Source organism: Aetokthonos hydrillicola CCALA 1050 (genome assembly GCF_017591665.1).
GTDB lineage: Bacteria > Cyanobacteriota > Cyanobacteriia > Cyanobacteriales > Nostocaceae > Aetokthonos > Aetokthonos hydrillicola.
The window spans coordinates 150,108-206,482 of record NZ_JAAKGC010000001.1; the positions used below are offsets into that span (position 1 = coordinate 150,108).

At 40.5% G+C, this 56,375-nt stretch carries 58 protein-coding genes and 1 pseudogene (2 of these 59 cut by a window edge); 29 read left to right on the top strand and 30 right to left on the bottom strand.

The window, feature by feature from the left end:
- The 3 genes from G4P69_RS00570 to G4P69_RS00580 form a co-directional block, all read right to left on the bottom strand.
- On the bottom strand, positions 1 to 292 hold the beginning of the coding sequence (locus G4P69_RS00570) for a CHAT domain-containing protein (protein WP_208341505.1). It extends 923 nt beyond the left edge of the window; 292 of the gene's 1,215 nt are visible here — the first part of the coding sequence; the start codon lies at positions 290 to 292; the stop codon falls past the left edge of the window.
- A 34-nt stretch (positions 293 to 326) separates the two neighbouring features.
- On the bottom strand, positions 327 to 1,553 hold the full coding sequence (locus G4P69_RS40170) for a tetratricopeptide repeat protein (protein ID WP_208347969.1): 1,227 nt from the start codon (positions 1,551 to 1,553) through the stop codon (positions 327 to 329).
- 167 nt (positions 1,554 to 1,720) lie between these two features.
- On the bottom strand, positions 1,721 to 2,026 hold the full coding sequence (locus G4P69_RS00580) for a DUF433 domain-containing protein (RefSeq protein WP_208341503.1): 306 nt from the start codon (positions 2,024 to 2,026) through the stop codon (positions 1,721 to 1,723).
- Positions 2,027 to 2,106: 80 nt separating this feature from the next.
- Here G4P69_RS00580 and G4P69_RS00585 point away from each other — a divergent pair, with 80 nt between their 5' ends.
- Positions 2,107 to 2,685: a Uma2 family endonuclease gene (locus G4P69_RS00585; protein WP_208341502.1), complete on the top strand. Its 579-nt coding sequence runs from the start codon at positions 2,107 to 2,109 to the stop codon at positions 2,683 to 2,685.
- 76 nt (positions 2,686 to 2,761) lie between these two features.
- Here G4P69_RS00585 and pstB read toward each other — a convergent pair whose 3' ends face one another.
- From pstB to G4P69_RS00605, 4 genes are all read right to left on the bottom strand, one after another.
- Positions 2,762 to 3,592 carry a phosphate ABC transporter ATP-binding protein PstB gene (gene pstB, locus G4P69_RS00590; protein WP_208341501.1) on the bottom strand — a complete coding sequence of 277 codons (831 nt, stop codon included), beginning with the start codon at positions 3,590 to 3,592 and terminating at the stop codon, positions 2,762 to 2,764.
- A 74-nt stretch (positions 3,593 to 3,666) separates the two neighbouring features.
- A complete protein-coding gene (gene pstA, locus G4P69_RS00595) occupies positions 3,667 to 4,554 on the bottom strand; it encodes a phosphate ABC transporter permease PstA (RefSeq protein WP_208341500.1) in 888 nt (295 codons plus the stop codon).
- Between the two features lie 5 nt (positions 4,555 to 4,559).
- Positions 4,560 to 5,501, bottom strand: coding sequence for a phosphate ABC transporter permease subunit PstC (gene pstC, locus G4P69_RS00600; RefSeq protein ID WP_208341499.1), 942 nt, complete (start codon positions 5,499 to 5,501; stop codon positions 4,560 to 4,562).
- Between the two features lie 20 nt (positions 5,502 to 5,521).
- Complete coding sequence (locus G4P69_RS00605; RefSeq protein ID WP_208341498.1) at positions 5,522 to 6,520, bottom strand: PstS family phosphate ABC transporter substrate-binding protein; 999 nt, start codon at positions 6,518 to 6,520, stop codon at positions 5,522 to 5,524.
- Between the two features lie 425 nt (positions 6,521 to 6,945).
- Between G4P69_RS00605 and G4P69_RS00610 the strand changes: the two genes are divergently transcribed.
- The 3 genes from G4P69_RS00610 (at position 6,946) to cutA (ending at position 8,771) form a co-directional block, all read left to right on the top strand.
- On the top strand, positions 6,946 to 7,494 hold the full coding sequence (locus G4P69_RS00610; RefSeq protein ID WP_208341497.1) for an HdeD family acid-resistance protein: 549 nt from the start codon (positions 6,946 to 6,948) through the stop codon (positions 7,492 to 7,494).
- 409 nt (positions 7,495 to 7,903) lie between these two features.
- Positions 7,904 to 8,365, top strand: coding sequence for a cupin domain-containing protein (locus tag G4P69_RS00615; RefSeq protein WP_208341496.1), 462 nt, complete (start codon positions 7,904 to 7,906; stop codon positions 8,363 to 8,365).
- Positions 8,366 to 8,456: 91 nt separating this feature from the next.
- Positions 8,457 to 8,771, top strand: coding sequence for a divalent-cation tolerance protein CutA (cutA, locus tag G4P69_RS00620; RefSeq protein ID WP_208341495.1), 315 nt, complete (start codon positions 8,457 to 8,459; stop codon positions 8,769 to 8,771).
- A 95-nt stretch (positions 8,772 to 8,866) separates the two neighbouring features.
- Here the strand turns inward: cutA and typA are convergent, their stop codons facing one another.
- From typA to G4P69_RS00640, 4 genes are all read right to left on the bottom strand, one after another.
- The gene (typA, locus tag G4P69_RS00625; protein WP_208341494.1) at positions 8,867 to 10,657 is read right to left on the bottom strand and encodes a translational GTPase TypA; all 1,791 of its coding nucleotides are present in this window, start codon (positions 10,655 to 10,657) and stop codon (positions 8,867 to 8,869) included.
- A gap of 434 nt (positions 10,658 to 11,091) precedes the next feature.
- Positions 11,092 to 11,277, bottom strand: a complete 186-nt coding sequence (locus G4P69_RS00630) for a hypothetical protein (protein ID WP_208341493.1) — start codon at positions 11,275 to 11,277, stop codon at positions 11,092 to 11,094.
- Complete coding sequence (locus tag G4P69_RS00635; RefSeq protein WP_208341492.1) at positions 11,258 to 11,707, bottom strand: transposase; 450 nt, start codon at positions 11,705 to 11,707, stop codon at positions 11,258 to 11,260. Before G4P69_RS00635 ends, G4P69_RS00630 begins: the two co-directional genes overlap by 20 nt.
- A complete protein-coding gene (locus G4P69_RS00640) occupies positions 11,688 to 11,918 on the bottom strand; it encodes a hypothetical protein (protein ID WP_390691837.1) in 231 nt (76 codons plus the stop codon). Before G4P69_RS00640 ends, G4P69_RS00635 begins: the two co-directional genes overlap by 20 nt.
- 445 nt (positions 11,919 to 12,363) lie before the next feature.
- Between G4P69_RS00640 and G4P69_RS00645 the strand changes: the two genes are divergently transcribed.
- From G4P69_RS00645 to G4P69_RS00655, 3 genes are all read left to right on the top strand, one after another.
- Positions 12,364 to 12,918: an IS630 transposase-related protein gene (locus G4P69_RS00645; RefSeq protein ID WP_208341491.1), complete on the top strand. Its 555-nt coding sequence runs from the start codon at positions 12,364 to 12,366 to the stop codon at positions 12,916 to 12,918.
- Positions 12,915 to 13,241, top strand: coding sequence for a transposase (locus tag G4P69_RS00650; protein WP_208341490.1), 327 nt, complete (start codon positions 12,915 to 12,917; stop codon positions 13,239 to 13,241). The genes G4P69_RS00645 and G4P69_RS00650 overlap by 4 nt, the downstream gene beginning before the upstream one ends.
- Before the next feature lie 116 nt (positions 13,242 to 13,357).
- Positions 13,358 to 14,611: a WD40 repeat domain-containing protein gene (locus G4P69_RS00655; protein WP_208341489.1), complete on the top strand. Its 1,254-nt coding sequence runs from the start codon at positions 13,358 to 13,360 to the stop codon at positions 14,609 to 14,611.
- A gap of 19 nt (positions 14,612 to 14,630) precedes the next feature.
- Here G4P69_RS00655 and G4P69_RS00660 read toward each other — a convergent pair whose 3' ends face one another.
- From G4P69_RS00660 to G4P69_RS00675, 4 genes are all read right to left on the bottom strand, one after another.
- Positions 14,631 to 16,448, bottom strand: coding sequence for a dynamin family protein (locus G4P69_RS00660; protein WP_208341488.1), 1,818 nt, complete (start codon positions 16,446 to 16,448; stop codon positions 14,631 to 14,633).
- Positions 16,449 to 16,454: 6 nt separating this feature from the next.
- A complete protein-coding gene (locus G4P69_RS00665) occupies positions 16,455 to 17,423 on the bottom strand; it encodes a M48 family metallopeptidase (RefSeq protein WP_208341487.1) in 969 nt (322 codons plus the stop codon).
- Positions 17,424 to 17,510: 87 nt separating this feature from the next.
- On the bottom strand, positions 17,511 to 19,559 hold the full coding sequence (locus G4P69_RS00670; protein WP_208341486.1) for a dynamin family protein: 2,049 nt from the start codon (positions 19,557 to 19,559) through the stop codon (positions 17,511 to 17,513).
- Between the two features lie 1,064 nt (positions 19,560 to 20,623).
- The gene (locus G4P69_RS00675) at positions 20,624 to 22,702 is read right to left on the bottom strand and encodes a dynamin family protein (RefSeq protein WP_208341485.1); all 2,079 of its coding nucleotides are present in this window, start codon (positions 22,700 to 22,702) and stop codon (positions 20,624 to 20,626) included.
- Positions 22,703 to 23,319: 617 nt separating this feature from the next.
- Between G4P69_RS00675 and G4P69_RS38900 the strand changes: the two are divergent.
- The 3 genes and pseudogenes from G4P69_RS38900 to G4P69_RS38905 form a co-directional block, all read left to right on the top strand.
- Positions 23,320 to 23,541: pseudogene (locus G4P69_RS38900) on the top strand (IS1634 family transposase); the annotation flags it as partial.
- A 663-nt stretch (positions 23,542 to 24,204) separates the two neighbouring features.
- On the top strand, positions 24,205 to 24,534 hold the full coding sequence (locus G4P69_RS00680) for a hypothetical protein (RefSeq protein ID WP_208347972.1): 330 nt from the start codon (positions 24,205 to 24,207) through the stop codon (positions 24,532 to 24,534).
- Positions 24,535 to 24,543: 9 nt separating this feature from the next.
- Positions 24,544 to 24,720: a hypothetical protein gene (locus G4P69_RS38905; RefSeq protein ID WP_243902857.1), complete on the top strand. Its 177-nt coding sequence runs from the start codon at positions 24,544 to 24,546 to the stop codon at positions 24,718 to 24,720.
- Here G4P69_RS38905 and G4P69_RS00690 read toward each other — a convergent pair.
- The 3 genes from G4P69_RS00690 to G4P69_RS00700 all read right to left on the bottom strand — a co-directional run bounded on the left by G4P69_RS00690 (position 24,717) and on the right by G4P69_RS00700 (position 26,613).
- Positions 24,717 to 25,343, bottom strand: coding sequence for a Uma2 family endonuclease (locus G4P69_RS00690; protein WP_208347975.1), 627 nt, complete (start codon positions 25,341 to 25,343; stop codon positions 24,717 to 24,719). The genes G4P69_RS38905 and G4P69_RS00690 overlap by 4 nt on opposite strands.
- The gene (locus G4P69_RS39830) at positions 25,340 to 25,465 is read right to left on the bottom strand and encodes a hypothetical protein (protein WP_279606295.1); all 126 of its coding nucleotides are present in this window, start codon (positions 25,463 to 25,465) and stop codon (positions 25,340 to 25,342) included. The genes G4P69_RS00690 and G4P69_RS39830 overlap by 4 nt, the downstream gene beginning before the upstream one ends.
- Before the next feature lie 131 nt (positions 25,466 to 25,596).
- On the bottom strand, positions 25,597 to 26,613 hold the full coding sequence (locus G4P69_RS00700; RefSeq protein WP_208347977.1) for a ribose-phosphate pyrophosphokinase: 1,017 nt from the start codon (positions 26,611 to 26,613) through the stop codon (positions 25,597 to 25,599).
- A gap of 150 nt (positions 26,614 to 26,763) precedes the next feature.
- Here G4P69_RS00700 and G4P69_RS00705 point away from each other — a divergent pair, with 150 nt between their 5' ends.
- The 3 genes from G4P69_RS00705 to G4P69_RS00715 all read left to right on the top strand — a co-directional run bounded on the left by G4P69_RS00705 (position 26,764) and on the right by G4P69_RS00715 (position 30,175).
- Positions 26,764 to 26,934 carry a CopG family transcriptional regulator gene (locus G4P69_RS00705; protein ID WP_208346366.1) on the top strand — a complete coding sequence of 57 codons (171 nt, stop codon included), beginning with the start codon at positions 26,764 to 26,766 and terminating at the stop codon, positions 26,932 to 26,934.
- Between the two features lie 609 nt (positions 26,935 to 27,543).
- Positions 27,544 to 29,235, top strand: a complete 1,692-nt coding sequence (locus G4P69_RS00710) for a serine/threonine-protein kinase (protein WP_208348091.1) — start codon at positions 27,544 to 27,546, stop codon at positions 29,233 to 29,235.
- Positions 29,236 to 29,977: 742 nt separating this feature from the next.
- The gene (locus G4P69_RS00715) at positions 29,978 to 30,175 is read left to right on the top strand and encodes a DUF2811 domain-containing protein (protein ID WP_208347979.1); all 198 of its coding nucleotides are present in this window, start codon (positions 29,978 to 29,980) and stop codon (positions 30,173 to 30,175) included.
- 101 nt (positions 30,176 to 30,276) lie between these two features.
- On the opposite strand, the gene G4P69_RS00720 is transcribed toward G4P69_RS00715, so the two are convergent.
- Positions 30,277 to 30,918, bottom strand: a complete 642-nt coding sequence (locus G4P69_RS00720; protein ID WP_208347981.1) for a DUF1997 domain-containing protein — start codon at positions 30,916 to 30,918, stop codon at positions 30,277 to 30,279.
- Between the two features lie 178 nt (positions 30,919 to 31,096).
- Between G4P69_RS00720 and G4P69_RS00725 the strand changes: the two genes are divergently transcribed.
- Both G4P69_RS00725 and G4P69_RS00730 read left to right on the top strand, forming a co-directional pair.
- Positions 31,097 to 31,756, top strand: coding sequence for an NAD(P)H-binding protein (locus G4P69_RS00725; RefSeq protein ID WP_208347983.1), 660 nt, complete (start codon positions 31,097 to 31,099; stop codon positions 31,754 to 31,756).
- 168 nt (positions 31,757 to 31,924) lie between these two features.
- The gene (locus tag G4P69_RS00730; protein WP_310833534.1) at positions 31,925 to 32,686 is read left to right on the top strand and encodes a glycoside hydrolase family 24 protein; all 762 of its coding nucleotides are present in this window, start codon (positions 31,925 to 31,927) and stop codon (positions 32,684 to 32,686) included.
- Between the two features lie 65 nt (positions 32,687 to 32,751).
- On the opposite strand, the gene menH is transcribed toward G4P69_RS00730, so the two are convergent.
- Entirely contained in the window at positions 32,752 to 33,546 is a 795-nt protein-coding gene (gene menH / locus G4P69_RS00735; RefSeq protein ID WP_208347985.1) for a 2-succinyl-6-hydroxy-2,4-cyclohexadiene-1-carboxylate synthase, read from the bottom strand.
- Between the two features lie 4 nt (positions 33,547 to 33,550).
- On the bottom strand, positions 33,551 to 33,937 hold the full coding sequence (locus G4P69_RS00740; protein WP_208347987.1) for a metal-sensing transcriptional repressor: 387 nt from the start codon (positions 33,935 to 33,937) through the stop codon (positions 33,551 to 33,553).
- A gap of 212 nt (positions 33,938 to 34,149) precedes the next feature.
- Here G4P69_RS00740 and G4P69_RS00745 point away from each other — a divergent pair, with 212 nt between their 5' ends.
- Entirely contained in the window at positions 34,150 to 35,364 is a 1,215-nt protein-coding gene (locus G4P69_RS00745; RefSeq protein ID WP_208347989.1) for an HhoA/HhoB/HtrA family serine endopeptidase, read from the top strand.
- Positions 35,365 to 35,494: 130 nt separating this feature from the next.
- Here G4P69_RS00745 and G4P69_RS00750 read toward each other — a convergent pair whose 3' ends face one another.
- On the bottom strand, positions 35,495 to 35,884 hold the full coding sequence (locus G4P69_RS00750; RefSeq protein WP_208347991.1) for a hypothetical protein: 390 nt from the start codon (positions 35,882 to 35,884) through the stop codon (positions 35,495 to 35,497).
- A 225-nt stretch (positions 35,885 to 36,109) separates the two neighbouring features.
- On the opposite strand from G4P69_RS00750, the gene hslO reads away from it, so the two are divergent.
- A complete protein-coding gene (gene hslO, locus G4P69_RS00755) occupies positions 36,110 to 37,009 on the top strand; it encodes an Hsp33 family molecular chaperone HslO (RefSeq protein WP_208347993.1) in 900 nt (299 codons plus the stop codon).
- Between the two features lie 403 nt (positions 37,010 to 37,412).
- Positions 37,413 to 39,476, top strand: coding sequence for a chromosome segregation ATPase (locus G4P69_RS00760; RefSeq protein ID WP_208347995.1), 2,064 nt, complete (start codon positions 37,413 to 37,415; stop codon positions 39,474 to 39,476).
- A 51-nt stretch (positions 39,477 to 39,527) separates the two neighbouring features.
- Here the strand turns inward: G4P69_RS00760 and G4P69_RS00765 are convergent, their stop codons facing one another.
- Positions 39,528 to 40,871 (bottom strand): hypothetical protein, encoded by a 1,344-nt coding sequence (locus G4P69_RS00765; protein ID WP_208347997.1) that lies wholly within the window; start codon positions 40,869 to 40,871, stop codon positions 39,528 to 39,530.
- Between the two features lie 326 nt (positions 40,872 to 41,197).
- On the bottom strand, positions 41,198 to 41,413 hold the full coding sequence (locus tag G4P69_RS00770) for a hypothetical protein (protein WP_208348000.1): 216 nt from the start codon (positions 41,411 to 41,413) through the stop codon (positions 41,198 to 41,200).
- Between the two features lie 198 nt (positions 41,414 to 41,611).
- Here G4P69_RS00770 and G4P69_RS00775 point away from each other — a divergent pair, with 198 nt between their 5' ends.
- From G4P69_RS00775 to G4P69_RS00785, 3 genes are all read left to right on the top strand, one after another.
- Entirely contained in the window at positions 41,612 to 41,854 is a 243-nt protein-coding gene (locus G4P69_RS00775) for a hypothetical protein (RefSeq protein WP_208348003.1), read from the top strand.
- Positions 41,851 to 42,147, top strand: a complete 297-nt coding sequence (locus G4P69_RS00780) for a PIN domain-containing protein (protein WP_243902858.1) — start codon at positions 41,851 to 41,853, stop codon at positions 42,145 to 42,147. The genes G4P69_RS00775 and G4P69_RS00780 overlap by 4 nt, the downstream gene beginning before the upstream one ends.
- Before the next feature lie 77 nt (positions 42,148 to 42,224).
- Complete coding sequence (locus G4P69_RS00785) at positions 42,225 to 42,404, top strand: PIN domain-containing protein (RefSeq protein ID WP_338001567.1); 180 nt, start codon at positions 42,225 to 42,227, stop codon at positions 42,402 to 42,404.
- A 330-nt stretch (positions 42,405 to 42,734) separates the two neighbouring features.
- On the opposite strand, the gene G4P69_RS00790 is transcribed toward G4P69_RS00785, so the two are convergent.
- Positions 42,735 to 42,962, bottom strand: a complete 228-nt coding sequence (locus G4P69_RS00790; protein ID WP_208348019.1) for a hypothetical protein — start codon at positions 42,960 to 42,962, stop codon at positions 42,735 to 42,737.
- A gap of 120 nt (positions 42,963 to 43,082) precedes the next feature.
- Between G4P69_RS00790 and G4P69_RS38910 the strand changes: the two genes are divergently transcribed.
- The gene (locus G4P69_RS38910) at positions 43,083 to 43,307 is read left to right on the top strand and encodes a DUF6737 family protein (protein ID WP_243902859.1); all 225 of its coding nucleotides are present in this window, start codon (positions 43,083 to 43,085) and stop codon (positions 43,305 to 43,307) included.
- A gap of 141 nt (positions 43,308 to 43,448) precedes the next feature.
- Here the strand turns inward: G4P69_RS38910 and G4P69_RS00795 are convergent, their stop codons facing one another.
- Positions 43,449 to 44,048: a thioredoxin family protein gene (locus G4P69_RS00795; RefSeq protein ID WP_208348022.1), complete on the bottom strand. Its 600-nt coding sequence runs from the start codon at positions 44,046 to 44,048 to the stop codon at positions 43,449 to 43,451.
- 54 nt (positions 44,049 to 44,102) lie between these two features.
- On the opposite strand from G4P69_RS00795, the gene G4P69_RS00800 reads away from it, so the two are divergent.
- The 3 genes from G4P69_RS00800 (at position 44,103) to G4P69_RS00810 (ending at position 46,323) form a co-directional block, all read left to right on the top strand.
- Positions 44,103 to 44,507 (top strand): NIL domain-containing protein, encoded by a 405-nt coding sequence (locus G4P69_RS00800; protein ID WP_208348025.1) that lies wholly within the window; start codon positions 44,103 to 44,105, stop codon positions 44,505 to 44,507.
- 159 nt (positions 44,508 to 44,666) lie between these two features.
- Positions 44,667 to 44,945: a hypothetical protein gene (locus G4P69_RS00805; protein ID WP_208348028.1), complete on the top strand. Its 279-nt coding sequence runs from the start codon at positions 44,667 to 44,669 to the stop codon at positions 44,943 to 44,945.
- 382 nt (positions 44,946 to 45,327) lie between these two features.
- Positions 45,328 to 46,323, top strand: coding sequence for a CHAD domain-containing protein (locus G4P69_RS00810; protein WP_208348031.1), 996 nt, complete (start codon positions 45,328 to 45,330; stop codon positions 46,321 to 46,323).
- A gap of 70 nt (positions 46,324 to 46,393) precedes the next feature.
- Here the strand turns inward: G4P69_RS00810 and G4P69_RS00815 are convergent, their stop codons facing one another.
- Positions 46,394 to 48,538 carry a hypothetical protein gene (locus G4P69_RS00815; protein WP_208348033.1) on the bottom strand — a complete coding sequence of 715 codons (2,145 nt, stop codon included), beginning with the start codon at positions 48,536 to 48,538 and terminating at the stop codon, positions 46,394 to 46,396.
- A 624-nt stretch (positions 48,539 to 49,162) separates the two neighbouring features.
- Between G4P69_RS00815 and G4P69_RS00820 the strand changes: the two genes are divergently transcribed.
- A complete protein-coding gene (locus tag G4P69_RS00820; protein ID WP_208348040.1) occupies positions 49,163 to 50,212 on the top strand; it encodes an aldo/keto reductase in 1,050 nt (349 codons plus the stop codon).
- A 6-nt stretch (positions 50,213 to 50,218) separates the two neighbouring features.
- On the opposite strand, the gene lpxD is transcribed toward G4P69_RS00820, so the two are convergent.
- From lpxD to G4P69_RS00835, 3 genes are all read right to left on the bottom strand, one after another.
- Complete coding sequence (lpxD, locus tag G4P69_RS00825; RefSeq protein ID WP_208348050.1) at positions 50,219 to 51,268, bottom strand: UDP-3-O-(3-hydroxymyristoyl)glucosamine N-acyltransferase; 1,050 nt, start codon at positions 51,266 to 51,268, stop codon at positions 50,219 to 50,221.
- 135 nt (positions 51,269 to 51,403) lie between these two features.
- Entirely contained in the window at positions 51,404 to 52,687 is a 1,284-nt protein-coding gene (mltA, locus tag G4P69_RS00830) for a murein transglycosylase A (RefSeq protein ID WP_208348111.1), read from the bottom strand.
- A 7-nt stretch (positions 52,688 to 52,694) separates the two neighbouring features.
- Positions 52,695 to 52,949, bottom strand: a complete 255-nt coding sequence (locus G4P69_RS00835) for a hypothetical protein (protein ID WP_208348052.1) — start codon at positions 52,947 to 52,949, stop codon at positions 52,695 to 52,697.
- A 291-nt stretch (positions 52,950 to 53,240) separates the two neighbouring features.
- Between G4P69_RS00835 and ilvD the strand changes: the two genes are divergently transcribed.
- The 3 genes from ilvD to arsM form a co-directional block, all read left to right on the top strand.
- A complete protein-coding gene (gene ilvD, locus G4P69_RS00840; protein WP_208348056.1) occupies positions 53,241 to 54,926 on the top strand; it encodes a dihydroxy-acid dehydratase in 1,686 nt (561 codons plus the stop codon).
- A gap of 410 nt (positions 54,927 to 55,336) precedes the next feature.
- On the top strand, positions 55,337 to 55,513 hold the full coding sequence (locus G4P69_RS00845) for a hypothetical protein (protein WP_208345477.1): 177 nt from the start codon (positions 55,337 to 55,339) through the stop codon (positions 55,511 to 55,513).
- Between the two features lie 85 nt (positions 55,514 to 55,598).
- Positions 55,599 to 56,375, top strand: partial view of an arsenosugar biosynthesis arsenite methyltransferase ArsM gene (gene arsM, locus G4P69_RS00850; protein ID WP_208345482.1) — the 5' portion only. Its footprint extends 192 nt past the window's final position; 777 of the gene's 969 nt are visible here — the first part of the coding sequence; its start codon is at positions 55,599 to 55,601; the stop codon falls past the right edge of the window.

The window sequence follows — 56,375 nt, forward strand, 5'->3', positions numbered from 1 at the left end:
TTTTCGGTATCAAGGAGATTATGTGGTCTAAATTCAAAATTTTGGCGAAATCTTGCAGGTAAATAGGCAATTGAGTAGTCCACCCCCCTTCTTGCCGATAATGAGCTATATACTCATCAAATTTAGCTACCAGATTCTTTAGGTCATCAGGGGAAGATGAACACACAATTGGCTTATGGGATTGATGAGTGATGATAAAGGTTTGGAATTTTTCTGCGGTAATGTACCATTCAATGATAGCCGTGCGTTCATCCAGCATCAACCGAATATCCTCAAAGCTGATGCCTTCCACCTGTTGGATCGGTTTGAATGTAGGGTCAATAGGCTTAATCTCTTGGGTTATGAGCTGCTCTAGCTCCTGCTGTAATTGATTTAGATGAGTACGTTTTGGTGTAACATCTGCTGTTGAAAAAGCGAGGTTTTGGCTCTCTAACTAGGGTAAAGACTTGCGATGCAGTTTCGTATGCTGCAATTGCCATATCTAGGTTCTGTTCAGGTTCGCCGCGAATCTGCTCAGTGTAAGCAACACCTAAGTGATATTGGGTTCTAGCCCAGTTGTCGCGGAATTCCTCTGGAGTATAAACTTGCAAAGCAGCTTTATGAGCAGCGAGCGCCTTTTCTAAATTTTCTGCCCGATCTCCCTTGATTCGTTCTCCGTAGACAGTCCCCAAATTGTCCTGAACCATCGCCCATTGTTCAGAAAGACCTTCTTCTACACAGACTTGTAATGCTGCTTCCAAACAGACGATTGCTCGCTCTATGTTGTTTGCCCTACTGTCCTTTAACCGTTGGTAAAAAGCTGCGCCCATATTGTTTTGAGTCATCACCCAATCAGCTGGAAACGACTTACGATTACGGACTTGCAATGCTGCGCGGAAGTAGCTGAGTGCGATTTCCAAGTTTTGTTGTCGATCTCCGTGAATGCGATCGCTGTAAGCAACGCCCAGACTGTTCTGCACTGTAGCCCATTCTTTTGCAGAAACATCGCGGGTAAAAACGTTGGCGATTATCTTGTAACCTGCAATAGAAATGTCCAAGTTTGCAGCTTTGTCACCCAGTGGAAATTCCTGAATCAAGTTGCTGAAATTTAGAATACCCGCTGCCAAATCGTGTCTTTGCTCCTGCCTTTTTGATAGATCGTCTGTCCATAACCGACACAACACATCTGCTAAGCTTTCATCTAATTTGTCTAAATTTGCTACCAGTAGTGGATATACTAGTTCCTTTTCACGGGTTTTGTGATTGTTGCTCTCGCTTATTTCTATCAATATATCCAATAAAAAATTTCGTTTTCTTATTGTTATTATAGACTCTAGTTGTTCATCGAACTGAACTGCCAAACTTTTTAAAAAATTAGCATTATCCCAATTGCCTTGTTCTGCTAAACTGGCAGCTACCTGTTCCATTTGCACCACCAACTCAGCATCAATCAGGTTTGAGTTAGCATTCAAAATCTCTTGCTCTTCACCACTCGAACAATTCAAAAGCGCTTCTATTAGCTTCAAATATGAGCTAGACTGATTGTCCCTCTGGTTATTTTCTGTGTCTGCCACTTGATTAAGTACCCCCTTAAATTGCTCTGCCACCGAAATTTCCAATTACTGCTGCAATGCTCTAGGCTTGTTCTGGTTCCACTTGGTATAGGACGTCCATTACAACCTGACGGCTAGCTCATGCACTTAAAGAAATCTCTTGTTCTAGTTCCAAGACTGCTAGATTCTCACGAACCGATCGCTTGATCGATCTTTTCACGATTTTGCTCATAATAATCCCAAGCAGAACTGAGATCAGCCGCAGTCAACCCAGGATAGTTTGCCAGTAATTCGTCGTCTGGGGCACCCTGTTGACGGTATGCTACTAAAGTCGATACTGGAATCCGCGTGTTCCCAAACCGCGCCTGTCCTCCGCAAACTCCTACTGTACTCTGAATCGGATTTTGCAACATCTGTACATACGTCAATGCCTGATCAACTAGCTCGTCTGGCAGGTTTGCAATTGCTTCGAGTAGTTGAGACCTCTTACTCATGACAAAACCTCTGTTGCTCATCTTATCCTAGCGCGAAATCCTATCATGAATGTAGATACTATTGGGAATTTCATAGTTGTATGAATAGTTCGCGTCTCAATATCCCCGAAAACTTAAAAGTCACATCAGAGCAATTTGCACTCCTAGCAGCTGCAAACAGAGACGTACAGATAGAATTAACAGCCACAGGACAATTAATTATTATGCCCCCTACAGGAGGAAATACTGGAAAGCGGAATATAGATATTGAAGGACAACTCTGGTTTTGGAACCGCCAAGCAAAACTTGGTGTTGCTTTTAACTCGTCAACAGCTTTTAAACTTCCTAACGGTGCAGAACGCTCTCCCGATGCAGCTTGGGTGATTCAAGATAGATGGAGTGCACTCACACCAGAAGAACAAGACACCTTTCCGCCGCTTTGTCCTGATTTTGCCATTGAATTACGTTCTAAAAGCGATAATATAGAACCCCTACGCAAAAAAATGCGAGAATACATCGATAACGGACTGCGTTTAGGTTGGTTGATTGATACAAAAAATAAAAGAGTAGAAATCTATCGCGCTAATCAACCAGTAGAGGTGGTGGATAATCCTACAAGTTTATCAGGAGAAGATGTTTTACCTGGGTTTATTTTAGATTTACAGGCTGTATTTAGCTAGTACAACAAGGCAGAAGTCAATTTCGTTTCAGCGCCCCTTGTACTAGCCGAAAATACAGGACCTATCCACTGTACAATTAACCGAAGCGTCCACTGATATATTCCTCAGCTTCTTTAGTGCTAGGAGAACTGAACATTTGCTCGGTAGTAGTGAACTCGACTAGTTGTCCGCTGCGTTTACCATGTTCATCTGTTTGTGTGTTGAAGAAAGCAGTCCAGTCTGCTGTGCGAGAAGCTTGCTGCATGTTGTGGGTGACTATGATAATTGTGTATTGCTCTTTGAGTTCTATGCACAGTTCCTCAACTTGACGAGTTGAAATTGGATCAAGAGCAGAGCAGGGTTCATCCATTAGCAAGACATCTGGTTTCATGGCGATCGCACGCGCTATACAAAGCCGTTGCTGCTGTCCTCCAGACAAAGCTGTTCCCTTAGATTTTAGTTTGTCCTTCACTTCATCCCAGATGGCAGCTCGTCTAAGTGATTGCTCTACCAATTCGTCCATATTGCCCTTATAACCATTCATCCGTGGTGCAAAGGCAATGTTTTCATAAATTGACTTGGGAAAAGGATTTGGTCTTTGGAAAACCATTCCCACTTGACGCCGTAATTTTACCGAGCTAACCTGAGAGTCATAAATGTTTTTGTTCCGATAGTGGAGCCTTCCCTCAACCGTAGCTCCAGGGATCAAATCATTCATTCGGTTAAAGCAACGTAATAGAGTACTTTTGCCACAACCAGAAGGACCAATAAAAGCGATTATTTGTTTCTCAGGAATTTTCATATAAACATCCCGAAGCGCCAAGAAACCGCTATAGAAAACCTTAACTCCTTCAACATCAAAAACTGATTTTTCGTGTTGCCTTTCGACTGTGTTATCTAGTTGCCCTTTAGCATTGTTGTATGTCATGATTTCTTATCTGTTGAGATTCCTGAAATTTGCCAAACTTAATCTGAAATATTTCTACCTAAAAAACTGCTATTTTAATTAAGTACCGAATAACGTTGCCTAATATAGATTGCTATAGCATTCAATGCTAAAATCACGAGCAGCAAAACAATGATTGTTGCTGCTGCTGCATTAGCAAAACCCTCTTCGGGACGGGTGATGTAGGAGTAAATTTGGATTGGTAATGCCATAAATCTTTGAAACAACCCAGGGTTAAACGTTAGAAAACTTACGGCTCCAACCACAATCAGACATGCTGCATCTCCAATCGCACGAGAAACGGAGATAATTACCCCAGTTAATATCCCTGGAATGGCATATGGTAAGACATGGTTACTAACGGTTTGCCACTTCGTTACGCCTAAACCGTAGGAAGCATGTCTCAGAGACTCTGGAACTGCTCGAATAGCTTCTCTAGATGTCACAATAATAACAGGTAAAGATAGCAAGGACAAAGTTAATGCCCCAGAAATTAAAACAGGACCAAAGCCTAAAAGATAATTAAAGACACTTAAACCTAGCAATCCATAGACAATTGAAGGGACTCCAGCCAGATTGGTAATATTAATCTCAATAATATCAGTCCACCAAGTTTTAGGTGAATATTCCTCCAGATATAAAGCTGCTCCTACACCAATTGGTACAGCAACCAAAATCACTATAAGTCCTAAAAGGACGCTACCAAAAATAGCAGGAAGAATACCTCCTTGATCTGGGAATCGGGAGGGTGTTTGGGTCAAAAAACCAGGAGTTAAAAATCTAGCTAATCCATCTTTGCTAATCTCAAAAATGAGAAGAGCTAGGATAAATAAACCGATGAGTAACCCAAGCAAAAAAACATATTCAAATATTTTACCTAGCCTTTCCCTTGGCTCTACATTCGGGGTAAATTCTTGAGAATTATCTGAAATTGAGGTAGCCATGTTTATTACTCGTATTTTTCTTTGAAGCGATTAGAAAACCAATGACTGAAAATGTTTAAAGCCAAAGTTATCAAGAACAAAACAGATCCTACAGCGTATAAGGTGTCGTAGTTGAGACTATTACGAGGGCTATCTCCACCAGAGATTTGAGCCATGTAAGCTGTCATTGTTTGTATTGACTCCATCGGGTTCAGAGTCAGTTTTGGCTGTTGTCCAGCAGCAATTAGGACAATCATTGTTTCACCAACTGCTCTAGAAATGCCTAGAATAATTGAGGCGATGATTCCAGAAAGAGCAGCAGGAAGAACAACTTTGATTATAGTTTCTAGTTTAGTTAGTCCTAATCCGTAAGCGCCTTCCCGTAAAGAGCGAGGAACGGCTCTAATAGCATCTAAGCTGATAGAACCAACGGTGGGAATAATCATAACTCCCATCATGATCCCAGCACTCGTGGCGTTGAATATTTCTAGTGGTAAAAAATTTCTTAGCAACGGCGTTAAAAATAACAGAGCAAAATAGCCGTTAACGACTGTGGGGATTCCTGCTAGCAATTCGACGGCTGGACGTAAGATGGCTCCTATTTTAGGTTGAGCATACTCGCTTAGATAGATAGCGGAGGATAACCCGAGAGGAATCGCAACCAACATCGCGATCGCCGTCGTCAGAAATGTACCATTAATCAAAGGCCAAATACCAAAATGTTTGTCTGCAAACAGAGGTGTCCACTGGGTATCAAACAAGAAGTCAGTAATAGGAACCTTTTGGAAAAACTCCAACGTCACTTGAAAGATAATCGCGATAATACCCGCAGTTGTGAGTACCGAAACTAATCCGCAGGAGAATAAAATGACCTCAACAGCTTTTTCTTGGATGTCATCGGATGCACTTTTATGAAGCGATACCCTGTTTTCTTGATTAAGCTCGTCTGTTTGATCTAGGTTTTCCATAGCCTTATAACAGTCATTTTTTAAATATATTTTGTAATAGGCTGACCAGGTTTCGCATCTTTAAACTTGGAACCTGTTTCAGTTGAAGAAAATTTTTGTTTTATCTTGGAATAAGCCTCGTCAGTTAGTTCAACATAGCCAGATTGTTCTACCCATTTTTTAGAGTTGTCTAAATAGAAATTAACAAACTCCCTGACTACCGGCTTGCCGTCCAAAGACTTCTTGCTGACGTATATAAATAGAGGACGAGACAAAGGTGTGTAAGTATTTGTAGCGACTTTCGATGGAGGATCTGGTACTTCACAATTTCCTTTTGGGGTTTGTACAGCAATTAGTTGTAGTTGAGCTTTCTTTGCTAAATAATAAGAAATCCCTACATACCCTAGCGCACTCTGATCACCTGAAATTCCTTGTACAAGAACGTTTTGATTTTGAGTGGAAGTGTAGTCTGTACGACTGGCTTTTGCTTTCTTATTAACAGCTTGTGTAAAATAATCAAATGTTCCCGTATCGGAAGAAGGAGCATAAAGCGTTAGTTGCTGATTAGGAAAGTTTGGATTGACTTGATTCCAGTTTTTTACTTTATTTTTTGATTTTGGACTCCAAATCTTGCTAAGTTCTTCAATTGACAAGCATGTTACAAACTTATTCTTTGCGTTAGTAATGACAGCAATTCCATCGAGCGCTACAGGTAACTCTACAAAGTCAATTCCCTTCTTTTTACAACTTTCTATTTCTTCTTTTCTAATAGCCCGTGAAGCACCAGCAATGTCGATTTGACCAGAGCAAAACTTACTCATCCCACCGCCAGTACCACTAAAAGCGACGCTAATTTGGGCATTCGGTTGCACTTTTTTATATTCTTCCGCAACGGCTTGATGCAGTGGATAACCTACCGTTCCACCATCAATACTTATTTGCTTCTTTTGCTGCTCCGCACCACTACAGCCAGTCGTACTGAATGTGACAAGCATCAGTAACGTGGGGAAAAATCGAATATTATCATGCAGTACTTTCATGTAAATTGAATTACTTTTTTGTTGTAAAATGCGACATTATAAGGTTTTAGGGACAACCCCTTAACAAGAGTTGCCCAAAAATGAAATTCAAGTTATAAAAAAACAAGATTTTACGGATTAAACATATTATTTCTAACGCTCTGCACTTGAAATTTTGCTATTAGTCTCCTAGAAAAAAATATACTTTAAATAGAGAGGCTTACTGTACTTGTTTTATATATTGTTACATGGTAGGTGCTAAAAAGCAACTTTCTCAAAAAATTGTGCTAATAGACTAGCTCAGGATAAGAAGGCAGTAGCTGAAACTGTACGGTAAAATCCGTCTCGGTAGTTCTGTGTCTCTCTATCTTAGGGTGATGTATGGTCGTGGAAAAATTTCCTAGCCTGAATTAAGTGGAGTTTAATTAAGCGTAGGGAATTATTCTATGACAAATGATGTTTTGACTGACGCTAAGAAGAATACTAACTGGTCGATTGTAATTAGTGCTGTCTTGATTGTTTTGGGGATTATTGCGATCGCATCCCCTGCAATCTCCACAATTTTCGCTGAGACTTGGTTTGCTGTTATCCTTGGTTCTGCCGGAGCTGCTAAGTTGTTTTATGCATATCAAACTCGCCAGTCTGGTGGATTCGTCTGGCAAGTTGTGTTGGGTATCCTTTACATTGCAACGGCTATAATGTTGCTTGTTTACCCACTGACAGGTGTTTTGACACTAACCTTATTGCTTGCTAGTTTCTTGCTGACAGAGGGAGTGTTCGAGTTGATTTTGGCTTACCAGTTGCGTTCACAACAAAACTGGACGTGGGTACTCGGTGACGGTATCATCACTCTATTACTTGGCGGGATTATTTGGTTCCAGTGGCCTTTCGATGCACCTTGGCTACTTGGCACTCTAGTTGGTGCTAGCATTCTATTCACCGGTGTTTCCCGTCTAATGCTATCGTTAAATACACGCTCTGCCCTTCCTCAGTAATTGTAATTAAGCTACTTGGGCATAAGAGATAATTTATAAAGTAAACATTAAAACCCTGTAGGTTGGGTTGTAGCTTGCTTCCCCGTAGGGGTACGGAGTGAAACCCAACAAAATCCTAAAATGTTGGGTTTCGTTCCTCTACCCAACCTACGTAAATTAAAGGTTTTTAGTGATAATAGGACTGAAGATTTACTTTATAAATAGATTCTAACAGTAGAAAAATTTGAGTTTTACCAATGATCCCTTAGCTTCTAGCTAGGGGATTATTGCTGGCAGTTAAAGTGACTTTTATCTCCAGAGAATCTTTACCACATTTTGGTTCTTTTTGTTGCACAAGATACATTTGTTTACGTGTGAACATTTAAGATTGAAAGTAAATCTTTAATCAGAGTATTTTAGGCTTACTACTATGGGCGAAGCTAGGGTAATTCAAGTCCGCCAGTTAGAATCAATTAAAGGGGGAATGGCTGAGTTTTTTACTCCCCAAGCCAGTCACGAAACAATGCTGGTACAAATTCCGCCCAATGCATTAGATGATTTATTCGTTCACAAATCGCAAACCGATCAATTATTGGTAGTTAGAGGGCGGTTTGTGCTTGTAACTTTAATTAATAGACAATACCAGTACATTCCTTTAAGTGAAGATCATCCTGTAGTGGTGACAATCCCACCAGGAGTTTTACACGGAGCAATTAATCTAAGTTCACAACAGTGTGTTGTGGTAAACGCAGTGCTACGTCACAGACCAGTTCAAGAGCGTGACTATGTTCCTCGTGCGCGTCCATTCCCTTATGATTTAGCAGCAGCAGAAGCGGCGTTGAAGGAACTGGAATCTACCACAGAGTGGGTAAAACCTGCACATGTTGTATAAGTTAGTAGTAAGAATTTGGCAATTAAGCTGGTTGTCCAGAAATATTCCTAAACTGAGAGTTGATAGCTGTTGTTGATGGGAACTCTGCGCTATGAAACTCTACTATGTAACTCTGAATTCATCAGAAGAAGCTCGTCAGATTGGTCGTTCTCTTCTAGAGAAAAAGTTAGCACTTTGCGTTAACTGGTTTCCTATTACCTGTGCTTACAGTTGGAAAGGGGAAATTGTAGAGGAGCCAGAGGTGGTGCTGATTGTGAAAACTCTTGCTGGGTATCAAGCTGATATTGAGCAGGAGATTCGCCAGCATATTACCTATACTAATTTTATTGCTGAATTGTCTCCTACATCAGTTAACCAAGGCTTTTTGGATTGGTTGAATGCAGAAATTCCTCAGCGAGTGGGGTGATATCCCGGGTTTCAGTTGTATCCCCTCACCCCTTGCCCCTCTCCCAAGCTTGGGAGAGGGGTAAGCGTTAAGGTGGGGTGAGGGCATTTTGTAGCTTAACGTTTTACCAGTTTCTTGGATACTTTGCGCAAACGAATTGACTTAGGAGTTACTTCTACCAATTCATCTGGTCCAATATACTCTAAAGCACGCTCTAAGCTCATTTCCATCGGAGCTTGTAACTGTACTAGTTCATCACCACCTGCTGCGCGATGGTTTGTGAGTTGTTTGGTCTTACAGACGTTAAGTTCCAAGTCTTGAGGACGATTGTGTTCTCCTACAATCATGCCTCTGTAAACTTTGGTGCCTGGAGTAATAAAAAATATACCTCTATCTTCGGCATTTTTCATTGCATAGAAAGTTGAAACACCCTCTTCAAAGGATATTAAAACACCTTTGTTGCGAGCTTCAATGTCCCCAGTGATTTGACGGTAATCGAGGAAGCTGTGGTTCATGATACCCTCACCCCTTGTCATCCGCATAAATTCACCGCGAAAACCGATCAATCCACGAGCCGGAATGACAAACTCTATGATAGTGCGTCCATTCCCGGTGACTTGCATATCTTGCATTTCACCTTTACGTTGTCCTAGGCGCTCTATACAGCTACCGACTGCATCTTCAGGAACGTCTAGTACTAAGAGTTCGAAAGGTTCGCAAGGTTGTCCACTGACTTCACGATAAATAACTTGTGGCTGTGATACTTGGAACTCATAGCCTTCACGACGCATTGTTTCAATTAAGATACCCAAGTGTAGTTCACCACGACCAGAAACTAGGAATTTATCTGGTGAGTCGGTTTCTTCTACCCGTAGAGCAACGTTGGTTTCTAATTCTCGCATTAGGCGATCGCGCACTTGTCTAGAAGTCACCAATTTACCTTCTTGACCAGCAAAGGGAGAATCATTTACAGAGAAGGTCATCTGTAAAGTGGGTTCATCCACTTTAATCAGTGGCAAAGCCTGTGGTTCATTGGGGCAAGTGATTGTTTCGCCAATGTTAGCATCAGCAAAACCTGCCACAGCAACAATATTACCAGCAGATGCTTCCGTCATCTCAATGCGTTTGAGTCCTTCAAACCCCAAAAGTTTGGTGATTTTAGCCTTGACGACTTCGCCTGTATCTTTTACCAATGCTGCTGGTTGTCCTGCACGGATAACACCATTGTGAATTCTACCAATAACGATCCTTCCTAGATATTCAGAATAATCTAGGGTTGTTACTTGTAGTTGTAAAGGCTTGTTGGGATCCCCTACTGGTGCTGGTACATGGCGTAGAATTGCTTCAAATAGAGGTTGCAAGTCTTTGGGTTCATCGTCTAAGTCTTGTTTGGCGTAACCTGAAATACCAGAAGCGAATAGATAGGGGAAATCACATTGAGCTTCATCTGCTCCTAGTTCTAAGAACAGATCCAATACTTTGTCAATTGAACCATAAGGATCTGCTTGAGGACGGTCAATTTTGTTAACAACTACAATTGGGCGCAGTCCTTTCTCCAGAGCTTTTTTCAGTACGAAACGTGTCTGGGGCATAGGGCCTTCGTTTGCATCTACAATTAAGATACAACCATCTACCATGCCGAGTACACGTTCAACTTCGCCACCGAAGTCAGCGTGTCCTGGAGTGTCAACAATATTAATCAGTGTTTCTTTGTAACGAACTGCTGTGTTTTTAGAAAGAATAGTAATCCCTCGCTCTCGTTCAAGAGCGTTGGAGTCCATCACACAATCCGGAACGTCTTCCCCTTCGCGGAAAATACCAGATTGTTTGAGCAACGCATCAACGAGGGTTGTTTTGCCATGGTCAACGTGGGCGATGATGGCGACGTTACGGATTGGGAGCGTCATAAGACCGTTTAGCTAAATTAAATAGGGGATCTTGAGATTTATGTCCAGTAGTGAACCGATTTAACAGAATTTAGAAGAATTGGTTAATTCTGTAAATAAGCCTTAACAATACTATCTCTATTGTAACGATTTTTGAGCGTTTTTGGAACGAAACGCCAAGAAGCCTCTATACTACGTACTCTTATTTCCGCGAGAGAGTAGCAGCGCACCCGTGGTGTGAAGCTGGGATATTGGGGAGTGCTTTAAAGCTACATATTCGAATTGCCTTATAAAAAGTATGATCGAGTTACGGAAAATCGTAGGATGAAATTCTCAATAGAATAAGGAAGGCGCTTGCTAAAAACCCTTGAGGATGTGGCACGTCATAGTGACGCATCCGTACTTTAGGCAAGGGATGAAAGCTGCCAGAAGGCGTTTACGCCTGACTGAGACTATCAATCTCGCTGTTGAGCAATATAGGCTTTTACCGATTCTGTAGAAATATTACCAGCAGTAGACACTGTTAGGGCTTGGAGTCCAGCCCAAGCCGCCAAATGTTCAGCTTGTACAAGGGTAGTTCGTAAACTGCGGTTACCTTTACGCGTACCAGATGATAATCTTTTACAAGCACTCTCGCGCATTCCCAGGAGCAAGTCCAGCCCAGGCAGCTAAGTGAGCAGGGGTTTTAAACCGGCTCATATCGATACCGACTTCGCATACAATCACAAGAGCCGCTTGATGTGCAACACCAGGTATGGTGTCAAGCAGTTCAACTGCTTGGTTGAAAGGGTGGCAATATTCCTCAATTCGGGAATCAAATTGTTTAATGACTTGCTCGACACTTTCAACTTGAGAGAGCAATTGCGCTAAGATAAAACGCTGGTGAGGTTGGGTGCGACCAACTAAAGCTTGTTTTAACCGCTCTTGTTTTGAGCGCATTTGCCCAACTGCTAACTCAGCCATTTCCTCTGGGTTTTTATCGCCTGCAATGATTGCCTTGAGCATTGCACGTCCTGATACTCCCATAATATCTGTGGCAACTGATGCCAGTTTAATATTGGCTGCTTCCAATACTTTTTGTATTCGGTTGAGATACATCTTGATGCACACAGCGTCTTAAGGCACTAGGTGACTTACTTTTAGTGTGCTGAGGCAGGGGATATCCTTGTGCTTCTAAAAACAATCCCAACATCGCTTCAAGATTTTCTCGTTGGTAAACAGAGGGCATCAACGACAACAGGGTGTAAACTAAATTCTGGGCGTGGGCAAGAATCGAAACCATTTTTCTTGCTGTATTTAGATATATTTCAACGCCCTTTTTCTCATATTTCGGCTCATAAATGCAAATTCACACCAACTCCCAAGTTGCCGATCGTCTACCAGTGGGTTTTGCATCGCTTGTCTGATCCCGTTCTCCGTAATATCACGTTTCATTTGTATTAAAAATTAATCCTTACACGTACAATCGCTTTCCACTCTGAATGTTAATTTATTACACACTCATTCTGGTATTAGTGGTTTTTCCATACAGGTGCAAGATATAAGCCTCCGACTGGCGGCAATAGCCACCAGTAAATAATGAAACTAGCACATTTTACAGGGAAAGCTGAAAACTTTGCTGTATAAGGTTTATAAAATGTGCTAGTTAAGAGTAGACGTAAAACGAGTCATATACAGCCTATTGCAGGTAAATGAGGTACACTGGTATCAGTAGATAAAAAGGTAGAATGAGAGCTTATTCCATCGACTTTCGAGAAAAAATAGTAAAAGCATACTCTCAAGGGGACACGTCAGTCAGAAAACTTGCTGATAGGTTTGGTGTAGCCAAAAGCTTTGTACAAAAAATACTATTGATGAACAAGCAAAAGGGTCATGTAAAACCGGGACAACAAGGTGGAACAATGAAGGGAGAGTTGGATGGATCTGTTGCTGAACTAACTACAATGGTAGAAAAATATCCAGACGCAACATTATTAGAGTACTGTGAATATTGGGGCGTAACTTATAATCATTGGGTAAGCACTAGTACGATGTGTCGTGCATTGCAAAAACAAAAACTAACACTAAAAAAAAAGACACTACGCAGCAGCCAAGCTCAGACAGAAAGAGTCCAAAAATTAAGAACAGAGTTTTGGCAGAAAATTAAATTAATAGACCCAGAAAACTTAGTGTTCATAGACGAAATGGGGGTCTTACTGGGTTTGACAAGGACCGATGCCAGAAGCCGTTATGGAAGTAGAGTATATGATTTTAAGCCATTTTATCGTGGTGAAGAGCAGTGACAGCAATTGGAGCAATCAGTTTGAAACAAGTTTTGGCTGTTATGACTTTGAATGGTTCAATGGATGCAAATGCATTTAAAGTCTTTGTAGAAAAGTGTTTACTCCCTCAACTTTGGGAGGCTGCTGTAGTAGTTATGGATAATCTTCCAGCGCATAAAGTCAAAGAAATCGAACCTCTAATTCAATCTGTAGGCGCAAGTGTTCTCTATCAGTCCCCCTATTCTCCCGACTTTAAACAAGATCGAACTTTGGTGGTCACAATTAAAAGCTTTCTTACGACAATTTTCTCCAACCACTGCATTCAAGGTCGATGTTCTAATTAGAACTGCGCTTGATTTGGTTAACCCCATCCATTTAAAAAACTGGTTTACCCACTGTTGTTACTGTACCTCATAAACCTGCAATAGGCTGTAAAAACGGTTCCTCTGAAATAATCACTATGTCATCGAAAGAAAAACTGGATCGATTGAAAAAACAAAGAGAGTCGTCTGAACGCGTTTATAATATTCAAAGTGAGAGAGTAGTAAAAATACAAGAAGCTTTAGTGATTGAAACTGATGTATTACGCAAGTTCCAGTACGAAAAGCAGATGATCCGAGAGGATGATGAGCTTAAAAAGCTTAGTTCTAAATTAGATGATATCGAAGCCGAAATTCGATTATTAGAACGCGAAATTGAACACGAAAAATCTAAATTTGAACAGGAGGAAGGAAAATTAAACCTGACAGGCACATCTCATCTACCGCCCCTATTTAGAGACTATCAAGAAACTGAGAAATTTAATGTAGCTGATAACTGGGTATGTATTAACACATTAACTACTCATTCAGATACAGTCAATGCTATTACCATCAGTCTTGACGGTCAAACTCTTGTTAGTGGTAGTGCTGATAGAAGCATCAAAATTTGGAGTTTGCTAACAGGAAGAGTGATTCACACTCTTGAAGGACATTCAGGGACAGTGAATTGTGTTACTATCAGTCCTGATGGTCAAACTCTTGCCAGTGGGGGCGATGATAGAATCGTCAAAATTTGGAACTTAAACACGGGAAAACAAGTCCGCACCCTTGGTAATTGGCTTTCTTGTCCGCACTTAAACTCAATATGTTCTCTCGCAATAACTCCAGATGGTCAAACTCTAATTAGTGGTAGTCGAGATCATACAATCAAGTTTTGGAATCTAGCAACAGGTAAACAAACAGGTGAGCTATCTCAACACCGATGGGGAGTTTATTCTATAGCTCTCACTCCTGATGGTCAACAGATCGCTAGTGACTGCTCAGACCATAGTATTAAGTTATGCTGCTTAAACAATGAAAAATTGCTTGCAACTTTTATCGGTCATTCGAGTTGGATTTGGGCGCTCGCTATCAGCCCCAATGGTAGAATTTTAGCTAGTGGTAGTGAAGATTGCACAGTCAAACTGTGGAATTTAGAAACGGGCCAACTTCTTTCCACCCTTACAGGGCATACTAATCCAGTACACTCGGTAAGTTTTAGCTGGGATAATCAAATACTTGCTAGTGGTAGTTATGACAATACAATTAAGCTATGGAGCGTAGAAAATGGGCAGCTAATTCATACCCTGTATGGGCACAGCAACGGCGTTAATTGCATAGCGTTTAGTCCAAACGGCGGAAGAATTGCTAGTGCTAGTGATGACAGCACGATTAAAATCTGGCAGAGATTATAGTTATCTTTTACAAATTCGCTCAAGACAGAGATACACTTTCTACCATATCTTCAGAACAAAGTTTTTGTTTTAAAGCTTTGATTTGCTGACGAGCATTATATACAATTGATAATGCATCCTGTAATGTTTCATTAGTTACTCTGACTGTCTGTGCCTTGTGGAGGGATACTTCTTGTGCTTGCTGCATCGCCGAAAGAGAAGTCTCTATAGTTTGACGATAAGTATTTTCAACTTGTTGCTCAATTTTTGTTGCTATATTATTATATAATGTGGGTATTTCTTTAACAATAGCTACTTTAAAATCAGGTAGGGCTGCTTGTAGTCTCCGCTGATAATTAATGTTGTTCTCTGATATTCTTAAGTCTTGGATTTGCCGAATAAATAGATCAGTAATAAACGTTGATGTATCACATTCATATAGAATCTCGAAAGTATTCCAGTCTGTTCCAGAATAATCCTGATTAGTTACTGTTTCTGTAGCTTGTTTATTTAAAGCACTGGTAGCATTAGTTAAGTCTTTAAATTCTGCGAAAATTGCTGTCTGAGCTTTTTGATAGCTTGCAGAAATAGCTGGTTGATGAACAGCGAGACATTTATCTATAGCATTTCTAAGAGAGTTGTGTAAAAAGAATTGAAAATGCTTTTTAATATCTTGAATTTTGAAATTAGAAATGGTGGCGATCGCTTCATAGTCCAAGCGAAGTAGGAACTCATTCATCCATCGACAAGTTTGCTCGCTAAGTTGATTAATTTCATCTTTCATAGCTTGGATATGTTGTGCGATTCTATCAAATAATTCCGAATTTGGATCTGTGTACTGAGTTATAACATAACTTAAATATCCTTGGTCTACTTCTAGAGTATCACGTAAGCACAGCAAATTTGTTTCAACCTCTTGTAACATCTGCTCTGTGCGATCGCTAGCCCGATTAAGTTGAATTAAATGACGTTGTAGATTAATAGCTTGATCTAAGGATTGACGAAATTCACCGAAGGCTCTTTCTAAACTTGATGCACAAGTAGGATTGGGTCTGGGTAAGGATTGGATTCGGAAAACTTCGTCCAAAGCACTAATTGCAAAAAGCTGAGGAGCAGGAAACAAATGGCTAATTTTTCTATAATTGCTATTAAATATTCTATGTATATCTTCCTCTGTACGAAGGTCGTCCATCCGATTTAGAACAAGAAATATTTTCTGGAAATCTTGAGGGATGACAGACATTTGTAGAAATGCTTGTTCTGATTCTGCAAATGGTGCTAATGCCGATGATACAAATATAACTGCATCTGCTTGTAAAAGATAAGTATGAACTTGGCGATCAAAGCGTTTGAGAATATCGCCCGTTCCAGGAGTATCCACAAGACGCAATCCTTTTAGCCACTCATTCGGAGTTTCAATTTTTAAATGACTAACAGGCTGAGGTAGCTCAGCTAGAATTTGCTCAAGTTTTTCTGCTTTTAGTTCTTCCTTATCTAATTCAATTTTTTCACCGTTGGTCAAGTAAAGATTAATTTTTAGTTCTGGACCATATTGTATATGATTAATTGTGACTGTTTCTGGCAGCACATCTGTAGTGACAATAGTTTCACCTAATAAAGCATTGATGAGTGTGGATTTTCCTCGCTTGAAATCACCAATTACTACAAGTACAAAGTCTGCATGTAAGCGCTTCCGGATATCTTCGACTTGAAGTTGTATCTGTTTAATAATCTGTTTACCTAGATCGGTTTGAAATTTTTCTAAGCAAAATGCTTCTCGAAAATCAGCGACGATTTGTAGAAATTCTTGTCGCAAATAGGTAAAATCGTAACTGAAAGATTTAGCTGCAGATTCCATAACGAGTTAATATCCTTTGGGTATTACACGAACCACTTGCTCGCATAAATTATCGGTTTCTTGTTTAGTGCGCACATTTGATGTTTGTGCTTCTGGTCGCCAAGAATGGAAAATGTCGCACTCGGCGAACAAGCGAAGTGCATTTATTCGTTTAGGAATGAGTGGATGAGTATTAAATAGTTCTAGTAACTGGATAGGAGCAGATGGGTTTTTGCTGATCTGTTCGCGGTATGCATCAATATTAATTTTTTCTAATAACTTTCCGCTACCCATAATAAGTTTAACAAAAGTTGTTTCTGCTGTGTTAACATCTCCGCAACAAATTAACCCGGCGCGATCGCAAGTAATTTCTGCATAACGACTCCAGCGCTTAAAAAATATTGTGAGTCCGCTTTTGATGAACAAATTTAATGCTCCTTGCTTAGGAACTGCCTCCAAAATCCCTTCTGCTAGTTGATTGGTCATAATTTCGCAGATAGTGTTGTAGACGCCGTGCAAGTTATGAATATGTCCACATTCATGGCCAATGACGAATTGTAGTTCTTCTACTGTAAAAGATTCAGCAATGTGGCTAGAAAGAACGATAACTGGTGTGATATCGTCAGTAGCAAAGGTATAAGCATCAGATTCAGCGCTACTTTGAATAAAAATCTGCGGAACACCAATACCTAACCTACGGGAGCAATCTTCACCAAGTGCATAGATATTCGGATACTGCTGTGGACCTACCGCGATACTTTCCATTAAGTGCAATTGATGTACAATAGGTACAGACCAACTAACTAAAGCCTGAGCCATAGCTCTGACTGGTGCCATCGCTGTGAGTTTTTGACGTAGTTTTTGGTCTAAGGAAAAGCTGTAGTCGGGGATTCCGCCAACTAGGTGAGTAGATAATTGGCGATCGCGCACTTCTAAGTAATGACGAAAATTCAAGTCAATTGATGCTGTCGGATTATTGGCTGAGGTATTTGGCATAGTTCTTACCTAAACTATGAAATTTATGAGTAATAACTGTGAAGCAGGATAAAGTTTTAAACCTCACAGTTACAGTAACGTCAATTTTTAAACACTGATAATTTCGACTAGCTCTTGAGACCGTCTCTGAGCACTACCCAGAATTTTTTCTGTCTCTGCACGCATCTCATCCAGTTCTTTGCGCTCAGCTTCAGTAAGAGCTTCTTGTCGTTGCCGTTTATGGTTTAATTCAGTGAGAGTATTTTGAGTGTTATCTAGCAGGGCTTCTACTTCTTGAGAAAGGGTTCGTTTGAGATGATCGAAACTCCCAGAAATATGATCCTCAACTTTTTGGTTAATTGGATTTGATTTGAGTTGTTTTTCAACTTCTGCGAGAATAGCTGCTTTATAATTGTCCTTAAACGCCTCTACTTGCTCACCACCAAACACTAATTTAGTAAGCCATCCACCTGTAAAAACAGATACCACACTAATAGCAATAATAGCAGGCCAGGTGACGGGAAATCCAATTAAACCTGCTAATACACCAGCACCGATTGCAGTTCCAACACTACCAGCCGCGCCAACTGCTGCACCTTTGATACCGGCTGTTCTAAAACCTGACCAAATACCGCCGAAACCGGTAAATACAGCTAAAGCTGCAGCTATTGCTTCTCCGCCTGTCTTTCTTTTGCGTATAGCATCAGCTTCGACGTCAACAAATTGCATTTGGATGTGATTTAAAACAGTAACAACAGAGTCAGCAAAATCTTTTAACCGGTCTATCTCTTCCGCTAGCCCTTTTTGAACCTCTGTTTGAATTTTATCTGCTAATTTTTGTCCTACGTTTTGCAAACTGTTAGAAACTTTACGACCAAGTTTTTCAGCAAGAGCTTTTTTATTATTTACTTCTTTAGGGGTGATAGTGGTTGAATCAATAACTTGTATTGCTGCCTGCTTTAACTCATCTTCTAATTTATTAAGTAGAGGTCGAACATTGTATCTTACATTTTCAGCTGCTCGGTCAATAAGCTGCATTTCTTCTTTTTTTCTTTGACGCAATTCTGCTATTTCTTGAATAGAAACTTCATAGGTTTTCTGAAAATCCTCTAACTTCATTTTCAGAGCATTCTCTTGAATGTTAATGGTTGCTAAAATTTCTCCAGCAGAAGCGATAACACGATTGAGAGGTACTTGTAACTCAATTGCTCCTCTTTCTATGACTAAAAATTGCTCTAAAGCTTGCTCAAATTCTGTGAAACGACTCTTAGCCAGTAATCCATTATCATTGCTATTCTTTGCTTCTAATGCTTGGTAAGCAGAAAGACCAAAGACTTTTGGTTCACCTATTTTTTTCAAGTAAACCTCATATTCTGCGGAGTGCTCCCCCCACTGCTCAGCTGCTCTCCCTAAAACATATTCTTTGATTCGTTTTCTGACGCTAGATATTACCTTATCAGCATCTTCAGGACGATTACAACGGTCAATTCCGGTGACTACAAAAATAACACGACCTAGATCATTTGTTAATAGTTTATTTTCCAAAAACTCTCGTTCTACTTCTGAAACAGGCGATTGCGCCATAATCACCAGAATGGCAGCATCCACCTTTGGTAAAACTGAAAGTGTTACTTCGGTCATGCTGGGATCATCGTTCAATCCCGGAGTATCAATAATATCTACTTTGTTCCGACAATAACTAACTGGATAATGAACAACAGCTTCTTTAACATTCGCTGCGGTTGCTTCAGCTTCTGGTGTTAACTTTGTTACATATTCGGCCAGTTTCTCAATCTCTACTGTCTGTTTATTACCATCTTTGAATTCCACTTCTACACAAGGAGTTATACCGTAAGTAACGCGATTGAGAGTAGCAGAACATGGTTCAATATCTGATGGTAAAATTTCTTTTCCTAGTAGAGCATTAATAAATGTACTCTTACCACGCTTAAACTCTCCAACAACTGCAACCCAAAAGATTTTGTTTTCAATTTTTTCTAAAACATCATCAATTGATGCGACTGATTGTTGAATATTTAATTTTTCTGAAAAATAGCGGAGTCTTTTTAAGTCAAGTACTAAGTTAGTAGATAACTTGTTGTAGTCTGTAAGCGATACAAGTGGAAGTGGTGCGTTTTGGTTCTCTTCAACTGCCATTTTCACTCCTTGAAGTGCGGTTTATTTACAGAAAGTTTTACTTAAATACTAGGCTTAGCTGGTTAAACAGATTATTTAGGTAACTCTGTTGACAGCCCTTCGGGCAAGGTTATCTCTTATTAAATTCTTAATAAGAACAACAACAACAGCGTGCCTGAAATTGGACTGCTATGCATGTTGTTAACAATTAAAGGCAGAAGGCAGTCCCAATGAAAAAAATTTCACCGCCAGGCATGTAAGAGGAATATACCCTACTCCCTGGTCTGTGCTCCCTCTTACAAGTCAGAAGGTTGATGTGACGGTTTATACGAGAATGCAATGCCTTCTGTCTGTTGCCCTGTCTTGCCCATAACGGGTCCAAGCCCACGGATTTAACCCTAACAGAAAACGGTTAGCTGTTACGAGACGCGCAGCGCGAGGAACAGGGCGTCCTTATTTGAATCCCACGTTTTTAAGCGTGGGTTCCTTCTGCCTTCTGCTTTCGTACTTCTGCCTTCTCAAACCAACTTTTTATACTGCATGAAGCCGATATAGATTGAAATCGATGGTAATATATGTGCTTATCTACCTGTATAACTTGTTTCTCAAGCAAGGATTTTATTACTTGTAGATACACTCGTAATAAGTCCACGATTTCAGTCAATACCAAAATTTAAAATCAATTTAATGTTTTATTCGTAAACTTGTGGCTGTTACTCACCTTCTCTCTCTACAATCAGAGATCCATCTTACAAAGCAGCGATTCCGGATAAGTTGAAACATAATTTTTGCTGTTTATGGTGAAAAAAGCTTGAATTACCAAAGCAGCAAGTATCTGGATATATCGCTGGCTGGACGCGCTAACCGAAAAATGAGCTTTATGAGTGTACCCTCTAATCAAAAATATTATGAATATTAAGTTTTTAGAATTTTTTTATACCAAATTTAGGCTCTTCCACAAAATAAAATGCCGAGCCGTCTAATTTATCAGTTAACCGATACCTGGTCGGTGTAGGTGTCCCAGCCCAAAGGGCTGGGACACGGCGGGCGCATTTTATTTATTGGATCTCCCTTACTGATATCTCTTAGATTGGTAATCTAGTACCGCATTGAGTACAGAATTTACAGTCCAGCGGATTCTGGTGGCTGCAATTAAGACAGGCTCTGTTTTTAAAACCATTTTCCTTATCTATTTCTAGATTCTGATAAAGCTGCTCGTATAAAATCCAAGCACGGTTGAGAACATCCCTAGTTGTAGCATACATTGTCTTAATTGTGTCGTATTCACTTTCAACCAAAGCTTGTTGTTTTCCTTGTACTTTAGCAAGTGTATTTTGAGTATTTTCAATCCAAGAACTTATTTCTTCGTCGATATGGTTTTTGAGTTTGTCTAAGCTTTTACTAACTGCGTAAACGTAATCATCGACTATTTGATTGCTGTTGTGCGATCGCAACCGTTTTTCAATTTCTGCGATCGCATTAGATTTGAAATAACTCTTTAAATTCTTGATTTTTTGAGAATTACCAACTCCTGCACCAACTGCTGCACCTACAGCTATTCCTATAGGACCAAAAAGTGAACCAGCAACACCACCAACAATAGTGTACAAACCATTTTTCTCATATTTCAACAAAAAGGCTTCTGAATTGCTAGAAAATAAATTGGGTAATTTGCGTATTTGCTTTTGATTAAATTCGCGCAAAGCTTGATTTAGAGAGTTACTGACTAAGCTTGAATTACTTTGAGTAATATTGTCGTCTAACTGATTTATATGTGTTTCAACAGTACCCATAACCTCAGATGCTATTTCTAGGAAAGAGCTAACTTGCTGCAATCCTGTTAATAGTTCTCGCTCAATCGCAAGCTCAATTTCACTTGCTATACTTTGGCTAGCATTTTCTACTGCATTGCTAACTTGATTAGCAAGTTGTTGTAATAAAATATCTATATCTTTAGAAAAAGTTATGTCGGCTATTTCAACCGTTTGTTCCACTGCTTGCTTTAATCGAGCTTCTAATAGAGAAACTAATAGTTTTGTCTGGACTTTTATATTATCTTGATTTAAACTGATTTGTAATATCTTCTTTGATTTAATATATCTAAATTTATCAACCAATTCACTTATTCTGGTAAACTTATCCTTCGCATTTTCATAACCAGATGAAAGAAGTAATTTTTTAGCGTCCAAATGTTTAATCACTTCTTCACTAAAATGGATAACTTGATTTATAACAGTTTGTACAACTATTTTTCCTCTTTCATTAGATATGATATTACGGAGTTCGAGTTCAAAATTTTGAAAACGGCTTTGAGCTAAAAGAGCGTTGTCATTTGTCTTTTTTGCAGACAATGCCTGATATGCCGAAAGAGGGAAAACTTTGATATTATGTATTTTGTTTAAGTAGCGTTTGTATGCTAAAGAATTGGTTTCAAACTCTTGTTTAGCCCAATTTTCAACGGAATCTTTTATACGGCGTCTAACTAATCTTAATATCTTATCTACCTCTTGAGGTTGATGAAGATGATCAATTCCGGTAACTACAAATACAACTTGGCTCAAGTTAGTCGCGAGTAGCTTTTGCGCAAGAAAATCTCCTTCAGATTCAGCAAAAGGCGCTAAAGCTGATGTCACCATGATTGCAACCTCGACACTATCCAAAACAGAAAGCGTAACTGCTGTCATGCTTTCATCGTCACTTAATCCAGGTGTATCAATAATTGAGACGCTATCGCGACAATAATAAATTGGATAATAAATAACTGCTTCTTTCACAGTTGCTGCAACAGCTTCAGACTCTGGAGTGAGTTTAGTCACAAAGCTGACTAGCTTGTGAATAGCTATATCACGTTCTTCATCATCTTTAAAAATAATCTTAACAAATGGTTCTGCTCCATAATTCAAGCGATTGAGAGTTGCGGTTGTAGGTAAAACATCTGCAGGCAGAATTTCCTCACCTAAAATAGCATTGATAAATGTACTTTTGCCTCGTTTAAATTCTCCTACAACAGCTATAGAAAATGAATCTGTTTCAAGCCGCTCGATGGCGCGATCAATGGATCCGAGAAGATTTTCAAGATGTATTTTTTCTGAAAAATTTCGTAGCTGCTTTAGATTACCTACCAGTGTAAGCACTAGTTGCTTATTATCGGTGGGAAATGGCATATATAATTTTTTCAAATGCTATTGTACATATATCATACTACTAAGCGTAAATATAGGGTTGGTGTTACCAGGGGCAAAGTAACTACTTCAAACACTTAAAAATCGAACCATCTTTGAATTTACTACAAAAAACAAGCGAGGGGAAGGGGTCAGCTGTTGGCTGACCCCTTCCACGCAAACGGTCATGAATCCTCACCCAAGTTCCATCTTTACGCCAGTTACGAAAATAGGTATAACCCACATTCCGCACTTCACAATGTAGTACAAAGTACTATACAAGAACTCTGTAATAAGAACAAGTAAAAATACTCAAAACGCTTAAGTAAGTCTGAGGGCAGTTGCTCTATGAAAATAAAGCCATAAACAGCTTATAAATACTTAGTTGCAAGCTTTTCAGAAAAAACATACATCGTTTTGTTGTGTGAACTTACGGTTCTTGCGTACTTAACGTGCTAAATTTTTAATTACAGTCGATAACTTTGTTTTAAAATCAAGGCTTACAGGCGCTTATAGCCAAAATTTTAATCATCAGACCTAAAAGGCAGTAAATAATGGCTGTCATCTTATCCCAGCAAGGATTTCAAGCTTATTTTTCAACATATTTAGCACGCTAAGTACGCAAGAACCGAAATAGCTTAAAAAGAGCCAATACTGGAATCAAAAATCAACTAGGAAAGTTAACAATCACCCCTACATTAAGATGAGTATTTCAATGCTTTCAAGGAATTCATATTTTAACTTTAAATGGTGTTCATCAAATTGTTAATTTAACGGAGGAGCGAAAATTTATTTTAAATAATCTGCCTTCGTCTTGCCGGAAATATTATTTACTTTCTTAATCTAAACAACGTCTGGATATTTGGATAACAATTCATCACCATCCGAAGGAATAGTTATTGTTCCTCAAATTTATAGTGCCTATACAACCTATTTTATCAGTTAAATATAAAATATTTAATTATTTTTATTAAAAAGAAAATTAGTTCGTTATTCTTTTCTTAATTATCCTGACTTTCTTACTTTTATCTATTTTGTAACTTAGTTATGTTTCGAATTGAAGTACGAAATGTAGGGTGTAAGTAATGCGTAGTAATTGAACTTTGAACAAGAAAAAAGTGGGTTCGCGTTTGTTAAAGATCTAGGACTTACGCATTGACAAGGAGGCCCAAATATGGGGTATAGATTTCAAGCCTTTAAACTTGATTTTTCGGCACTTTTTTGGCGATGCCTGCGGCGGGCTACGCCTACGCTATTATCCCTCAGATCATTGTTTAAAGCCTGAAACGACGAATTTTCGTTAATGCACAAGATATTCGTTTGTACAGTGCGTAAGTCCTAAGATCGCCCAAATTAAATGGTTAGCCGCGTTAAGTGAAGAAGATACCAAAAAACTGATATGCGATCGCGCCGAACAAGAAAACATCTCTTTAAATGACGATACAATTACCTCGCTCATCGAATGGTCAGGATGTCATCCCTACCTAATCCAACAATCACTTAACATGATTTTTGACTCCAATCAGCAAGAATTAGGCGATAACCTCATCGAAAAATTGCTACAGCATCACGACAAAGACTTTTCCGCTTGGTGGAACGCCGAACAACAAAACGTCTCTGGTGGTTTTGGCGAAGATGAACGCCAAGTTTATTCAGCCCTAATTCATAACCGCAAAGCCACTGTCGAAGATTTAGTAAATTATACAAGCTTCACTCATAAGAAGGTGTCAGATGCTTTAGAAGTGATAGCTGGTACTGGTGTTATTCGCTTGTTTGATGATGAATTTTATATATTAGGTTCTCGCCTGTTTGAAGAGTGGGTGAAACAGCGTTGAGGTGGAAAATTGGTTGACTTTGTTACGATTAACCTAGATAATATACGCCACTACTTAAGTTATGAACCGAGTAATATTACCAGATGTTTTAACCCTCGAAGAAGCCTCTTAAGGCTACCTGTTGAATCGGTACAGCGCCAAGCCTTACAGGGAAATATTCCAGGACGCAAAGGCAAAGCACTTTAGTTCATTTGTGCTGTAAAAACTTCTCGAACAGTTAGATTCAATTCTGGAAATACTAATGATTCTATACGGTCATTTCCTCTAAATTGTTTATTTTGATAATTACCTTGATTATTTCGAGTATAAATACTAATGGTTGGTAGTTTACCTTCACCTACCATCAATTCAGTACCATAAGGGTAATAATCTACAATCCAGTATTCTTGTATTCCCATTTCATCATAATCAGCAAGCTTTTTCAGATAATCATCTCTCCAGTTGGTACTGACTACTTCAATAACCAACACTATCGACTCAGATTTACTGACTATTGATTCATCTGACCAAAGTGGTTCGTTTACTAAAGACGCCAAATTTAATAAAAGTACATCCGGATAGTATCCAGATTGTTTGTTTTCAGGTCGTACTAGTCCTTTGTTCGGTACAAAATAATTAAGCTTAAGTCTCAAACATTCACCCATGATAATTTTTACCAAAAATCCAAGAATTTCCTCATGCTTTCCTCTTGGTTGAGGCATTTGTACAATTTCTCCATCGTATAATTCGTAGCGAATACTTTCAGGTTGTGTTTGTAGAAAATCTACAAATTCATCAAATGTGGTTAAATTTTCTATTGGTTGTCTCATGGCTTTTTACTGAATGTTGCCTTAATTTCTCGATTACCGGAAATTCCACCAGTAGGGGGCATAGTTTCTAATGTACCGTCAGCGTTGCGTTCAAATCGGAGTTCTGGATTCTGCGAACTCATGCGCATTAATTCTTCATCAGAATACCAGGACGGCAACGCTAATTTTTCACTATTCATAAATAGTGCCAATAAGCTTGACGAATTGATAGAATATGAAGGATAAATGAAATTCATCCTCCATATTTTTACGACTAGCGGAACATACTACTTACAGAGCTATCTTCGTGAATCCGCCAGATAGTTTCCCCAAGAAGATTAGCTACTGAAAGTACTACTAGTTGTGGAAAGCGATCGCTCTCTGGAATTGGAATTGTGTTTGTAACAATCACTTCCTCAAACAGTCCAGCTGATAACCTCTCAATTGCTGGTGGTGAGAATACCGCATGAGTTGCACACGCATACACTTGACGTGCGCCTTCCTCGCGCAGTAACTGTGCTCCTGCACATATAGTTCCTCCGGTGTCAATCATATCGTCCACAAGCACCGCCGTTTTTCCCTTAACATCGCCGATTACGTTTAGCACTTCGGCAACATTATGAGCCTGACGACGTTTATCAATAATTGCCAGTGGAGCATCACCTAGCTTTTTCGCAAACGCCCTAGCTCGTGCTACACCGCCAACGTCTGGAGAAACTACCACAAGATCATGGAGTTGTTTACTTGCGAGATAATCTAGCAAAACTGGCGAACCGTAGACATGATCAAAAGGTATATCAAAGTAACCTTGAATTTGAGCTGAGTGTAAATCCATAGCTAGAACACGGTTAGCACCAGCTTGCGTGATCAGGTTAGCAACTAACTTAGCAGTTATTGACTCCCGTCCTGCTGTTTTACGGTCAGCTCGAGCATATCCATAGTAAGGAATTACTGCTGTTACTTGGCGAGCTGAAGCCCGACGACAAGCATCAATCATAATCAGCAATTCCATTAAATTATCATTTACAGGATGACAACTAGGCTGGATTAAATATACATCGCAGCCGCGAACTGATTCCTGTATTTGAATATATAATTCCCCATCCGCGAATCTTTTCCGGATCATTGGTCCTAGATCCATGCCTAGGTAATGCGCGACTTCTTGAGATAGTTGTAAATTCGCGGAACCGGAAAGCAGTCGCAGGCGATTATTTTCAGTGAGTCCTGTTGCAGGTGACTGAACTTTGAAAGTTACAGAACTAAGCACAGCAGATCCTCGATGTGCATTCATGGCAATATTATCATCCAAAATAGTCTGAAAAATTATCTATGAGTTTTGTTGAAGCTTTCATAAAAATTTTCAACACTCCTTCATAAAACTTTTTCAAGAAGCTCGAGCTTGTGGCATACTTTTAACATACCACATATTGATGTAAGTGCTATGGGAAAACCTACGAACTTTATCACGTTTCGTGTTAACGATCAAGAAAAAGATATTCTACGTACTTACTGTGAGAGACAAGGTAGAACACAGACTGATGTGCTTAGGGAACTCATCAGGAATCTCGGAAAAGAAAACTCTAAGACTGGTGTTGGTTTGCCTTCTTTATAAAATCTAATGAATGACTGCAAGACCTGAAAGGGTTAGATTTGTAATTGCTTATATGGTTGACAACCACGCTGCTGTGCTAACTCTTGCTCATACGCGTGCGCAAGCAACAAGCCGGGAAACTTCGTGCCCTTCTCTTCACTGAGACGCTGAGCGCAAAACGCAGACTATGCCAGCAAAGATGTTTGCTAGTCGCTAGCTTGCGAGCAGACGCCCCAAGGATCTGTGCAACTTTGGAAACCAAAGCAACGCACTAGCTAGAGTTTTGACGTTTCATTTCTCTTTTGTGTTCAATACACCCGACGCTAGGGAGAAACAGCTGTTCAACCCTCATCTTCGTCTGAAACCCCTGGGTTCAATCCGGGGGTAGTGACGTATAATGCTGATGATTCTGTATTTGCCCATTCTAATGATACCATCTGTCGGCAAACTATGATATACCCAAGCAAAGCTACGCATTCATAAAAATAGTCAAGCAAGTAAAGACTTTCCTGAAAAGGAAACCTTTGCTACTAGATAGGGTGGCGCAAAGCACCCGGATTTATGGGGAATAAAAATGTATTCCCTTTGTTAATTCCTCCTAGTCGTGTTACAACACGAAATCAATTAACGATGCAAGCACCGATTAAATCTGGCACTATACTGCAAAACCGTTACTGTATAATTCAAACTCTTGGTCAGGGTGGATTTGGTAGAACCTATCTAGTAGAAGACTCTAGGCGTTTTAATGAACTTTGTGCCATCAAGGAATTAATTCCTACAGTAACAGAGCCTGACGCTTTGGAAAAAGCACAAGAACTTTTCCAAAGAGAAGCAGAAATACTGTATCGAATACAGCATGTTCAAGTTCCCCAATTCCGGGAAAGATTTGAGCAAGACCAACGCTTGTTTTTGGTTCAGGAGTATATTCCAGGTAAAACTTATCGTACCTTGTTGGACGAGCGTAAGGCAGTAGGTGATGTATTTACAGAAACAGAAGTATTACATTTAATCCGCTCTCTGTTACCAGTGTTAGAACATATTCACAGCCAAGGAATAATTCACAGAGATATTTCACCGGAGAATATTATTCTACGCGACACTGATCGCCTACCAGTCTTAATTGATTTTGGAGTGGTGAAAGAACTAGCAACTCGATTACAATCGCCTAACACTACAGCGCCAACAACCTATGTAGGAAAGTTGGGTTACTCCCCAAGCGAACAAATGCAAACGGGTCGAGTGTATCCTAGTAGTGATCTGTATGCACTAGCTGCAACAGCAGTCGTTTTATTGACTGGTAAGGAAGCATCTCAACTTTTTGATGAAACCCAACTAACTTGGAATTGGCAACGCTGGGTAACAATTAATCCACAATTTGTCCAGATTTTAAACGGGATGTTGAGTTACAGACCAAGCGATCGCTATCAAAATGCTACAGATGTAGCACAGGCACTGAAATCCTTGGCTCAACCGGCTGTCCGAACCTCTAACGTGCAAACAGTTCCCGTTGCTCGCATTCCCAGCCCTGTACAACCAGCTTCATCTAACAAACGAGTTCCTCAGATTCCACAGCCTGCAACTAATTCAATATTAGATAATCCATTAGCGGTTGGGGCAATTGGCAGCGCTGTGGTTATCCTAGCTGGTTTAGGTTCCTGGGCGCTGGTAAGCTCTATCCGTAATCAATCAAAAGAACCACAAACAACAATCACACCACAAACTTTCCCTTCACCAGTTATCTCTGGTAGCACTAGTGCGACACCAACCCCTACCTCAACCCCAACACCTACCTTAACACCAACACTTATCCCGACTCCAGCGCAAACTCTAACTCCAACAAAAAATCAACCTATTGTACAGACAAAGCGTTTGAATTTTGGAGCATCTAACACAACTTTCGTTGAAGGTACGCTTAGAGCCAATGAAATCCACCAGTACATCTTTAAGGGTGAAAAGGGTCAACAGTTAACTGCATTGTTTGCTAAAGAGAGCGGTGTTTCACTAACAGTCTTAGGTCCTAATGGTAACCCAATTGAAAACACAGCAAAAGAAGTCACTTTTTATCAAGGGATCTTACCAGATACTAGTAACTACACTCTCCGGGTCAATTCTGTTCTTGGAGTAAGTCAAAGCAGTTACAATCTCAGTATTGGTTTAGAAAATCCAACCAGAGCAGTACCTACACCCTCTCCTACAGTCACGCTAGGAACTCCAGCACCCACAGCACAACCGCCAACAGAACCACCACCTGTAGACTTGTCTCCCTCTTTACCATCCCAAACCCAACCTCCGTTATCTCCCGAACCAGAACAAACTCAGTAGGGCATGGGGCATGGGGCATGGGTACTGGGGATAGAGGAATTCACTCATTTCTTCCCCTGCTTCCCCTGCTTCCCCTGCTCCCCCTGCTCCCTGCCCCCTGCTCCCTGCTTGCTTTTAGAGAGGGTTGGGTTGAGAATTGTTGCAATTACGCAAGCCTTCATTGTTGCTTTTAATTTCTTCGCACTGTTCGGCTATGTCAATAAAAACCTATAGAATGAAGCGCTTCTGCCTTCGGCGGATCGCACTCATCTGGGGATCTTCGTTTTGCAAAATGGAATTTTTGTTAGATAAATTTTTAGTTTTTGTAATTCTTATTATTTGCTAGATTTTTCCTCACTCAATCCACAGAGTTTCCACAGGTACTTCCAAAGTTTTCCACAAATACAGGACGAGCTTATCAGCTGTTGCTCTGTTAATGGGGATTACCAAATTGCAGCCATAAGAAGTTGTCAATGCTGAGTTTTTATTAAGAGTTGTTAAAAAAAATGTCTGTAATCCTTATTCTATCGTAAATCTTTATATTTTATAAAGTGTTTTTTAACATTTCGCAGCATTGACAACCATACCCCCTTTTGCTGCAAAATAATGCGGCTTGGTTTTGTAGTCCGCCCTCACATCTATGTAAAATCGCTTACCCTCTTGCGGTAGATTATCAAACAAGCGAATAACTATATGTTCATATATTTTGGGTATACCATAAGCATGGTTTCCCCATTGATGAACTTCAAAGGAGAAAAATCTTATGAAGGCAACAGTTAGTATCTTTACAGAAATTCCCGAAGTGCTTCACGAATCACTCAAACACTACTTAGAAAAACATCCCGATTGGGATGAAACCCGAGTATTAACGGCAGCATTGTCACTGTTTTTACTGCAAAATGGGGAGAGCGATCGCCGTGCTGCTCGTGTTTATTTAGAAACCCTGTTTCATCAGTGCTAAATAGGGTTACCGCCGAGATACCAGCATTCAGGGGACACCTTGTAAAGTTATTTCCCAATTTACATATATCTCGGCGACCACCCAAAAAGATTAGGTTAATTTTATACAGGAAACCTGATCCCGAAAGATTGATGAAAATCTTCTTGGACTTTACGAGTTAAACGACGGGAGACTTGGCGGACGACTTGGTTAAGTAAGCGATCGCCTGTGGATTGGATTAAAGATTTAGGTAAACGCTGAATAAACTTAGGAAAGTTAATGTATACGGTTAAATCCAATTCCCACATCACCAGTGTTATGTCAGCCAAGTCACTTGAAGCATCGTGGTTGGGTTTTTGTACCAAATTTAGTGCTGCATTATAATCTACCTCATAACCAGGAGCTTGGTAATCAGGAATGGGGATCGTACGAATACGATATACCCCTTCCTCTGGGGGTAAAAGTTCCAACCCAATTTTTGGTTCTACATCGTAACCAAAAGCACCAAAGCGACCAATCACTAAAGCGTAGCCATTTTCCCCCAAAGGTTCTACCTTCATTGGCTCAGCGCAACGGGAAAACCATGAAGCGTGACTGTTGAGATATTCAGCAACATTAACAGCAGAAGCGTTCATCTCCATGGAATCCTGATAACAACCGTGAAACCTAGTTGGTGTCCATACAGTTGCTTCTAAGGATGGGTCATCAACCTCTGCTGCTTTTGTTGTTTCAAACGATTGATACTCAGACTGTCTGGAAAACATAATGCATTATTGTAGTGCTGATTCGTTTACCTTAATTAATCATTCCCTTGTTTAATGGGAATTTTCGCTCTGAAATAGAATTTTTACTTAAACCTCAAGAACGAGTCATAAAATTTATCTAATCTCTACAATAGAGAACTGAACAAAAAAGATACTATTTTGCAAGATAGGGTTTATCATGAAAGCATTTGTAGCAGGGGCTACTGGTGAAACAGGCCGCCGAATTGTGCAAGAATTGGTAGCGCGAAATATTCCGGTTCGTGCTTTAGTCCGAGATATTGAGAAAGCGAAGAGTATTTTACCTGCCGGAGCTGAGTTGGTAGAGGGTGATGTGTTAAAACCAGAAACCCTGAGTGCTGGTGTGGGAGATAGCACAGTAATATTATGTGCTACTGGAGCAAAACCGAGCTTCGACCCAAGTGGACCCTATAAAATAGATTACGAAGGAACCAAAAATTTGGTGGAAGTAGCTCGCCAAAAAGGAATTGAGCATTTTGTTCTTGTTTCTTCGTTGTGTACCTCCCAGTTGTTCCACCCACTAAATTTGTTTTGGTTAATCTTGGTTTGGAAAAAGCAAGCTGAGGAATATCTTCAGAGAAGTGGTCTGACCTATACAATTGTACGACCAGGTGGGTTAAAAAATGAAGACAACCCAGATGCGATAGTAATGCAAAACGCTGATACATTGTTCGATGGTAGTATTCCCCGGCAAAAAGTTGCTCAGGTTTGTGTAGAATCACTTTTTGAGCCACAAGCACGAAATAAAATTGTAGAAATTGTTGCTAAAGCAGAAGCACCAAGCAAAACCTTTGGTGAACTATTTGCTACGGTAGCATAGTGTAATGGGGCATGGGGCATAGGGCATAGGGCATGGGGCAGAGTAAGATAGTAACTGAACTTACAACTAAATACTTATACAAGATCAATCACATCCTCTCTAGCCTATTGCCCATTACCCATTACCTATTGTCCCATGCCCCATGCCCCATGCCCATCACCCTAGTAAATAAGGAACAGTCAAACTCTGAAAGGTGTTGAAAAACTCATAGGACCGCTAGCTGCGCTCCTTGGTTTCGTATATTTGTTTCAATGGTACATAACCGGCAGCCTGCGATCGTATAACGATCCTGTCTTTAAAATTAGACAACCTCCCTTAGTTATGAAAGGGGGTGATCCTTACATACGTGCTTTAATGCGGACCATATCAGCAAGTGAAGCCAATAACAATCGTCCTTATTCGCTGTTGTATGGTGGACAACACGTCACCGATCTCAGTCGCCATCCTGACATTTGCGTCACCATTTCAGTGGGCCCTAATAAAGGCAATTGTTCCACAGCAGCTGGTAGATATCAAGTTATAAATAGTACTTGGGATCAAATTGCACTTTCATACCACCCAAAACCTCAGCAGTTAATGTTTTGGACTAATTATAGTTTTGAACCAGAGTATCAGGATATAGTAGTTTATCGCTGGTTGAGTGACTCCCGATTTTGGAAAACTAATATTTCTCAGCAGTTGCGGCAAGGAAAATTAGATGAAGTCTTAAAGAAACTTTCTCCCACTTGGACAAGCCTAGGATACGGGATAGAAACCAATTCTATGACTCAGTATTTGCCCAGAGTCTACCAGAAAGTGTTGCAAGAGGAATTGAAGAGTAGGGAACAGGGAGTAGGGGGCAGGGAACAGGGAGTAGGGGGCAGGGAGCAGGGAGTAGGGGGCAGGGAGCAGGGGAGCAGAGGAGCAGAGGAGCAGGGGAGGAAGAATTAATCACATACTTTGTTTTCCGGTTTACTCTCTTCATTGACGAAGAGAGTTTTTTCTGAGTACTTGATTTATAGGAAATTTCTGATATTTTCCACAAACGCCAAAGTATTTTCAAAGTGGATATTGTGACCACAGTTACTTGTTAATTTTAGTTGGGAAAATTTACAAATATTCGTCATGTTTGTATTGATATCAATGAATTTTTCATCATATTCACCTACAAGTAAAAGTAGAGGAGTTTTGTTTTCTTTAAGATTTTCCCATAAAGATGGTTGGGAGCCAGTACCCATAAACTGTAATGATTTAGCCAATTCTAAAGGATTATTTTGCAGACGGTTTTCTATCAAATTGTGAAATTGTGGATGATGTTTAATAGAACCAAAAATCGCCTGTTCATACCAGTTCAATAAAAAAGTGTTGAAATCACTTCTAACTAATTTTCTGGCTATTTGCTCATCACGCTTAATTCGTTCTACTTGTTCTACTCGTGTCAGCAATCCTGGAGAAGCTGATTCTAAAACAACTTTCGAGAAACGGTCAGGAAAATGTAAGGTCAGGTATAAGGCTAATCTTCCACCCATTGAATAGCCAACTAAAAAGCACTGGGAAATTGATAGGACATCTAGTAATTTAATTAAAGCAGAGGCGGTATTTGCCATGTTATAGTATTCATCACCACCTAAGACTTGAGTTTTCCCGTGTCCAGGAAGATCAACTGTTAGACAATAAAATTCATGAGATAGTAATTCTATAGCCTCATCAAATTCGTGGTGATTCCCCATGAAGCCGTGTAAAAAAAGAATTAATGGTTTTTCTGAAAAACCATTAAAGGAATAGTGGAATCGATAATTTCCCGAAGTCATATTGCTAAGGTAAAAACCGATCTAAAGCTGCTTTTAACTGTTCGATTTCAACTTCAATATTGCCTTCTTTGGCTGCTCTAGCAATACACTCGGTTAGATGTTCATCCATTACAATCCGTGCTACTCGATCTAAAGCACCCCGAACTGCGGCAATTTGTAACAAAACATCTGGGCAAGGGCTACTTTGCTGCACCATTGTTTTAATACCACGAATATGACCTTCTATGCGTGATAGCCGATTGACAATTCGCCGCAAAGACTCTTCACTATGAACATGAAGATGAACAGATTCCGCTTGGCTGTGTGTATGATTTGGGTATTCTTGGTCTAGATCGTCATCTTGTTGTAGGTTGGGGGGGGATCCTTTTCCTAATCGGTTCAATCCATTCATGATGGTTATGGAGTGCTGGCAGTACTAAAGATCCTAACCCATAACAAAATGGTGCTGAATATCCTTACGGGCAAAATCCGAACCTTTTTTGGGTGAATGCCTACCAAGCTTTTTGGTGAATTTTGTTAATAAACTTAATTAATAATAGCTTTAGAAATAATTTTCACGACGTAGCAACAGTACATTCAAACTCAGAAAATTAGGTTGTGGTTATGCGATTTCCCGAACTCCTTGTGTTTATACGCCGAATTAGTACTTATGTATTAGCTATATTTATAGGCGTTGTGCTAGTTGTTGGTACGCTGCAAGTCTCTCCAACACAGGCTGAACCAGCACCGGTTAAAGTCAGTACTGACTCACCACAACTAACTGCACAAAGGCAATCTGCTGCATCGGCTGCTATAGGTACTAGTAGCTTCGTTACAGCAGCTGTAAACCGGGTTGGGCCAGCAGTTGTAAGAATTGATACGGAACGTACAATTCGTCGCAATCCTGATCCATTCTATGAAGACCCTTTATTTAGAAGGTTTTTTGGTGATAGTTTTCCTCAGCAGTTACCAGAAGAGCAGTTACGGGGTCTGGGTTCAGGTTTCATAATTAACAAAAGTGGGCTGGTTCTTACTAATGCTCATGTGGTGGATAAAGCCGATAAAGTGACTGTCCGTCTTAAAGATGGTCGGGCTTTTGTAGGCAAAGTTCAAGGTGTCGATGAAGTAACTGATTTGGCACTTGTTAAGATTAATGCTGGAAGTGATTTACCCGTAGCGTCTTTGGGTTCTTCTGGTGAGGTTCAGGTTGGAGATTGGGCGATCGCAGTTGGCAATCCTTTAGGACTAGATAACACCGTTACATTAGGAATTATCAGTACTCTTAGACGTTCCAGCGCTCAAGTAGGCATTGCTAATAAACGCTTAGATTTCATTCAAACTGACGCTGCCATCAACCCCGGTAATTCTGGTGGACCATTATTAAATGCTCAAGGTGAAGTTATTGGGATCAACACTGCTATTCGTGGGGATGCAACGGGTATTGGTTTTGCTATTCCTATTGATAAAGCCAAAGTGATCGCTGCACAACTCGAAGCTGGTGAAAGAGTCTCCCATCCATATTTGGGTGTGATGATGGAGGATCTAACTCCTGAAATAGCACAGCAAATTAACTCTAACCCCAACTCCGTTATTGTAGTACCAACAATCAACGGTATTTTGGTAGCTAGAGTTGTACCCAACTCCCCAGCAGCAAATGCGGGTATACGCCCTGGAGATGTGATTGTTCAAGTTGATGGACAACGAATCACTAAAGGGGAAGAGTTACTCGAAATTGTAGACAATAGTCGTGTTGGTCAACTTTTGCAGCTTAGAGTGCAGCGTGGAAACCAGACACAGCAACTATCAATACGCACGGCTCAACTACAGGATATTTCGTAGGGCAATGGGCATGGGGCATGGGGCATGGGGCATGGGGCATGGGGCATGGGGCATGGGGCATAGGAGAAAAATTACCCGTGCATTTTTAGTGCTTGCCTCCCCTCCCCAATCCGTTAGCCCCATGCCCTTCTTATTGACCTTGATTTGCTGCTAGAAAGTTACGCAAACTCAGCAAACTCAGGGTTTGTCCTAAAGCAAGTGGTAGAAGTGTCAATCCTTCTAAGCGGGATTGTATCCAACCTTCTCCCCAATACCATTCGTGAAAGCCGTCAATTCCTTGACTGAGTAGCAACCGTATACAGTCAGGACCAACTACATCGACTTGATGATGAATTGGCACGACTGCAATCTTGCTTGTAAATTTAAATCCCGGATACAATTCTTCTGGCATTCCTGACTCAAAGCGACCTGAAAGTATCCATTTTTCAAGTTTCTCAGGACGTATTAAACTATCACGAATAGCGGCTGCTGACGCCTCAAGTTCTATCCGCAGTTGACTTTGTTGAAATTTACCTAGCATTTTTTTATTGGGCAAGGGGCAACGCGCAACGGACGGGTTTTTAATCCTCGACTACTTGAACAATATAACACCTACCCCCATGCCCCATGCCCCATGCCCTATGCCCCATGCCCCATGCCCCATGCCCATCACCATGTTTAAGTTTAATTTAGTTATACTAAGATAAGTATCAATCCCATGCTAAAAGCACGGGCTTTCAGTTAGACATTATTGGTAAGGTTTTTCATGGCGGATCAGTTAATTCGCGCTACAGCAGCTGAAGGCGGGATTCGAGCAGTCGGTGCGATTACCACACGTTTAACAGAAGAAGCAAGGCAGCGCCATAATCTCTCGTATGTGGCAACTGCTGCTCTTGGTCGGACTATGACAGCAGGGCTGTTGATGGCTTCTAGTATGAAGCGAATCGGGTCTAGAGTCAATATCCGAGTAAAAGGCGATGGTCCTTTAGGCGGTATATTGGTCGATGGGGGTTTGGATGGGACAGTACGCGGTTATGTTCAAAACCCAACCGTGGAATTACCTCCAAATGCTAAAGGTAAGCTAGATGTTGGTGGGGCAGTTGGTGAAGGCTATTTCTACGTAGTCCGTGATGTCGGTTATGGCTATCCCTACTCTAGTACAGTTGAACTTGTTTCAGGTGAAATTGGGGATGATGTTGCCCATTACTTGCTCAATTCAGAACAAACTCCTTCGGCTGTTGTTTTAGGTGTATTTGTTGGTTCGGAAGGGGTGACAGCTGCTGGAGGGTTACTTGTGCAAGTCTTGCCTAAAGCAGCGAGAGATGAGGCTCTTGTAGAAACCTTAGAATCCCGCGTAGCTGCTTTGTCTGGATTTACACCCTTGTTACAAGCGGGAAAGTCTCTAACAGAAATCTTCCACGATTTACTAGGAGATATGGGACTAAATATCTTTCCCGAAACCCAAATGTTGCGCTTCCATTGCAGTTGTTCTTTGGAAAGGGTTCTTGGCGCACTCAAGATGCTCGGAGAAGCAGAACTACGAGACATGATTGTTAAAGATGACGGTGCAGAAGCAACTTGCGACTTTTGCGGTACAGTTTATCAGGCAAGTAGTGCTCAGTTGGCTCAATTAATTGCTGATTTGCAAGCAGAAGATTCTGCTTGATTTTTCTTTTGACTTTATAAATAGCAGTTACTAGCTGCTTAGGCTGCGTTTTTGTCTAGGAAAAATGTAGCGGGTGTGTGGGAATATTGAAAGCCCAGTGCGAGCGTCTTGCTTGTCGTGACATTCGGGCAAGATGCTCACACTACTAAATCATAAAAACTGTAACCGCGAAGGGCACTGTGGGAGTGTCACAAACCTTTTGCCAGGACTGGCTTTTACGCTTGAGATTCCTCAACACTAGAATAACCGCTTGGATTAATTTCCGTATAGCGTTACTAGCTATAGAATAGTGAAAGTGCAAAAAGTAGCTTTTTGGAGCATGATAAGATTACTATGACAAAAATCTAATCGATTAAGTTCCGATCTAGAAGAGCTCACTATATAAATTATTTTGGTGTGAAAGATGACAGAGCGGGATATTCCAGAAAGCTGGTCACCAGCAAGAGCACAAGAGCTAGAACAAATGACTATGTTATCCCGAAATCAACAAGTCAGTGAAAATGCATCTGGTGTTTCAGCTACTGGTTCTACCTCCAAATCTGTGAAGCAGCGATCAAACGAAAATAGTCCAGAACAACCTTTTGACGACCAACTACAACAAATTGCTCCAAGTAAAAGTTTGGGAAAGTTACCACGTTGGTTGAAAAGCTGGGCACTATGGGTTTTTGTGTTAACTTTAGTTCCTGGTGGTATAGCATTCGTCTCGATAGCTATGCTATTAAAATTACCCTCTGCGCCAAATTGTCCATCAATTTTTTGGCCTTTGGCAAGTGCTTCGGTACGGATAAATTGCGCTCAGTTGGCAGCTTCTAAACAGACGGTGAATGATTTGCTGCAAGCGATCGCGCTGGTGAAGGATCTGCCAAAAAATCACCCACTACGTGAAGAAATCGATCATCATATCGAAGATTGGTCGCAGGATATTTTACTGCTAGCCAAAGAGAGTTTCCAAGCAGGGAGACTACAGGAAGCAATTGCAACAGCTCGCAGGATACCTGAAGATGTTTCTGCACGTAAATTGGTAGACGAGAAAATTGCAAAATGGCAATCAATTTGGTCAAAAGCAGAAGAAATTAATAAAGAAGCAGAAGAACAAATCCGACAACAGCATTGGCATCAAGCATTTATGGTGGCGTCTAAGTTGCTGCGTATAGATAATAAGTACTGGACAAGTACTAGGTACGACCAACTAAATCAGCTTATTGTCAGGACTAGGGAAGATGGTGAAAAGTTGGCAAAAGCTGAAAGCCTATCTAAAACTTCTGAAGTAGGTAATATACTCAAAGCTATCCAATTAGTAGGATCAATTGGCAAGGACAGCTACATTTATCAGCCAGCTAAAGACATGATTCCAACTTTGGGACGCAGGATGCTGGAATTAGCACAAAGAAAGCTGGACAAAGAGGATCCTGATGGAGCAATTGAAATAGCTCAACAGATTCCTGCAAGTACTGGGTTACAGATGGAATCTGAAGATTTTATTTCTATAGCTCAGGCGCAAAGGAGTGCACTGACGGGTACTATTCCTGGTTTAGAGTCAGCTATTTCCCAAGCCCAACAAATTGATTCTACAAGACCAAGTTATGAAAAAGCACAAAATCTGATTGCTCGTTGGCAGTTGGAGATTGAAGATGTTGGTCATTTGGAAAAAGCGCGATCGCTCTCTAGTGGAGGAGGAATCACTGATCTAACAGCAGCAATTAACGAAGCTCAAGTGATTCCTGCTAGTAACCCTCGTTCTCGAGAAGCCAGACGAGAAATTGATCATTGGGTGGCACAAATTCAAACAATTGAAGATCAACCCTTTATGGATCGCGCAGAACAACTGGCGGTGTCAGAGGATATTAACTCTTTGCAAGCAGCGATCGCTGAAGCCAGCCAAATTCGTCGAGGTCGTGCTTTATACAGAGAAGCACAAAATAAAATAGGAGATTGGATCGGCAAAATCCAAAGAATTGAAGATCAGCCTTACCTAGATCAAGCAAGAGAATTAGCTCAAAGTGGTGATCTACCAGCTGCGATTTCTACCGCGCAAAGAATAGGAACAGGGCGATCGCTTTCTCGTGAAGCACGAAGATCTATAAACGACTGGGAAGAACAAATTCGTGCTAAAGAAAACTGGAGAAGAGCTAAGGAAATCGCGCTTAATGCAACTCCAAGCGCCTTAGCAGAAGCAATTCGACTTGCAGATCGGGTGCCAAATAGTAGCATATTACGTAATGATGTGAATGTAGCCCTTGACGGGTGGAGTCAACAATTATTGAACATTGCACGTTCTCAGGGTGAGTCTGATATGCTCAAAGGTATTGAGACAGCCAAGCTAATTCCAAAAGGAACTGCTGCTTACAGAGAAGCAAGGCAGCAAATTAGGACTTGGAGAGAAATTCTCAATCCTCCTCCTGTTCAACCTACACCTACTCCTACTCCTGGGCTGCTTCAACCATCAACAATTATTGATGAGCAATAAACGCGATCGGTAGGGGCGTACGGCGTACGCCCTTACAGATTAATTTTTAGGTTATTTTTTAACGAGAATGTATGCTGTAGCATAGTCAGGCAATTGCCCAATATGCTGGTTAAAATCTTGTTTATCATGAAAAACACCAGCCAACAAATCAAGTTGATGAAGATTGGGCAAAAATGCTCCACCTGTATCTGCGATAACTCCCATTCGCATCCGCTTGCGTCCATTAGCAGTCGATTCTAAAATCACTACTTTCCCTAAACCAATATTGAGGACATCTCCTGCAAAAGTCACTCCAGGAAGAATCGAAATTTTCGACTCTATATTATAACCGTAACCTTTAATAGCATCAACCTGTTTAAAATACCAATAACGCTTTTGTGCTGTTGCTGCTGCGCCTGGAACATAGGACATTTCATTGTTTCTATCAACATTAAAAAATGCCTTGGAGCGATCGTTAAAGTTGATCAAGATGGTTCCTTCCATTAATGCTTCTTCTAAACCGTGGCGCGTCAGGTAAGCGAGGGGTTGTACTTTACCTTCTTCTTTACCACCTGGCTCATAAATACCTGATAAAACGTCCTGCTTTGTGTATTTTGTATAGAACTTATCAGTACCAACGTTAGATTTTAAGCTATAAATCGGCGTATTATAAGTAGAGGTTTTCGTGTGAGAACCTGTGTGAGAAAAAACAGCATATTTTGTAATTCTCAATTGTTTTTGATTCGGTTTTTGAGGGTTATAGGCAGACCATTTAATAACTCGAAAATTGGTATTGATAAAATCAGGATCTTGTAAACGAGTTTCTCGGTTACTGGCGATGTCTTCCTGTAAAACACCAATCATGAAATCTAAGGTTTTAAGAACATCATCTACACTAACGGATTTTCCAAACAGCCCTTCCCTTAGAATCTGCGGATCGTCATTAGCATGATCTTGAAAATATTTTCTAGTATTGACAAGAACAGTTAATAAGTCGTTTTGATTGAAATTAACCTTATTTCCAGACAGCTTTCCTGGAGAAAAAACCTTACTACCATAAACACTAAACTTATAATTCTGCAACTCATCAATCACTGGATACGCTGCTGATACCAGCGTTGATTTTTTCTCCGGTGAAGAAGTACCTTGTTTACTTATATTCTTAGAAGATATTTGCTGAGCAAAAAGACCATTTTCTTGACCTACAGTCAGTACATTAGCTGTTTGATTTGATGCTAGTGTAATTTGCGGTTTATCTGAAGTAGAATTTTCTAGTTTGGAATAGGATAAATTATGTTCAGCCGACGGGTTTTGGGCATTTGAGCGATTATATAGATAGCTGGTGGCTAGGCTGACGAGTAAAGCTGTAGCAAAACCTACTGTGATGCGGAATTTTTGGCTGAATAGAACACTCATGAATTGGAGAATCAATTTTTACTGTTGACTAACGAAAGCTCTCAGAATTAAGTATCGGGATAAGAATAACTTTCCTCTGAGTATGTTTAAGTAATACTACTATGCAAACCTATTATGTTACATATGCTAATATAGCATCGGTTAAAAAAATTAACAGTTTACGAATACAAAGGATAGGAAAATTTTATTTGTCGTCAACAGGCAAGATGGAAGTAAAATCGATTTTCTTGAGGAGCGTTTTAAAAAGAAAAAGTAAAAATAAAAAATTGTTATATAGTAAGGCTATTAGCTATTTTAGATAGTACCTTTATTTCTGCAGACTTTTCTTAGTAGATAAAGGAAGCTCCATGCAGATAGGGATTAGCTTGTTGTGAAACATGTACTGTTTGAGTAAGTAAGACAAGCGCTACTCTACTAGCTTCCCGAGAAGATTCTACTAAGTACTCAGCAATAGTTGCTAAAGTGTCTAAACTACCTGGTGCTACTGATAGTAAGATTTCTAATAAGACTTCAAAAATAATTAGCTTCCAGTAGACTCGCATCTTCCTTGCTCCAACAGTATTCTAAGGATAAATACAGTGGCAAGAAGAAGATTTTCGCAACGAACTCGCGGTTCCAAACTTTAAAGTGTCACACGAGAAGCCCCTGATTCCCACAATTCTAGATGGCGTCTTTTCTAGAGCGGGGAGTATTAGCTATGATTTAAAATACCTGCAAATCTCAACGGAGGTGCTAAAAGGATGGCAATCCTTCATCTCAATACAGAGCAAGTCATAACACTGGTCAAGCAACTAGCAATTCCAGAGCAGCGTATGATATTGCAAGCTATCAAAGCAGAGCAAGATACTTGGTGGCAAAATAGACTTGATCAAGGAGAATTACAGATGCGCTCTTTGAGTACAAAATGCGGACTCAACTGGGATATTATGACTGAACAAGAGCGAGAAGAATTCATAGACAATATCTTGCACGAAAAGCAATGATCTCTTATGTAGTTGTTTTCGATACAAATACGCTCTTTTCAGGTTTAGGTTGGCGAGGTAGTCCCTATCGTTGTTTAGAACTTGCAAGAAACGGGCAGATAGAATCTGTAACTTGTCGAGAGATTTTATTAGAATTACGCGAAAAGTTACAAACAAAGCAAAATCGATCTCCGGTGGATGCAGCCATTGATATTGAGCAAATTATGGCTTTTTCCCGCTTGGTAGAAATTCCCAATAGCCTGAAAGTTGTTGTGGATGCAATACTCTCGGTTAAGCTAAAAACTCAAATTTAAGGTAGGTTGGGTTGAGGGACGAAACCCAACATTTACAAGGATTTGTTGGGTAACGCTTACGCTCTACCCAACCTACAATTCTCGTTAACCGAGTAGTATTGGTTGTGGATGATCCTGATGACGATATGGTGATTGAATGTGCAGTTGTGGGAAAAGCAACACATATTATCACAGGTGATAAGCATCTACTGACATTCAGCAAGTATCAGGATATTCATATTCTCAAAGCTGCGGCTTTCCTGGAATTGCTGGCTTAAAACCATTGGCAATTTTCCTGCAAAAGTATTGATTTACCAATCAGGATCAAAAATGCTGGCAGGAATTGCAAAGCTCACTCGTCTTAAGCCTGAAGATTTGTAGCCTGTGCAGTGCAGTATAATTATTTACAATGTAGCGGAAGAGAGAAAGTCGCTTTTGGCAATTTTCTGAGTGATAGCTATCCCATTCACTGAAAATTTTTTGCGGGAAATACCCAGCAATATCTTGCTCAGTAGTAGTTTAAGTTCTGATAGCAGTAGTTCGATGGAAGTTACAGCCTTACCTAGTTAACGGATTTAGCAGAGGCTAAAAGTTACTGAAAGAACGGTTTAAGGCTCAACAGATTTTTCATGAACGAGTTCGTTATCCATGATTAAGCTACAGGGCCATGTTAATGCTTCTATAAGGCAACCAGAGATTTTAACTAACTTTAGTACATAAATTATAGGAAAGTTAATGTATTCGTCAAGTTCCTTAAATTTTCTTCTAAGTTGAAACCATTGGACGATCGCGCCTAAAAGATAAGCAACTAGTGCTATGAATAACCAAATTGACATATAAGTCTCCGTTATGGCATCTATTGTGTAATATCTATAATATTGTCATTGACTTAATAGGGTAACGTTGTAAGTACTTATGCAGCTAACAACAAAATAACCTTATTTTCAAATAAATAGATGAATCAAGAAAAATCAATCAATCCTTGGAAATATAAACCTTGGTGGTGTCAGCCTTGGTCTATACTCCTTACGGGTATAACGATAATTACAGGTAGCTGGATAATATTTAAAATTGTCTGGTTAACTATCCTTGTCAGCTTACCTATATTGGCATGGATGGGCTTTTTCTTGTTAATTTGGCCGCAACTTATGATCAGAATGTACGAAAATCTTGATGAGTAGGAGATTTACCAAAACGAGGGTGTAGGGGGAATGGGCATTGGGCATGGGGCATTGGGCATTGGGCATTGGGCGTTAGACTACTTTGTGCTCCCGTTTCCCCTGCTCCCTTGCTCCCTTGCTCCCCTGCTCCCCCGCTCCCTGCTAAGAGTTCCCTGTCTTTACTTGACTCCCATGACTACGGGGATCGTCTTGAGTGTTTGCTGGTGCAACAGGTGCAGAAAATTTAGAAACTTGTCCACTAGCTTGAGCGTAGGGTAAAGGGGAATCAGCTAGCAAGGCTTGTATATTGCTTCCCATAATAGTACGGGGTTGATCTCCAATCGCGTCCGCCACAGCTTTACCATCCTTGCCCAAAAAGACAAAATGAGGAATGCCATCGACTCGATACCTTAGCATTTCAGGTAACCATTTGTTATTATCGACGTTTAGCATGACAAAATTAACTTTGTCACCATATTCCTTCTCCAACTGAACGATATCCGGTGCCATCTTTTGGCAGACAGTACACCAATCAGCGTAAAATTCCATTAATGATGGCTTACCATTGGTCAAAGCTGCTTCTAGCTGTGTAGAATGTTGCTCTAGCTGCGCAAGGGTTGTAGCACTCGTCTGAGTCCGCAGTCCGAAAGCAAGAACACTGACTAAGATAATCGCAACAATTGCAATTAGGAAATTTCTCACCCGTGTTCCGACCGTGGATTGAGGCTGTTGAGTAGAATTAAGAGGAGAATTTGTAGTCATTGGAAATTTGTTAAAACTTATTAAGTACTCTCTTGTTCAGTTTAGCGTTCTCTCGTGAAAAAAAGAGTCACCCTTACTTTCCCTAAACGCGCCATTCAAATGCCTGTCACTTACCGATTGGCAAGAGATTTTAATGTAGCTGCAAATATTATCCGTGCTCAAGTTGCCCCAAATCAAATTGGGAAACTTGTCGTAGAGCTATCCGGTGACATAGATGAGTTAGATGCAGCTATTGAATGGATGCGGGCAAATAACATCACCGTTAGTCAGGCTTTAGGGGAGATTATCATTGATGAAGAAGTTTGTGTTCATTGTGGTTTGTGCACGGGTGTTTGTCCCACAGAAGCTTTAAATCTTGACCCCCAAAGCTTTAAATTAACATTTACGCGATCGCGCTGTATTGTTTGCGAGCAGTGTATTCCCACTTGTCCTGTGCAAGCAATCTCAACTAACCTTTAGCGTATTATCTGAGAATGGAATATCGGCCAGTGATAAGCTACCTTCTGATACATTCTGCACGTACTCATTGACAACCTCAAAAATAGCTGCGAAGGACTTGCAAAACTTCAACTTTTTGTCCATTGCCAGTAATTTACAACGTAAAGTATCGAGATTTTCTTGGCATTCTTCCTTGAAACGAGGAGTAATCTCACTTCTCACCGCATAGTGAATATCGGTGAAGCGATCGCTCAACACATCCCCTATGTTATTGGGATGAATAAGGCGATTGGTGATCAAGCAGCAATTAAGTTTGCAACGGCTTTTTACAGCGCGCTCTCCTCTGGAAAGTCTGTTGAGTTTGCTTTTCAGCTTGGATGTATTGTTATTCAGTTGGATGGAATTCCAGAACATTTAACGCCCGTATTGAAGACGAAAGAGCAATCTTCTTCGCGATAAATTTCTTTTTACTTTGTGGTACTCCCTTTAGTTCGGGTGCATTCCAAATGTTTGAATTGATGATTTGGTAGCACGAGCAAAATGGTGGTGTCCAATGACGACCAAGCTTTCAGCTTCACACTACCTTTTAAAAATTACGATGCGCCCTGTACTTTTCCCCTGTTGATTCTTATGTATAAAGTTAAAAATATATTACAGAATTGATAACAACAATTTTTTGCATATCAAATTTCTTTAAAAAAATCAAGTATCAAGTTATATAATAATTATTCTTCAAGAGAGGAATAAAGAAAACACACGGCATCTCGTTATTTTAAACAAGTGTTATTATTAGAAAACCTTTTTCTTCTCACTCATTATTATCTGGGTGTGTTATTAGTTTATGACATTGGCTATAAGTACAAACTTTAAAAATCAAGAAAAAACTCTAGGGCATTACGCTTACTCAGCAATTGAGAAACACTTTAAGAAAAGCTTAAAGTGGGAAACCACTGTAAAAAAAGATAAAGATCCAGAAGCACTGCATCAAATGCGAGTTGGCTTGCGTCGCTTGCGTACTGACGTCAATCGATTTAGTGTAGCAGTAGATTTACCGAAGTCAGTAAGCGATAAAAATATCGGTAAAATAGCTCGTTGTTTGGGTAATCTCCGAGATTTCGACGTATTCAAAGAAACTTTGGAAACGCTTTACAGACCACACTTATCTGGTAAAGAAGAGAAATCTTTGCAAACAGCTTTAAACGCGTTAGATAAGCAGCGAGAAAATGCATTGGAAGATGTGCGCTCAACTTTAAAACATGATCCCTACAAGTCTGTCAAACATCAATTGAAAAACTGGTTAGAGGAACCACGCTATCAATCAATAGCATCATTCCCAATTGAGCAAGTCATACCAGATCTACTTTTGCCAGAAATAAGCAGCTTCTTGCTGCATCGTGGTTGGTTAATTGGAACCGAATCTGAACACTCCGAGATTGTAATTCCAGCACATTGTGAAGCACAAAATATACAGCAACTGTTAACAACAGAGGGAGAAGTTCTTCATAGTTTACGCAAACAAGCTAAACGTCTACGTTACCAGATGGAACTATTTACCGACTTGTACGGCGAGTCTTACAAAGCCTTTATTGCACAAGTAGAAAATGTACAAGAAATTTTGGGAGCCATCAACGATAGGGTTGTGTTAAGTGAACTGCTAACAAATCTCCTCAATTCAGAAATTCACCATCAATTACCTACCCTTGCTTGTTTATTCACAGAAAACATTTATCAGTTGTGGCAGCAGTGGCAATCCTTGCAAAAATGGTATTTGAAACCTCAAACACGGCACGAATTTCATTTAACGGTGATGCATCCTGTCGAAGGTGCTAGGTTGTAATAATGTTGCGAACCACCCTACCGCACAAGTTCAAGAGGAATTACGGCGATGTTGCTACAAAGTTTTTTCGCTAGGGACTAGACTCGGAATTTTCCATCGAAAATTCCTGGGCTGGCGGTGCTGCTCTCTCTGTCGGTGTGAAAGTGGGGGTAGGAGTTAGTTCGGGGGTAGGTGTTACCGCGATCGCAGGTGTATTTGTTGGTAATGGAATGGATTTAGGTTCGCTTTCTGACTTGTCAGAGCGACTTGGTTTATATTTAGGTGTCTGAAGCTTAAAGGCTGGTGTAATGGGCGGATCTATTTTAGGTAGAGGCTCAACAACTGGTCCTAGTGTAACATTTCGTGTACGTACAGGTTCCGCGATCGGTAAAGGCATAATTTTTACTGTCGGTTTCTGTTTAGCGATCGCTGATGGCTTAACAGTTTTTGGAGGTACGCTGGTAGATGGTGTTGAGGTTGTGGGTGGAACAAGATACCAGTTCAACCAAGCTAATAATCCACCAGAAGCTAAAATTCCAGTGGTAATTATCCCCGTGGGAGAGAGGAAAACACTTCTATAGAAAGACTGATCTAAGGGTAGAGTGTCTTCCATAACTATGTTCATTCGAGTTACCAAATATTCGGAAGGATCGAAATGTTCACCCACAGGAAACTCAGCTGTTTCAGGTTCTGTTTCTTTTGAAAAGTGTTTTTCACTTTTGATATCGACAGATCTATCTAACTTTGTCTGGCTTTGGGAATGACTTCGCAAAAAAGTAAGATTATGGCGAGTTGTAGAAACTCCCAGATCGTCACCCAAAGACTCCCGTATTTGTATTGCTTTGGTAAGATAAGAAGTTGCAGTTGAATTTGCCTCTAAACAAAGCGCACAAGTGCCTAATTGATGCAAAGCCCAAGCTTGTGTGACTGGATCTTGTTCTACTTGAGAAGCTTGTAGTCCTCGTTGTAGCACTTGCTCCCAAAGACTCCATCGTTTACTCAAAGCTAGTGAGCCTTCAACTGCTTTTACTAAACGCAATACATCTTGCCAAGAATTTGCCCTAACAGCTACATCTATAATTTGGAGAATAGGATCAATTTCTAACAACAAAGTTTTGGGTTGTGATTTATGCTCCTCAGTCCATTCTATAAAGTAGGAAATGGCACTCATTTTTGCGGCTGTTACTTTCCAGTCAGAAGGCAAAGCTTCAATTATAGTGTTAGTAACACTATAGCGAGTATCATCTAACTCTACTAAATTGCGCTTATGCAATGCTTCCAGCACCTTAACAGCATTAGGTATTCCTGTGATAGCTATTATCTGTTCGCTTTGTAGTTCTATCCCATCCATCACAGCTAAAAGAGTTAATATATCTTTTTGCGGTTGAGACAGCGACACCAAAATTTGTTGAATTAGATCATTCCCAGAAGCGTCAATTGGAAATTCTTTAACGGCTTCTATGAGAGATTTTTTGTTTTGGACTATGCTGGCGACTACAACTTTTAGATGCATGGGATGTCCTTTAAGGACAGCACATAGAGATTTGGCTGCAGGTAGTTCCTCGATTGTAAAGGGGCGTTGCAGTTCTCGTTCCACTAAAGTAAGAGCATCACTTTCAGATAGTCCAGGAAGCAATATGGATCGCCCTTGATTGTGAATACGGCTTATTGATGAAGCAATCAGGAAAGTACACGATTTTGCAGCATTCATCAACTCTTCTATTTCATACTTGATCAGTTTATCTGCATCCAACACAATAAGAGCTTGTTTGTCTTGTATTTGCTGGCGTATTTCTTGATGAGTTGGTTTATAAAGAATGTTGCTTTCGTAGAACGCTTCCCAAATAGATTGTAGTATATCGTCCACATAAGGGTGAGCAGGAGACAAGCTAATTACACCATCAGGAAAGTAAGAAAGGACTTGATAGTCGTGTACCAGATAACGCAAAAGAGCAGTTTTTCCACAACCTGGTTGACTATAAAATTCTACTGACTGTCGAGACTGTAAGCTACCGATCGCTTCTTTTATAAGTTCTTGGCGATTTAGTAACTGAGCAAAAGGAAGGGGAAGTTTCAAGACTGGGGTAGAGCGCGATCTGGGAGCAGGTTGATCTTCCTGTGTTGTAACATTCACTATGGAGCCGTGAATAGAACCAATCTTAATTCTGTAATTCCCAACAGCCAGTTGATCATTAATTTCATTAGATATATTTGGTGCGATAACGCTGTTAGGCATATATTTTTCTCCAAATTTAGTAGAACTTTTTGTGATTTACCTCGGTGTGAGTTGCGAGTGTTGATTTTGATGTTAATTATACTTAGCTTATTTAAGCTAGAAAGATTTTTAAGTGCATTTAATCAGATTAATCGAAAAAAAACAAGTATGCCACTGCAATACTAAGATGCTTGAACTAATCCTTCTTTAGAAGGAGCAAATAACAAAGTTATTACGGCAATGTAGTTAGGGTAGAGAAGTTGTCACCAACTGAATTAAAGAAGGAGTCAGGAGTCAGAATTCAGGAGTCAGTAGGGAATCTTGCCCTCGAATTTTCCCCCAGAAAGATTGAGGACACAGAGCAGACAGTGAGGATTTAAAACCTTTTTTAACTGCTCAAGCCATACAGAATACAGCATAATTCCTGACTTCTGACTCCTGACTCCTGACTCCTGAATTCTTGTTCAAATTATTTATACAAATCACCATATAGATAGAGGTGGAACTTGTAAAAAAAGAACCTATTTATATAGTTCACAAAGCAGCAGATCTACTTTCTGCGACTTTGCAAAACCGGGTGCAGTGACTTGATATTAGAAACCGCAGAGATTTCTAAAAACATTAGTCAATTGAAGGATATAGTAAATGGATCTTAGTAGACGCAATTTCCTGAAAACAGCTTCAATTTCAGGTTTAACAGCAGCAGGGCTAGCAGCTTCAGAAAGTCTTATCACTTCTGGAAATGAACAATCTGTAGCACAGACTCCGGCTGTAAGTAACGATACTAGAAGCGGTGATATGATCTATCGTACACTAGGACGCACAAAAGAAAAAGTTTCTGTGATCGGTTTAGGTGGTCATCACATTGGACGGCAAAAGGATGAACAGGAAAGCATTAGGATCATCCGCAGTGCTATCGACCGTGGAATAAATTTCATGGATAATTGTTGGGATTATCATAACGGTGGTAGCGAAATCCGGATGGGTAAAGCACTCAAAGATGGCTATCGTCAAAAAGTTTTTCTAATGACCAAAATTGATGGTCGCACAAAAGCATCTGCGGCACAGCAAATAGATGAGTCTTTAAGACGCTTGCAAACCGATCATGTCGATCTAATGCAATTTCATGAAATTCTTCGTCTTGAAGATCCAGATCGCGTCTTTGCTCCTGGTGGTGCAATGGAGGCTATGTTAGAAGCACAAAAAGCGGGTAAGGTTCGCTACATCGGCTTTACAGGACATAAAGATCCCCTAGTTCATTTGAGAATGTTAGAAGTTGCAAATCAAAACAATTTTCGTTTTGATACAGCACAAATGCCACTCAATGTCATGGATGCGCATTTCCGGAGTTTTGAACGTCAAGTTGTACCTGTGTTGGTAAAAAATCAAATTGGCGTGCTGGGTATGAAGTCAATGGGTGATCAAAATATTTTGAAGAGTAATACTGTCAAACCAATTGAATGCCTCCACTATGCAATGAATCTACCGACTTCAACAGTAATTACAGGTATTGACAGCCTGCAAATTTTGGATCAGGCTTTTGAAGCGGCGCGTACTTATAAACCGATGAGCCAAGCACAAGTCGCAGCAATACTTCAAAGAACTGCTGATGCTGCTGCTCGAGGGCGTTATGAACTGTTTAAAACCACTAACAATTTTGATGGTACAGCCAAGAATCCTCAGTGGCTTGGTTAATTCAGACTATACGGTATCAGCCTTTCGTAGTAATTTGTTCAATTTTTTGACAGATTGATAGATTTCCGGAAGACGGTTGATTATAGCCGACACTTTTAAATAAGTTTTATGAGACATGGCTGGAGATCCGCAAACTATTTCTCCAGGTGCTACATCACTGTGAATTCCTGTTTGAGCAGATGCGATCGCGCGATCGCCTATCTTCGCTTGATTAGCAATTCCAACTTGTCCAGCTAAGATAACTCCTTTACCAAGTTTCACACCTCCAGCCATACCAGTTTGAGATGCAATTGCACATCCAGGCCCTATTTGACAACCGTGTGCTATCTGTACTAAGTTGTCAATTTTCGTATTATATCCTACCCGTGTTTCTCCGACAGCTGGTCGGTCAACGGCACTGTTGCAACCGATCTCGACGTTGTCCTCTAGAACAGTGTAGCCGGATTGTTCCATTTTCACCCAACCATTTTTGGTAGGAACAAAACCAAAGCCTTCATCGCCGATGACAGCACCACTGTGGATCGTACAATCCGCACCAATACGGCTGCGCTCGTGGATAGTGCAATTAGCGTGTAGAGTGGTGCGATCGCCTATCTTAACGTCTGGATAAATCACAACATTGGGGTGAATACAGACAAGATCGCCAATTTCTACGTTTTCCTCAATGACGACATGCGCACCAATGTAAACGTCTTTGCCAATTTTAGCCGTGGGGTGAATAACGGCGGTTGGGTGGATTTCTCCTAGAGGACGCCAAGGTTGGTAAAAAACAGCGATTACTTTTGCAAACAGAAGTCGTGGTTCTGGTGTTGCTATCCAAACAATACCACGCTCTTGTGCTTGCGCCTGTAATGCTTCTTCCTTGGGCAAAATTAAAGCACTAGCGTTAGTTTTGTTAACAAAAGAGGCAAACTTTGCACCTTCTATGTAGCTAAGAGTACCAGTTACTGCTTCATCTAGTGCTGCTACTCCTGTTATATCTGGATCTTGGTTGTTAGACAGACTGTTACAGGTTGCAGCGTCACCGAGTTTTTGTAATATTTCGCTGAATTTCATTATCCTCTGCTTTAGAGTACTGATTAATATTACTTGTTAAAGTGTTACGTGTTTAATTTGTGTATGGAACGCGGGCAAGATGCCCGCACTACAAAAATGTTACATTTTCTTCCCATACAACAGATTTAATTCAACTTATTGCCTCAACAATAGATAATATAGTTGTCCATCTCCACCTGTAATACCTGCTCGTTCGCCTGCTAATTCACCAACCCCCATGTAATAGTCAACTCGTCCTGGACCTTTAATCGCGCTTCCTGTATCTTGGTCTAGTACAAAGCGGTTAACGTTACGAAATACGAGCTTTCCATTGTCGGCAGGGTAAGGTATGTTGGTATTGATTAAAGCTAGCGCTCCAGGAGGCATAAGAGATTTATCTGTGGCAATTGAGCGTTCTGGCGTCACTGGTACACGGATACTGCCTAAAGCTGCTGCACCTTTAGTTTCTCCAAAAAAGACGAACCGTTTCCAGCGAGGCAAATAATTGTTCATCTCCTGTGGACGTTGCTGAAAATAGCGAACTAGAGTTGGTAGGGTTAGACCTTTTAAGGGAAGTTTGCCATCTTTTGCTAGTTCACGTCCTATACTAGTCCAGGGGTAGTCTGTTCCACCCACATAGCCGACAGAGGTTGTCGTCCCATCAGTTAAGTTAAGTTCGGCAGAACCTTGAATTTGTACTAAGTATGCTTGTAGGCGATCGCGAAACCAAAATAGTTCTAAACCGTGCAACCGACTTTTATCACCTAGTAAACCATCTTTACCTTCTAACTCTATTCTTTGTGGATGGGGTTTAGACCATTTTGCAAAGTCTGACGGCAAGCGGTAAATGGGATACCTGTATATTGATGTACGAACACGACTCGCAGTATAAACTGGATTATAGTAGGAGGTGAACTTAACCGTACCTCTCCCATCGTTACCAACTGACTTATAAAAAACAAACTCTCGACGCACAGCCGCTTCTAGTTCGGCTGGCGAGGTGGATTCAACAACAAGTTGGCGAAAACGTAGCAAACTACGATGCACACGATCAAGCGTAATCTCTTTTATGGGATAATTTTGATATGCTGCAATAGCCCTATCTGTTGACATGTAACGCAAGCTGTTATCAATCGACGCTAACAGCGCGTCGCGATCGCCAGGGTTACCGTTTTCACCCCAGATTTGCTCATCCCAACCCAAGCATCTGTATGCAGAAAGACATTCTGTTCCTACATCCACTGATGTTAACAGTGGCAATGTCTTAGGGTGAGTAGGTACTGGTATTTGCTGTGGGCGAGGAAATACTTGGGATGGTCTTGGTACTGGTATCGGGATAGATAGCTCTGGTAGACTAGTGACTTGAGCAAATACTGACCTGACTGGATTTACAAGAACAATTCCCAAACTCAATGAAACCAAAGCAAGGGTTTTTCTCATCATTAAATTATGCGAATCTTTCTACACTTGAATTAAAAACCGGCTCTACCCGGATAGCTACGATCCGAGAAGGACGAACCAGCATATACTCGCCCTGAATATTCTTTAGCGGTATGTTGATGAAGTCATGACTATCGGACTTTGGCGTCAGTTCATTGCTGTACCACTTCTGAAAATCTTGAATTGTCGGAAACCGGACTTCTTCTCTGTGACCACTTTCCATTAACAGATGTATGGCATATTCGTTTGGAGTTCTAGGCATAAGGTTAGAGCTATCTGAAATATATCCCACCCATTTTCGACCACAGAACCTTTAAATGGGAAGAGGGGAAGTCAGTTATCAGTTATCAGTTATCAGTTATCAAGGGGTATGGTGGGGTGTTGCGCGTTGGTACAAAGACATTCTTCTTGGCTAAGAACTGACAACTGTTAGAGACGGTTGCTTTTTTGGGAAAGTTTCCGAGTGAGGCACAAGAGCTTGATCTCTGATATTTTGAGATAATCGTACAGGAAAAGCGCCGTAAGTAAATAGTGGCGACGGAGAATTATTAAGATGTCGGAGAATTTGAGAAGCAAAACTGTAACACAAGGAGTGCAGCGATCGCCAAATCGAGCAATGCTCAGAGCGGTTGGGTTTCAGGATAATGATTTTACAAAAGCTATTGTGGGTATTGCCAATGGTTATAGCACAATCACTCCTTGTAACGTTGGGATCAACGTTCTAGCGCAAAGGGCAGAAGCTAGTGTTAAAAAAGCTCTTGCTATGCCCCAAATATTCGGTACAATTACGATCAGTGATGGTATTTCCATGGGAACTGAGGGGATGAAATATTCCCTGGTGTCTCGCGACGTGATTGCTGACTCCATTGAAACTGTCTGTAATGGGCAAAGTATGGACGGGGTTCTGGCGATTGGTGGTTGTGATAAGAATATGCCAGGCGCAATGATTGCGATCGCTCGTATGAATATACCCGCCATCTTTGTTTACGGTGGTACTATCAAACCAGGACACTACAATGGACGAGATCTCACAGTCGTGAGTTCTTTTGAAGCTGTCGGTCAATACAGCGCTGGTAAAATTGACGAGCAGGAACTTTTAGCTGTTGAGCGTAATGCTTGCCCTGGTGCTGGTTCTTGTGGTGGAATGTATACAGCAAATACCATGTCTAGTGCCATTGAAGCAATGGGGATGAGTTTGCCTTATTCTTCTACAATGGCAGCCGAAGATGCGGAAAAAGCTGATAGTACTGAAAAATCGGCATTTGTTTTAGTAGAAGCGATTCGTAAGCAAATTTTACCTCGCCAGATCATCACCCGTAAATCTATAGAAAATGCTATTTCTGTGGTTATGGCGGTGGGTGGTTCGACAAATGCAGTTTTACACCTGTTGGCGATCGCTCATGCTGCGAATATAGAACTTTCTCTAGACGACTTTGAAGCAATCCGCGCCCGTGTTCCTGTTTTGTGCGATTTAAAACCAAGTGGTAGATACGTAGCTACAGATCTGCACAAAGCAGGTGGGATCCCTCAAGTCATGAAAATGCTACTTGTGCATGATTTGTTACATACAGATTGCATCACCATTACTGGTCAAACTATTGCTGAAGTTTTGGCGGATATCCCAGAAGAACCAGCAGCTAACCAAGATGTGATCCGTCCTTGGAACAACCCCATGTATTCTCAGGGACACTTAGCGATTCTTAAAGGGAATCTAGCAACAGAAGGTGCAGTTGCAAAAATTACCGGGGTTAAAAAACCCAAAATTACTGGTCCCGCAAGAGTTTTTGAATCTGAGGAATCTTGTTTAGACGCAATTTTGGCTAAGAAAATCAATCCTGGAGATGTGATTGTTATCCGTTATGAGGGACCAAAAGGTGGTCCCGGTATGCGGGAAATGTTAGCTCCTACTTCTGCTATTATCGGTGCTGGTTTAGGTGATTCGGTGGGACTCATCACTGATGGACGCTTCTCTGGCGGTACTTATGGGATGGTGGTTGGTCATGTTGCACCGGAAGCCGCAGTTGGAGGTGCGATCGCACTGGTGGAAGAAGGTGATACTATCACTATTGATGCTCATGGGCGATCGTTACAACTGCACATATCTGATGAAGAGTTAGCTAATCGTCGTGCTAATTGGCAACCCCACCCACCCCGTTATACTACCGGTGTGTTGGCGAAATATGCCAAGTTGGTATCGTCCAGCAGTCTTGGTGCAGTCACCGATTTGAATTTGTTTTAACCAATCCGTGCAATTCCCCAGCCGTTCTACGGTGGGGATAAATACTTATTGCTTCCATCTAAAGGCGGTTTGAGATCCTCGTTGAGTTTAAAACTTGGTATAACAGAATGCAGTCAACTAAATATGCTGCTTAAAAAACGAGGTGATCTTTATCACAATTTTTCTCTCAAAATATCATCATAAAAGCATGATATTAACCGCCGCAGAATCTTTTAACCTATAGCAAAATAACTAGTAATAGGCTCTCAAGGACTCGTTCTTGAGAATTTTACTTTATGTGTGAGATCTCTTCTTCACTGAACTGAACAGTAATTACTATCACAGAGTAATCTCTGTAAGCGTACTCATAACAGCTTGCTAGTTACTGATGCCTAAAACTACTGTCATAGACATCTACTGAAGAACCAAAGATGGAAAAAAAGCGTAAGAATATAACCATCGACAATGCCTACTCTAGTTATCAGTACACAGCAAAAATAGATTCTTCTGATCCTGATCAGCAGAAAATCTGGGATAAAATCAATAAAAAGTTTTCGGCTCTATTTAAATCAGCGCAAAATTTTGCGATGAAATTGGCTCGCCGCTAAACAATTTCATCTGCTGGAGTAGGGATTTGTGTAGTTACCAAGGTACGGTACACTATGTCTAGTGCATCTGAGTAGTAAGATTTTGATGACTTATCTCGAAACAGCAGCGCAATTTTACAGCGAAGTAGCTCAAACACCACAAGTAGGGCTTTGTTGCGTACAAAGCACACCCGTGCAACTACCGGGACTGAAAATTAATCGTCAAATGCAGGAAATGAACTACGGTTGTGGTACAACAGTTCATCCTACTGAGCTTGTAAACCAACCTACTGTTTTGTATGTTGGTGTTGGAGGCGGTTTAGAAGCTTTACAGTTTGCTTATTTCTCTCGCTTTAAAAGTGCTGTAATTGCTGTTGAGCCAGTTGCCGAAATGCGGGAAGCAGCTAGACGGAATTTAGAGATTGCTGCTCAAGAAAATTCATGGTTTGATCCGAGTTTTGTAGAAATCCGAGAAGGCGACGCTTTTAATTTACCAATTGATGATGCTTGTGTCGATATCGTAGCGCAGAATTGTTTGTTCAACATCTTCGAGCCAGAAGATTTAACTCGTGCTTTGCAAGAAGCTTATCGGGTATTAAAACCACGTGGACGCCTGCAAATGAGCGATCCAATCGCGACTCGTCCTATTCCACAACATTTGCAACAAGACGAGCGACTACGTGCTATGTGCTTATCAGGCGCACTCACTTATGAGGAATATATTCAACGTATTATAAAAGTTGGTTTTGGCCAAATAGAAATTCGTGCTCGTCGCCCTTATCGGTTGCTAGATTCTCATACTTACAACTTAGAAGAACATTTACTTTTAGAAAGTCTCGATTCTGTAGCTTTTAAAGTTCCGATACCTGAAGACGGGGCTTGT

What these genes read in the sequence shown, in the direction of transcription:
- G4P69_RS00580 (WP_208341503.1), bottom strand. Translation starts at nt 2,026, where the DNA reads ATGAGTAAGAGGTCTCAACTACTCGAAGCAATTGCAAACCTGCCAGAC.
- G4P69_RS00585 (WP_208341502.1), top strand. Translation starts at nt 2,107, where the DNA reads ATGAATAGTTCGCGTCTCAATATCCCCGAAAACTTAAAAGTCACATCA.
- pstB (WP_208341501.1), bottom strand. Translation starts at nt 3,592, where the DNA reads ATGACATACAACAATGCTAAAGGGCAACTAGATAACACAGTCGAAAGG.
- pstA (WP_208341500.1), bottom strand. Translation starts at nt 4,554, where the DNA reads ATGGCTACCTCAATTTCAGATAATTCTCAAGAATTTACCCCGAATGTA.
- pstC (WP_208341499.1), bottom strand. Translation starts at nt 5,501, where the DNA reads ATGGAAAACCTAGATCAAACAGACGAGCTTAATCAAGAAAACAGGGTA.
- G4P69_RS00605 (WP_208341498.1), bottom strand. Translation starts at nt 6,520, where the DNA reads ATGAAAGTACTGCATGATAATATTCGATTTTTCCCCACGTTACTGATG.
- G4P69_RS00610 (WP_208341497.1), top strand. Translation starts at nt 6,946, where the DNA reads ATGACAAATGATGTTTTGACTGACGCTAAGAAGAATACTAACTGGTCG.
- G4P69_RS00615 (WP_208341496.1), top strand. Translation starts at nt 7,904, where the DNA reads ATGGGCGAAGCTAGGGTAATTCAAGTCCGCCAGTTAGAATCAATTAAA.
- cutA (WP_208341495.1), top strand. Translation starts at nt 8,457, where the DNA reads ATGAAACTCTACTATGTAACTCTGAATTCATCAGAAGAAGCTCGTCAG.
- typA (WP_208341494.1), bottom strand. Translation starts at nt 10,657, where the DNA reads ATGACGCTCCCAATCCGTAACGTCGCCATCATCGCCCACGTTGACCAT.
- G4P69_RS00630 (WP_208341493.1), bottom strand. Translation starts at nt 11,277, where the DNA reads ATGCGCGAGAGTGCTTGTAAAAGATTATCATCTGGTACGCGTAAAGGT.
- G4P69_RS00640 (WP_390691837.1), bottom strand. Translation starts at nt 11,918, where the DNA reads ATGGTTTCGATTCTTGCCCACGCCCAGAATTTAGTTTACACCCTGTTG.
- G4P69_RS00645 (WP_208341491.1), top strand. Translation starts at nt 12,364, where the DNA reads ATGAGAGCTTATTCCATCGACTTTCGAGAAAAAATAGTAAAAGCATAC.
- G4P69_RS00655 (WP_208341489.1), top strand. Translation starts at nt 13,358, where the DNA reads ATGTCATCGAAAGAAAAACTGGATCGATTGAAAAAACAAAGAGAGTCG.
- G4P69_RS00660 (WP_208341488.1), bottom strand. Translation starts at nt 16,448, where the DNA reads ATGGAATCTGCAGCTAAATCTTTCAGTTACGATTTTACCTATTTGCGA.
- G4P69_RS00665 (WP_208341487.1), bottom strand. Translation starts at nt 17,423, where the DNA reads ATGCCAAATACCTCAGCCAATAATCCGACAGCATCAATTGACTTGAAT.
- G4P69_RS00670 (WP_208341486.1), bottom strand. Translation starts at nt 19,559, where the DNA reads ATGGCAGTTGAAGAGAACCAAAACGCACCACTTCCACTTGTATCGCTT.
- G4P69_RS00675 (WP_208341485.1), bottom strand. Translation starts at nt 22,702, where the DNA reads ATGCCATTTCCCACCGATAATAAGCAACTAGTGCTTACACTGGTAGGT.
- G4P69_RS00680 (WP_208347972.1), top strand. Translation starts at nt 24,205, where the DNA reads ATGATTTTTGACTCCAATCAGCAAGAATTAGGCGATAACCTCATCGAA.
- G4P69_RS00690 (WP_208347975.1), bottom strand. Translation starts at nt 25,343, where the DNA reads ATGAGACAACCAATAGAAAATTTAACCACATTTGATGAATTTGTAGAT.
- G4P69_RS39830 (WP_279606295.1), bottom strand. Translation starts at nt 25,465, where the DNA reads ATGAGTTCGCAGAATCCAGAACTCCGATTTGAACGCAACGCTGACGGT.
- G4P69_RS00700 (WP_208347977.1), bottom strand. Translation starts at nt 26,613, where the DNA reads ATGAATGCACATCGAGGATCTGCTGTGCTTAGTTCTGTAACTTTCAAA.
- G4P69_RS00705 (WP_208346366.1), top strand. Translation starts at nt 26,764, where the DNA reads ATGGGAAAACCTACGAACTTTATCACGTTTCGTGTTAACGATCAAGAA.
- G4P69_RS00710 (WP_208348091.1), top strand. Translation starts at nt 27,544, where the DNA reads ATGCAAGCACCGATTAAATCTGGCACTATACTGCAAAACCGTTACTGT.
- G4P69_RS00715 (WP_208347979.1), top strand. Translation starts at nt 29,978, where the DNA reads ATGAAGGCAACAGTTAGTATCTTTACAGAAATTCCCGAAGTGCTTCAC.
- G4P69_RS00720 (WP_208347981.1), bottom strand. Translation starts at nt 30,918, where the DNA reads ATGTTTTCCAGACAGTCTGAGTATCAATCGTTTGAAACAACAAAAGCA.
- G4P69_RS00725 (WP_208347983.1), top strand. Translation starts at nt 31,097, where the DNA reads ATGAAAGCATTTGTAGCAGGGGCTACTGGTGAAACAGGCCGCCGAATT.
- menH (WP_208347985.1), bottom strand. Translation starts at nt 33,546, where the DNA reads ATGACTTCGGGAAATTATCGATTCCACTATTCCTTTAATGGTTTTTCA.
- G4P69_RS00740 (WP_208347987.1), bottom strand. Translation starts at nt 33,937, where the DNA reads ATGAATGGATTGAACCGATTAGGAAAAGGATCCCCCCCCAACCTACAA.
- G4P69_RS00745 (WP_208347989.1), top strand. Translation starts at nt 34,150, where the DNA reads ATGCGATTTCCCGAACTCCTTGTGTTTATACGCCGAATTAGTACTTAT.
- G4P69_RS00750 (WP_208347991.1), bottom strand. Translation starts at nt 35,884, where the DNA reads ATGCTAGGTAAATTTCAACAAAGTCAACTGCGGATAGAACTTGAGGCG.
- hslO (WP_208347993.1), top strand. Translation starts at nt 36,110, where the DNA reads ATGGCGGATCAGTTAATTCGCGCTACAGCAGCTGAAGGCGGGATTCGA.
- G4P69_RS00760 (WP_208347995.1), top strand. Translation starts at nt 37,413, where the DNA reads ATGACAGAGCGGGATATTCCAGAAAGCTGGTCACCAGCAAGAGCACAA.
- G4P69_RS00765 (WP_208347997.1), bottom strand. Translation starts at nt 40,871, where the DNA reads ATGAGTGTTCTATTCAGCCAAAAATTCCGCATCACAGTAGGTTTTGCT.
- G4P69_RS00770 (WP_208348000.1), bottom strand. Translation starts at nt 41,413, where the DNA reads ATGCGAGTCTACTGGAAGCTAATTATTTTTGAAGTCTTATTAGAAATC.
- G4P69_RS00775 (WP_208348003.1), top strand. Translation starts at nt 41,612, where the DNA reads ATGGCAATCCTTCATCTCAATACAGAGCAAGTCATAACACTGGTCAAG.
- G4P69_RS00780 (WP_243902858.1), top strand. Translation starts at nt 41,851, where the DNA reads ATGATCTCTTATGTAGTTGTTTTCGATACAAATACGCTCTTTTCAGGT.
- G4P69_RS00790 (WP_208348019.1), bottom strand. Translation starts at nt 42,962, where the DNA reads ATGTCAATTTGGTTATTCATAGCACTAGTTGCTTATCTTTTAGGCGCG.
- G4P69_RS38910 (WP_243902859.1), top strand. Translation starts at nt 43,083, where the DNA reads ATGAATCAAGAAAAATCAATCAATCCTTGGAAATATAAACCTTGGTGG.
- G4P69_RS00795 (WP_208348022.1), bottom strand. Translation starts at nt 44,048, where the DNA reads ATGACTACAAATTCTCCTCTTAATTCTACTCAACAGCCTCAATCCACG.
- G4P69_RS00810 (WP_208348031.1), top strand. Translation starts at nt 45,328, where the DNA reads ATGACATTGGCTATAAGTACAAACTTTAAAAATCAAGAAAAAACTCTA.
- G4P69_RS00815 (WP_208348033.1), bottom strand. Translation starts at nt 48,538, where the DNA reads ATGCCTAACAGCGTTATCGCACCAAATATATCTAATGAAATTAATGAT.
- G4P69_RS00820 (WP_208348040.1), top strand. Translation starts at nt 49,163, where the DNA reads ATGGATCTTAGTAGACGCAATTTCCTGAAAACAGCTTCAATTTCAGGT.
- lpxD (WP_208348050.1), bottom strand. Translation starts at nt 51,268, where the DNA reads ATGAAATTCAGCGAAATATTACAAAAACTCGGTGACGCTGCAACCTGT.
- mltA (WP_208348111.1), bottom strand. Translation starts at nt 52,687, where the DNA reads ATGAGAAAAACCCTTGCTTTGGTTTCATTGAGTTTGGGAATTGTTCTT.
- G4P69_RS00835 (WP_208348052.1), bottom strand. Translation starts at nt 52,949, where the DNA reads ATGCCTAGAACTCCAAACGAATATGCCATACATCTGTTAATGGAAAGT.
- ilvD (WP_208348056.1), top strand. Translation starts at nt 53,241, where the DNA reads ATGTCGGAGAATTTGAGAAGCAAAACTGTAACACAAGGAGTGCAGCGA.
- G4P69_RS00845 (WP_208345477.1), top strand. Translation starts at nt 55,337, where the DNA reads ATGGAAAAAAAGCGTAAGAATATAACCATCGACAATGCCTACTCTAGT.